The sequence below is a fragment of the Anaerovibrio sp. RM50 genome, from assembly GCF_000622005.1.
GTDB lineage: Bacteria > Bacillota > Negativicutes > Selenomonadales > Selenomonadaceae > Anaerovibrio.
The window spans coordinates 1-41,212 of record NZ_JHWV01000020.1 but is presented as its reverse complement, the minus strand read 5'-3'; the positions used below and the strand labels follow the sequence as shown (position 1 = coordinate 41,212).

30 protein-coding genes and 1 pseudogene are annotated in these 41,212 nt (G+C 45.0%); 2 read left to right on the top strand and 29 right to left on the bottom strand.

Annotation, left to right across the window (positions count from 1 at the left end; all coding sequences use genetic code 11):
- The 17 genes from T525_RS0110015 to T525_RS0109930 all read right to left on the bottom strand — a co-directional run.
- Positions 1–2,540, bottom strand: a 2,540-nt coding sequence (locus T525_RS0110015) for a hypothetical protein (RefSeq protein ID WP_027407099.1), incomplete at its 3' end; no start/stop codon positions are given.
- Positions 2,541–2,792: 252 nt separating this feature from the next.
- Positions 2,793–3,341 carry an RNA polymerase sigma factor gene (locus T525_RS0110010; protein ID WP_027407098.1) on the bottom strand — a complete coding sequence of 183 codons (549 nt, stop codon included), beginning with the start codon at positions 3,339–3,341 and terminating at the stop codon, positions 2,793–2,795.
- Positions 3,342–3,401: 60 nt separating this feature from the next.
- The gene (locus tag T525_RS0110005) at positions 3,402–5,930 is read right to left on the bottom strand and encodes a SpoIIE family protein phosphatase (RefSeq protein WP_027407097.1); all 2,529 of its coding nucleotides are present in this window, start codon (positions 5,928–5,930) and stop codon (positions 3,402–3,404) included.
- A gap of 8 nt (positions 5,931–5,938) precedes the next feature.
- Positions 5,939–8,086: a SpoIIE family protein phosphatase gene (locus T525_RS0110000; RefSeq protein ID WP_198022684.1), complete on the bottom strand. Its 2,148-nt coding sequence runs from the start codon at positions 8,084–8,086 to the stop codon at positions 5,939–5,941.
- Positions 8,087–8,191: 105 nt separating this feature from the next.
- Entirely contained in the window at positions 8,192–8,521 is a 330-nt protein-coding gene (locus T525_RS14955) for an STAS domain-containing protein (protein WP_051533549.1), read from the bottom strand.
- Positions 8,522–8,550: 29 nt separating this feature from the next.
- Complete coding sequence (locus tag T525_RS0109990) at positions 8,551–9,930, bottom strand: TolC family protein (protein WP_027407095.1); 1,380 nt, start codon at positions 9,928–9,930, stop codon at positions 8,551–8,553.
- A gap of 21 nt (positions 9,931–9,951) precedes the next feature.
- Positions 9,952–12,720 (bottom strand): NHLP bacteriocin export ABC transporter permease/ATPase subunit, encoded by a 2,769-nt coding sequence (locus tag T525_RS14950; protein WP_051533548.1) that lies wholly within the window; start codon positions 12,718–12,720, stop codon positions 9,952–9,954.
- A 13-nt stretch (positions 12,721–12,733) separates the two neighbouring features.
- The gene (locus tag T525_RS14945; RefSeq protein WP_051533547.1) at positions 12,734–14,962 is read right to left on the bottom strand and encodes an NHLP family bacteriocin export ABC transporter peptidase/permease/ATPase subunit; all 2,229 of its coding nucleotides are present in this window, start codon (positions 14,960–14,962) and stop codon (positions 12,734–12,736) included.
- 10 nt (positions 14,963–14,972) lie between these two features.
- Entirely contained in the window at positions 14,973–15,950 is a 978-nt protein-coding gene (locus tag T525_RS0109975; protein ID WP_027407094.1) for a hypothetical protein, read from the bottom strand.
- Between the two features lies 1 nt (position 15,951).
- Complete coding sequence (locus T525_RS0109970) at positions 15,952–17,118, bottom strand: efflux RND transporter periplasmic adaptor subunit (protein WP_027407093.1); 1,167 nt, start codon at positions 17,116–17,118, stop codon at positions 15,952–15,954.
- Positions 17,119–17,470: 352 nt separating this feature from the next.
- Complete coding sequence (locus tag T525_RS0109965; protein ID WP_027407092.1) at positions 17,471–19,564, bottom strand: methyl-accepting chemotaxis protein; 2,094 nt, start codon at positions 19,562–19,564, stop codon at positions 17,471–17,473.
- A gap of 196 nt (positions 19,565–19,760) precedes the next feature.
- Positions 19,761–20,675 (bottom strand): serine O-acetyltransferase, encoded by a 915-nt coding sequence (locus T525_RS0109960; RefSeq protein ID WP_232219215.1) that lies wholly within the window; start codon positions 20,673–20,675, stop codon positions 19,761–19,763.
- Between the two features lie 30 nt (positions 20,676–20,705).
- Positions 20,706–21,296: a gamma carbonic anhydrase family protein gene (locus T525_RS0109955; RefSeq protein WP_051533546.1), complete on the bottom strand. Its 591-nt coding sequence runs from the start codon at positions 21,294–21,296 to the stop codon at positions 20,706–20,708.
- A gap of 76 nt (positions 21,297–21,372) precedes the next feature.
- Positions 21,373–23,055, bottom strand: coding sequence for a phospho-sugar mutase (locus tag T525_RS0109950; protein ID WP_027407089.1), 1,683 nt, complete (start codon positions 23,053–23,055; stop codon positions 21,373–21,375).
- A gap of 320 nt (positions 23,056–23,375) precedes the next feature.
- The gene (locus tag T525_RS0109940; RefSeq protein ID WP_027407087.1) at positions 23,376–23,588 is read right to left on the bottom strand and encodes a hypothetical protein; all 213 of its coding nucleotides are present in this window, start codon (positions 23,586–23,588) and stop codon (positions 23,376–23,378) included.
- A gap of 34 nt (positions 23,589–23,622) precedes the next feature.
- A complete protein-coding gene (locus tag T525_RS0109935) occupies positions 23,623–24,249 on the bottom strand; it encodes a hypothetical protein (protein ID WP_027407086.1) in 627 nt (208 codons plus the stop codon).
- Positions 24,250–24,469: 220 nt separating this feature from the next.
- Complete coding sequence (locus T525_RS0109930; protein ID WP_027407085.1) at positions 24,470–25,849, bottom strand: S-layer homology domain-containing protein; 1,380 nt, start codon at positions 25,847–25,849, stop codon at positions 24,470–24,472.
- 310 nt (positions 25,850–26,159) lie between these two features.
- Between T525_RS0109930 and T525_RS0109925 the strand changes: the two genes are divergently transcribed.
- A complete protein-coding gene (locus T525_RS0109925) occupies positions 26,160–26,666 on the top strand; it encodes a pyridoxamine 5'-phosphate oxidase family protein (RefSeq protein ID WP_027407084.1) in 507 nt (168 codons plus the stop codon).
- Between the two features lie 458 nt (positions 26,667–27,124).
- On the opposite strand, the gene coaBC is transcribed toward T525_RS0109925, so the two are convergent.
- The 6 genes from coaBC to dapF all read right to left on the bottom strand — a co-directional run bounded on the left by coaBC (position 27,125) and on the right by dapF (position 31,287).
- Positions 27,125–28,321, bottom strand: coding sequence for a bifunctional phosphopantothenoylcysteine decarboxylase/phosphopantothenate--cysteine ligase CoaBC (gene coaBC, locus T525_RS0109920; protein ID WP_027407083.1), 1,197 nt, complete (start codon positions 28,319–28,321; stop codon positions 27,125–27,127).
- Between the two features lie 86 nt (positions 28,322–28,407).
- Positions 28,408–28,623 carry a DNA-directed RNA polymerase subunit omega gene (gene rpoZ / locus T525_RS0109915; RefSeq protein WP_037325604.1) on the bottom strand — a complete coding sequence of 72 codons (216 nt, stop codon included), beginning with the start codon at positions 28,621–28,623 and terminating at the stop codon, positions 28,408–28,410.
- 2 nt (positions 28,624–28,625) lie between these two features.
- On the bottom strand, positions 28,626–29,240 hold the full coding sequence (gmk, locus tag T525_RS14940; RefSeq protein ID WP_037325603.1) for a guanylate kinase: 615 nt from the start codon (positions 29,238–29,240) through the stop codon (positions 28,626–28,628).
- Complete coding sequence (remA, locus tag T525_RS0109905) at positions 29,240–29,491, bottom strand: extracellular matrix/biofilm regulator RemA (protein WP_027407081.1); 252 nt, start codon at positions 29,489–29,491, stop codon at positions 29,240–29,242. Before remA ends, gmk begins: the two co-directional genes overlap by 1 nt.
- Before the next feature lie 15 nt (positions 29,492–29,506).
- Positions 29,507–30,385: a YicC/YloC family endoribonuclease gene (locus T525_RS0109900; RefSeq protein ID WP_027407080.1), complete on the bottom strand. Its 879-nt coding sequence runs from the start codon at positions 30,383–30,385 to the stop codon at positions 29,507–29,509.
- Between the two features lie 62 nt (positions 30,386–30,447).
- Entirely contained in the window at positions 30,448–31,287 is an 840-nt protein-coding gene (dapF, locus tag T525_RS0109895; RefSeq protein WP_027407079.1) for a diaminopimelate epimerase, read from the bottom strand.
- 241 nt (positions 31,288–31,528) lie between these two features.
- Between dapF and T525_RS0109890 the strand changes: the two genes are divergently transcribed.
- Complete coding sequence (locus tag T525_RS0109890) at positions 31,529–32,362, top strand: deoxyribonuclease IV (protein ID WP_027407078.1); 834 nt, start codon at positions 31,529–31,531, stop codon at positions 32,360–32,362.
- Here T525_RS0109890 and T525_RS0109885 read toward each other — a convergent pair.
- From T525_RS0109885 to T525_RS16635, 6 genes and pseudogenes are all read right to left on the bottom strand, one after another.
- Positions 32,317–36,027: a dynamin family protein gene (locus T525_RS0109885; RefSeq protein WP_037325602.1), complete on the bottom strand. Its 3,711-nt coding sequence runs from the start codon at positions 36,025–36,027 to the stop codon at positions 32,317–32,319. The two genes, T525_RS0109890 and T525_RS0109885, sit on opposite strands and share 46 nt — an antisense overlap.
- A gap of 11 nt (positions 36,028–36,038) precedes the next feature.
- Positions 36,039–38,561 (bottom strand): primosomal protein N', encoded by a 2,523-nt coding sequence (gene priA / locus T525_RS0109880; RefSeq protein ID WP_027407076.1) that lies wholly within the window; start codon positions 38,559–38,561, stop codon positions 36,039–36,041.
- A gap of 165 nt (positions 38,562–38,726) precedes the next feature.
- Positions 38,727–39,305, bottom strand: a complete 579-nt coding sequence (locus T525_RS0109875; RefSeq protein ID WP_027407075.1) for a hypothetical protein — start codon at positions 39,303–39,305, stop codon at positions 38,727–38,729.
- Between the two features lie 15 nt (positions 39,306–39,320).
- Positions 39,321–39,872, bottom strand: a complete 552-nt coding sequence (apt, locus tag T525_RS0109870; RefSeq protein ID WP_037325601.1) for an adenine phosphoribosyltransferase — start codon at positions 39,870–39,872, stop codon at positions 39,321–39,323.
- 100 nt (positions 39,873–39,972) lie between these two features.
- Complete coding sequence (locus T525_RS0109860; RefSeq protein WP_027407073.1) at positions 39,973–40,521, bottom strand: DJ-1 family glyoxalase III; 549 nt, start codon at positions 40,519–40,521, stop codon at positions 39,973–39,975.
- Between the two features lie 487 nt (positions 40,522–41,008).
- Positions 41,009–41,212, bottom strand: a pseudogene (locus T525_RS16635) (IS110 family transposase); the annotation flags it as partial.

Below are 41,212 nucleotides of genomic sequence, written 5' to 3'. Positions count from 1 at the left end.
TAGGCTTCCATCTGCTGGGGATCAGCCCCTACCAGATTATTGTTGGCATATGCATAAACAATCAGCTTATTTCCTTCCACTGCACCAGTCGTATTTAGCATAGCGGAAAAAGCATAAGGGTTATACTTGTCGTTAGTAATGCTGCCAGATATGGAGCCAGTTGTTTCAAGAACAACGTTTTCCTCACCTGGCAGTGAAGCCTCTGCCAAAACCGTGGAGCCCTCAATATTGGCGTCACCGTCTACAAGAATCTGTCCTTTTGTGCCCCCGTCATAGGCCTGCAGATACCCATCAGAATCCAAATAACCATCAATATTCATAGTGGTATCGCCATTTTCTGCCCCAATGGTGCCATGATTGATGAACTTTCCTGTGGTGTCATCTGTATACCACTTGGCCATTCTTTTGGACATATCATTCACTTGATAAGAGCCACCATACAGCTCTGCATCTTTGGCAACCGTTACATTTACAACATTGGCTTTACCATTGTAATTAAGAATGCCCCCAATTACATTCATTTTCATATTGTCTTCACCGGTAATATTGCCATTGTAAGTCATATTGTTGTTATTAAAATTTAGATTGGTCACCAGATCTGGGATATAGGTTATGTAATCATAACCATTTTTTCCATAATTGCTATAGTATTGTATACGGAGAACATCCCGCTTCTTTCCATCTCCATCATAGGAACCTTCACAAGCATCATCATCAAACTGCTTCCAGTCAGATATAATATCGCCCTGAATACTGGCCCCATTGTTTATATTGATGTTTTTTACAAAAGCATTTTTACCAATGTAAATAGCAGCTTCCTCCCCCACCAGTTGACCAGTCAAATTATAATTGTCAACCAGCGGACCTTCCAGCTCATCATTGCTGGCATTATAGTGTTTCGGTTTTATAGAAGTTAAATCTAAATTTTCGGCTGAGTTGATTGTTCCTGGCTCAGCTTTGCTGCTATGGCTGTTTACTCCACGTAAATACCGGATATATGAGCCACGATATTCATCAGCGGCACCATTGGTACTGGAGCCAAAATCAAACCGTATCCCCACACCGCCATCACCATTGGCTGTAACTGTGCCGGCCTGTTCCACTGTCTGGTTGCGTCCATAGGCAATCAGAACACCATTGCCCCGCTTGCCATCAGCATGAATTTCCGTATCCTCAGGTATTATCAGAGTGTTTGTCATACCATCCACTCTAATGCCGGTGGCTCCTGTGCCACGGGTCAGAATATCGGCTGACTGGGTAACCTTGTTACCATAGCCGTAAATATGCAGACCGATACCAAGGGGGATTTCGCTATAAGAACCATTGATGTACGCCGTCCCCTCCCTATTTCTGGCAAAATAACCCTGAGTATTGTTAATAATTCCCCCATTTCCATATATGGAACGACCAAATAATTCTTTGCGATCCATCTTATATCCCAAATCCTGCATTGCGGCCAACTCAACCTCTAAAAAGGTGCTATAGTTGCTATAGTCACGATGACTCATCATGCCTGCAGTCTGAATATGGCCACCATCAAAGCCACTGCTACCCCAGCCATTAACTGGTATGGCATTGCGACCGTAAAACTTAGCCCCGTCCAGGACTTCCGACACATGTTCTCCGGAAAAATAAGCAAAGCCCTTTCCGTCAGCTGTAATCTCCTTGTCAACAATAAAGTAATCGTTAGCTGATATATCGGGATCATCCTCCTGCATTTTTGCAAAATCCTCCGAGGTTAAAATCTGCATACCAGCCTCAGCCTGGTTGCCATTCTGATCCTGTAAATGCAATGACCAACTGGTTTCGTCCTTTAGATCTGGGTGAAAATACGTCATTTCATTTCTCGTGCTCGTTATCTCAGTGATACCTAGGGCATGACCTAGCTCATGGCGAATGGTTCCCACAAAGTCAGCTGCCTGCTCATTGGTAGGCAATACCGTGTCTGTATCCACCCACCATCCATTTATGGCTCCCTCACGGTTGGCCCCCATATTGGTCCCTACTGTTATTGCACTGAATCCGTATTTTCCAGCAGGAAGCACCCCGGTTTCAGCATTCTCCGGGGTTAATTCCTCTAAATCGTCACCATATTTTATCTGATTTCTTACAAAGGATTCAGCATTTCGGTAGCTACTGTAGGCTCTCCTTGCCCCATTAGATACAATATTATAGGAACCTGCATAGGCATTTGACTCAAAATTTGTTCCCACAAAAATTTGCCAAGGCTCTTTATTTTTTGCATCATCCCCCAGAATATCCACCCAGTACATGCTGCTGCCTGCAGTAGCAGCAATAAGTTCATCAGGTAAATCATATTTTGGTGGCTTTACTAACCATTGGTTTGTAATACCTATACCATTACCTTGCGGTAAAAATAGCATTTCAGCAAATTCTTTATTATTATATTTTAGGGGCACCTCTGCCAAATAATAATCATCATCCTCTGCAGAAGCATAAGAAGTAACTGACATAAGTCCAATAAGTACCGTTGATACCAGGGTTCTATAATATTTATTTCTCATTGTTTTTCGCAACATTTTCATACGACCACCCTTTGTATTAAATTTAACACTCATAATAACCAGATAAATATTCTTACTTCTTTAATTGTATCGTTAAAAAAAAATATCTCTTAATTAAATACATATTAAAACCCCTGTATTTACATACGATTAACCTGTTCATCTATTACTATTACCAGCACATAAGTAAAAATTTTACAGATTTAATAGTGTATAATTATCCTAATAAAAAAAGGTTTCCAGCCTTTTGGAAACCTGTTTTTTTTATTAAGAGGGTTCTAAAATATTTTTCAACCGTTCCCGGGCTTGCTTTAAAGCTACCCGCACAGAGCTGGGAGCCATGCCTAGGGCTTCGCCGATTTCATTGGATTTCATGTTCATCCAGTAGGTCATTTCCAAAATCTTCTGCTCACGCTCAGACAGCTGCATAATTGCAGCCTTTAGCTCATCGTCCTGCTCCTTGTCAACATACTGCTGCTCTGGTGTAGCCTGCTGATCCGCTGGGTCAAAGCCCTCATCCCAGGAGGTATGGGCAGTATAAGCCTTACTCCCGTAGTGTTTGTTTACCACATTTTGGGCAATGCGAAAGAGCCAGGTGGAAAAGGCTCCCCGTTCCGGATCATAATCCCCCAGATGCTCATACATATTAAGAAATGTTTTACTGACCAATTCATCAGCCAGAGAGCTGTCCTTTGTTTTTCCAAGAAGAAACTGGTACACCCGTGGAAAAAAATGCTCATACAACTCCGTAAAGGCTTCTTCATCAGTAATGGCCTGCCGGGCCCGTTGACTCCAATATAACGTGCTGGAAATCATTTTTCTTGCTCCTTTAATGCTAACAATTACTTCCTCATCCAGTGGTGCCTGTGATAGCTTCTAAATCATTTTCTTTCTTATAGTGAGAATGTTTTTGTTGCCTTGCCGCTGGTAGGTTATATCATCAACCTTTTTCTTAACCAGATATATCCCCAGTCCACCGATTTTCCTGTCATCCAAGGAGGCCTCAATATCCGGGTCATCCCTTTCCAACGGATTGTATGGAATTCCTTCATCAATAAATTTCAGCTCTATTTCCGGAGGATTTCCATACATTCTTGCCTTTATAACTGCCAATGCGTCCTTGTCCTTGTAGGCATATTCCGCAATATTTACAAATATTTCCTCCACCACCAGCATCAGCTGATTTATGGACCGTTGAGAGCACCCGGAGGTGACTGACATATTACTAATGAAGGATATAATCTTGGATAATTCCTCCACTTTGGCAGGAACGATAATTTCTTCCGCTTCCATATCATCACATCCCGTATAATTCAACACTAACATGGTAATATCATCAGACTGCTCCACATTTTCTCCCGATCCTTTAATGAAGCTTATTACGGAGTCCTTCATTCCTTTGATTAGTTCCTCAGGGGCCTTCCTGTTCCCCATTTCACTGAGCTTTTCTTCCATCCTTTTCTTGGTAAACATTTCCAGACTTCCGTTTCGGGCGAATGTTATACCATCTGTATAGAGGAAAATAACACTGTTGCTTTTAAGCTGAATTGTATTCTGGGTATAATTTAAGTCTTCCATTACGCCCAATACTGCATTGGTTTTGAAGGAAGGCAGATATGACATTTTATTTCCATCCAGAAGAACAGGTGGATTATGCCCACAGTTTACATAGGTAAACTCTCCTGTTTTTATATTTAAAATTCCCGTAAAGGCTGAAACAAAATAGTATTCCTTATTGGCGGCAATAATCTGGTTATTGGCATAGAATAATGCATCAGCCAGAGGCAGTCCTTTTTTCACTGCTCTTAAAATACCGTTTTTTATAACTGTTTTTGCCCCGGCCATAAACAATGCCGCTGCTACCCCTTTATCGGATACATCTCCTATGGTAACTGCCAAATAGCTTTCATCGATTAAGTAATAATCATAGAAATCTCCTCCCACCTTGGTGGCCGGATACATGGCGGCAGCCAGTGAAAATTCCTTTTGTGGCGGTAATGGAGTTGGCAGCAGCGATGTTTGTATGTGGGTAGCGGCAGAAAGCTCCGCCTCAATACGGGATTTTTCCTTGGCTCTGTGGGCGATTTCACTGGTATAGTGGCTAAGAGCATCGGTCATTGTATTAAAGCTTTCAGCCAGCTGCTCCAGCTCATCACCGGTTTGTACCTGGATTTTATGTTGGAAATTTCCCTTGGCGATTTCATCAGCACCCTCCATAAGTGCATAAACAGGTCTGGAAAATCGCACAGCCATTTTGGCACTGCAAAACAGAATAAAGGAAAATACCACCAAGGATATGATTATGGTCAACCCGCCCATAAGTAAAATAATGCGGACAAAGGAAGTGTAAAAGCTGTTCATTTGCTCCACCATGCTACGCTGGGCACTTACAGCATCCTTCATTACTTCTTCTTTTGATAAAAGGGTTCCAATACTCCATTTGGTGTCATTAATAGGGGCATAGGATAAGAAATATTCCTCGCCGTCCACATACATCTTTTCGTAACCCGTAAAGCGTTGCCGCATTCGCTTTGAGACTTTACTTGTAGGCGCAAAGGTCTTTGGCATGGTACTTAACAGGATTACGCCCTTATCGTTGATAATAAAACCATTATTAATCGTCCCATCCTCACCCTGTACGAATAAATTTTTTGGGGAGCAGTCCACTCCCAAAACACCAGCCACACCATTTTGATCATAATAAGGCATAACACAGGAAACTATTTTTATGCCGGTTATGGAGGTGTAAACATCTGTAAAAACAGGCTCATTGACACTCATCCCAAGGCTGTACCAGTCACGTTTGCGGGCATCATAGGTATCACGCCATTCATCACGGGAGAGTATGGCAACATAGCCCTTTTCCTCAGAAGTATCGTAGTAAACCGTGTAGCCATTTTGGGAAGCCACAAAAACATTGACATAATACCTTCCCAAGGACCGCATCTGCTCCCCAATATTTGATACCAGCCCGATTTCTTTTTCCAATTCAGGAGATATCCCCTGGGATTTAAGCTGGGAACTGTAGTGAACATAGGGTATACCGCCCGGGAGCTTCTCATCAGCAGCATTAGGCAGCTTCATCAGCTCGTAGCTCTGGGGCGAATGTAATATCACGGAAACTTCATCAGAAAGGTATTTCACATCTTCTTTTATGGCGTTAACTTGAAAGGATACTGTTTCTGACTTTAATTCCACTGCCCTTTCCATGGATTCCTGGGCCTGGTCCTTGGCAAAATCCCTGGTATAATCTGCTACGGCAACGGTTATTTCCTCTTTCTTATCGTTGAAGGAATCCCACACCCCATATAAGCCATAAAGGAGGGAAGATCCCAAAAACAGAAAGCTCAATAAGCTGCCCAACAGCATCAGCATTAATAGTCGTTTTTTTATGTCCAGCTTCATCGCTTTCATCACCCTTTAATGCCAGTGTATTTCACAGCCACCATGGTTATATCATCAGATTGATTTGCTTCACCTGCAAATTTCGCCACAGCCTGTCCCACAATATCTATGGATTCCTTAGGGGAAACATCTTCCAGGCCCTTTAATACTTCCTCCATGCGCTCCTTGGAGAACATTTCCTTTCTTTCGTTCATGGCCTCTGTAATACCATCCGTATAGAGGAACAGCAGGGAATCAGGCTTTATCATAGTGCTTTGCTGAGTATATTCAATACCTTCCATAAACCCAATCACAGGATTTTTCCCCTTTGGCAGGTATATTAGCTCCTTGTCATGTAGAAGAACAGGAGGATTATGCCCGGCATTTACATAAACCAATTCACCGGTCTCTGTATTGAGGACACTTGTCCATACAGTAACAAACATTCCGTCAGTACTGAGCTGGGAACACTGGTCGTTGGCCAATGTAACAGCGGTGGCCAGACTATCCTGATAATACAGACTTATACAGTTTTTGAGGATAATCTTTGATACTACCATAAATATGGCGGATGGAATCCCCTTATCTGATACATCTGCTATAGTAAATGCCAGATGGGTGTCATCAAGATAATAGTAGTCGTAAAAGTCTCCACCTACTTCAATGGCTGGCTGCATCTGGGCATCCAGGGAAACCAGTGGGGATGTAATTCCTCCCTCCGGCAGCATGCCCTTTTGTATTTTGGTTGCCACATCAAGCCCTGCAGTAACCTTGGCCTGTTCCTGGGTAACTCTGGTTAAATCATCCATATAGGTATTCAGATCACTGGTCATGGCATTAAATCTTTCGGCCAGGAGCTCCATTTCATCCCCGGAATTAAGGGTCAGCTTCTCTGAGAAATTTCCTTCAGTAATGTGTTTTACGCCATCTGACAGGGTTCTGACAGAGCGGGAAAAATGCTCCGCCATAGGGCGGCTTACAAGGAAAATAGTAATTAACAAGAGAACAAAGGCAATTAGACTTATGGTCCGAACATGGGAGAATATTGGCTGCAGTTCATATTGAATTTTCTTAAGCTCCGATTTAACCAAAAATCCAATATGGTTTGCGGGCTCCTGAACTTCACTAAATTCAATCAGCTCTCCCAGGCTCCAGCCCTGTGTCCCCACTGGGGCATAAACCAAAAAATAGCTTTCTCCGTAAAGATTCACTATTGTGGATCCTGTTTCTCCTGCAGTCATGTGCTGGGCGGCTTGGGCCAATGATTCATTGGAAGAATTGCGTAAATCATAATCAGGACGATTCTCAGCCAGTTCATCCACAGACAGGGTAGAAAATAACACATGACCTTCAGAATCCAGATTGAAGCCCATTTCGCTATGATCCCTGGTATTATCTTCAATTGAATCCGTTAAAGTGGATGTTGGAAAAGATACTCCCAATACACCAGCTATTCCATTTTCATCCCTATATGGCATGGCAATTGACATTAAAGGTATATCTCCTGCCGCATTATATAAAGGAATATATACAGGTTCACTTTTTTTGTCTGACTTCATTACATACTTGTACCAGCTTCTGTCCCTGGCATCATATTCCCTTGTGAGGGCAGACGCCGGCAAAATTACCTGTTCATTTTTATCATGTAAAATATTTATACGAAGGCTCCAGCCTTTATTGGAACCGATGTAAAAATATAAAGGAAGGGCCTTTTCCGCCTTTGTTAAATTAATCATTGTAGCAGACAGATTATTAGCCAAATTATTGGCATCCTGTGGCGGATAATCATCTGCTCCCGACAGATAATACCAATCACCGCTATAAACTTTTTCTATACGGGGGTCCTTTAGTAAGATTCGTTGATTAATAGAGGAAGTGTCAGAGGTTTGGCTAATTACATCGGATAAAATAACTAAATTGCCTTCCATTTCCCCAACCACCTCATTGATGTGGTTAGCCTTTAAACGAATTAATTCCACCAGTCGTTTTCGGGTAAGCTCCTGAGAATAGGTTACAGCTTCTTCACCTACGCCCTGAGCCATGGTATAGGCCTGCATATCCAAGGTATTATAGGCAATATTCAGCCCCAAAGCCAGTATAGCCCCCAGAAGCAGTGCGGTAATCAACCCGGAAATGCCCATGAGAAGCAATATTTTACGCCTAATATCCAATTTCATAGGCATTTCCTTCTTCCTCATAATGCAGACAATAAACCTCTAATATAGACAATAAATCTCTTATATAAACTATAAATCTCTTATATAAACTATAAATCTCTTATGTTATGACAGCTGTTCTACAGAATCCACCATGGTAACCAGCATATCCATATTGGAATCCTCAAGAACCTCTTGTACAAAGCCTGCTGCACCACAAATTGAAAAATCCTTTCCCTCTGCCTTGGCTTTTTTGGCCAGTCTGAGGAGAACGCGGATACCTGCAGAGGAAATATATTCCAGACCGGATAAATCAACCGCCATTTTGCCGACACCAGTCAATTTTTCATCGGCCATTTTGCCAACATCCTCTGCATTAACTCTGTCCAGCCGTCCCACCAGGGACAAAACTGTCCACCCTTTTTTTTCAGTTATAGAACATGTAATACCTTCCATTATTCTTCCTCCTATTATAATAATTATTATTAATCAATTTCAGCTAATATCAGTGCCTTGTCAGCTGACAAGCCACCCTGTTCACCTTCAACATAAAGTGGCACATCCAAATCCACCGGTACCCCCATGGCCTTTTCCAGAGTTACCCAATAAAGATTGTAATTATATAGTGCTGTGGAATAATTTGATTTGGCCTGGGTCAGCCGTTCCTGGGCATCCAGCAGATTAAGCAATATATCCACCCCTTCCTCATAACGGACCTGGGCTATGATATAGCTTTCCTCAGCTTGTTTCAGCGCTGCTGCGGCTTCTTTAAGATTTGTTTCTGCTGTTTTCATCCTCATATAAGCACTACGGGTTTCCAGAGTGATATTCTTTTTTACATACTCAGCATCGGACATGGATTGCTGTACCAGGGCATCCGCTTGTGAAACATTGGCGGCGGTGACCCCATTATCAAAAATATTCCATTTAAAACTGATAATTGCAGACAGATTATCATTGGACTCCATGCCGAAGGGCTGCTCACCTGCAATACCTCTCCCTATACTGCCTGAAATTTTGGGACGATATCCGGATTTTGCTGAATTTTTATTGGCATCCGCCACCTTTATGCCGTATTCTGCGGCAATTCCATCAGGACGATGCTCCAGGGCATATTCCTCACATTCAGACATATCCCTTGGATATGGTTCATAAGAAAATACATCTGTTGGTTCCACATCAATATTTTCTTCCAGACCCATTGCATTAACCAAATTGTATTTGGCAATTTCCATATTGCCCTGGGCTGACACCAGATTCTGGCGGTTATTTGCCAGACGAACCTCCATCATGAGAACATCCGACTTTGCCACAGCCCCTTCACTGTACTGATCATTAATAAGTCTTAATTGACTATTGGACATTTCCACAGCCTCCTGGGCAATTCTGGTTACATCCTTTTGATGTAAAAGATTTGCATAGGCATTGGCTGTTTTGTAACGAATAGTCTGTTTTACATTTTCAAGATTCAAATCAGCTTGATTTAAAAGGTAGCGGTTTTTATCCATCTGGCTTTCCAGCTGACCACCAGTATAAATAGGAATTGTCAGGCTCCAGCTATTGGAATAGGAGGTACCATAAAGATAGTTGCCCTGTTTTCGTGCTCTTGTACGATTAAAACCAGATTCCCAGCCTACAGTGGCACCAGTGGAACGACGGACAGAGGATAACCCCCACTTGCTGGCTTCCCTGGCTGACTCTGCTGACTTAATCTGATTATTATTGTTCAGAGCAATATCAATGCTTTCAGCCAAGGAAAGCTTCAAATTTTCTCCCCCAGTATCAATGGGGGGCGGTGATTGTGCTGCAACCTGTCCCATATTGCAGGCTGCCAGAATCACAGCTAAAATAAATGATTTCTTCATATATGGATTCACCCTCTATATTTATGCTATTTGCCTCTTTACCAGGTCGGCAAATATACCACCTTTTTCCACAAGCTCTTCAAAGGTCCCCATTTCCGCAAGACGACCATCATCCATAACGATGATACGATCACAGTTTCTTATGGTGGACAATCGGTGAGCAACAATTATACGGGTGGCCTTCAGCTTATCCAGACTGCGGGTAACAATGGCCTGGGAACGATTATCCAAAGCACTGGTAGCTTCATCAAAAATAAGCACCGATGGTTTTCCCGCCAGAGCACGGGCAATAAGAATTCGCTGACGCTGCCCCCCGGAAATATTGGAGCTGCCCTCACTGATAACCGTCTGCATCCCCATTGGCATTTCCGCAATATCCTCGGCCACACCTGCTGCCTCAGCGGCACTCCAGGCGTCATCCTGGGTCAGATTTCTTGTGCCCACAATGTTTGTAAAGATATCACCGGTCATGAGCTGACCATTTTGCAAAACAACCCCCAGCTGGGAACGGACCGATGGAAGGGACAAATCTGCCAGATTCTGGCCATCATAGGAAACACTGCCCTTTTGTGGTTCTTCGAAGCCAAGCAGCAGGCGAACCAAGGTGCTCTTTCCACTGCCGGATTTGCCAACAATGGCCACATTTTCCCCGGCAGCAACAGAGAAGCTCACATCGTGAAGAACCTCGTCTCCCTTAACTTCCATTGTTCCGCCATTACCATCCGGCACCACCAATGTATAGGCAAAGGACAGATTACCAACTTCCAGGGCCCCGGAGAGATGCCCCGCATCCTGCTTTTCCTCATTGGTTTCCGGAACCTCATTTAATATTGGTCTGAGATTTTCCAGCTGAGGCTGGATAGCATAATATTTGCCAATAAGTCCTATTGCACCACCAATCACACCATTAAAGCTGCTGTATGCAGCGTTAAAGGCGATAAACTTGGCATAAGTGATACCACTTTGAACAGTCCTGCCATCAGGACCTGTTTCATTCAATCCGTACATGGCTATCCAATATAGAATCATGGTAAGAATAAATGGCTGCATGCTGGAAATAATTGAAGTATAGTTATTCTGCCAACGCAGCTTATACCCCCACTGCCAATGCTCACCAAAGGTGGAGGCCCAGAGATTATAGGCCTGTTCCTCGCCCCCCTGGACACGGAATTTTGCAAGGCCCGCAAAAATCTGCTGCACCATACCGGCGGATTTGTTCCCTGCTTCAATTATTTTGCGCTGGAAAAACAATGTGCGGCGCAATACTACGACTACAAAGAGGGAATATATCAGCCAAACCACTATAGCAGCTGCTGTAAGCTTTATGCTGTAATAGCACATGAGGAAAATGCTCCAGAAGGAGAAGATAAAACTCAAAATGGATCCTACAAATTCCCCTGAGGCCAGACTCTTGGCAACGCCGATTCCCGCCATGCGGCTGGCCAGCTCCCCCGCTGTAAAGCGGCGGAAAAATTTGGTAGGCAGCTGCATAAGACGTCCCCACATGGCAGCCTCAGCTGAAATCTCAATGCGGGTTGAAATACGCATTACCGCTATGGAGCGGACGATTCCCAGGGCTGCGGTAGTAAAGCTGGTTACCATCAGGGCCTGGGTTACAGTGGCCAAGCCCTTTCTGTCCAAAATAGGAATAATATCCTGAAAAATGGTTTCAGTAATTATTGGAGTGGCCAAAGGAATACAGCCACCAAATAAACTGCAAAGAATGATGGTCCGATAATCTGCCTTCCAACACTGGCTGAACATGAACTTAATCAAATCCAGAAGCTTCAACTTACGGGAAGGAAAACCGGCATAGCAGGCGAAAGCATCCTTTTCAATGTTTTTTGCTTCCTCATCAGTGATTATAATGCCCTCAGGCCTGTGCCGTGTTACAACGCGATAAAGCTCCGGCTGCTCAGGAATAAAAGCAGCTAATTCCTTTTCACCAGTTTTTTGGGAAGCGTAATAGCCTATTATTACCCCTGTATCCTTTTTATACCATTCATCGGGCAGAGTTATGAGACGCATCTGCATATTGCCCTTTTGCATGAGACGACGTATAAGACCTATATTATCAAGCTTTTTGGCATTTTCTTCTGTAATATTAATGGATTCTGTTGGCATATTTAAGGCCTTGGCCACCTGCTGTACCACAAAGGCTGTATCCATGGTTATTTTCTGGTTTGAGGAGGCTTCCGATTCCCCGGCAAATAAATGCTCTTCACCAAGGAGACTGCGAATGCCGTTTTCCACCAGTAGTTTACGGGCCTTTTCCCGCCTTTGGATCCGCCTTGATAATCTGGTATCCTCAGCCCCAAATCTCATGCCCAAAAACATGGACAGAACCTCTTCATGGTCCTGCAGCTCTGAAATAACCTGTTCACGGCTGTCCATATTTTTAAAAATATCGCCGTGAAGCCAGGCCTGGAGCATATCATCTCCCTTGTCAGCCTTAAGGCGCAGCCAGGAGATTTCCATAAGACGGGCAAACCAGTGCTGGGCCACCTTGGCCAGCTCACTGGCTTCAACTTCATCAAAAGCCATCTCTGCCAGCTCAGAATCTTCCAAAGCATATAACTGGATGTTTATCTCATCAAATTCGTCAAGGGCCGGAAATATTCCCTCTCCCTCCTGAACCTTAATGAGATAATTTTGCCTGAAGGACAGCTCATCATCCCCGTCCTTTGTGACAGCATACACCTCCACAGAGCCGGACATGACCTTCATTAAAGTTTTATTGTCATACAGCTGGAGGCGCTGGCCTGATAATAGCGTATGTGATTTTATCATTGGCTATGCCCCCTTACTGCTCCACAATTTCCATTTCTTCATGTTCACGTTCCTCTATAAGGTGTCTATATGGTCCGTCGTGCTTCATCATCTCACGATGAAGGCCTCTTTCCACGATTTTTCCATAGGACAGTACAATGATTTCATCACAATCCCTGATGGTAGAAAGACGATGGGCTACTATAATACATGTGCAGCCACGATGACGGATATTTTCCAATACTGTTTTTTCCGTTATAGGATCAAGGGCACTGGTGGCTTCATCCAAGATCAAAATTGATGGATTAAGGGCCAAAGCCCTGGCAATTTCCAGACGTTGCCGCTGACCTCCGGAGAAGTTCATACCGCCCTCTGATACTACGGCCTCATAACCGCCATTTAGCTTCATGATGTCTTCATGAATGCAGGCATCCTTTGCCGCCTGAATAATTTCACTTTTGTGTACCGTGCTGTCAAAGAGGGAAATATTTTCTGCCACAGTACCACTTATGAGGAATATATCCTGATCCACTGCAGCCAGAGAACTTAGTATAACCTTGCGTGGCAGCTTTCTTCGCGGCACTCCGTCAAAGGACAGGGTGCCTCCCCATTCCTCATAAAGCCCCGTAATTATCTTGGCAATGGTGGATTTGCCGCTGCCAGAGGCTCCCACTACTGCAATCCAGTTACCAGGTCGGGCATGAAGGTTAAAATCTGAAATGAGAGGCTTCTCCAATGGACTGTACCCAAAGCTGATATTTTCCATTCGGAGATCTCCTGAAAGTCTTTCCCGTGAATAGGACTGCTTCCTTTCTTCCTCCTCTGAAGGGAAATTCAGGCTGTCCACTTCATAACAGCGCACATCATTTAAGCGCTGCATCTGCATTTCAGTATGCTGTAGGGTAGAGCCCAGAGATACCAATGCATTTACTGGTGCCGTGAAGGAACCCATCAAATGCTGAAACGCCATAAACATACCGGCAGTCATGGCTCCCTCCATAATGGAGAAACCACCTATGGTCATAATCAGGGCTCCATTTACACCTGCTAATAAGGTAGGCAATATAGTAACTGATAATGACCAAAGAGCTGTTTCCTGGGAGGCAGTCAAAACCTTGGTCTGATAGCCGGCCCATTTAGTGAAGAAATCCGACTCATCACCATTGGCCTTAATGGTTTCAATCATCCGAAGGCCATTCATGGCAACGCCGTAGGCCTTCCCCGCATCCTGCTGAATGCGCATATTCAAATCAGTAAGGTGACGCCGCATGGCAAAAAACAGTATTATTTCCACTGAGGTAAATGACACACCAATAAGAGTAAGGGTTACGTTGTACTGTAAAAGCAAGAGCAGATAGAAAATAGCTACAAATAAGTCCAATAAAGCTGTAGCCGCCGGGCCAGATAAAACACCGGCAATTGACTCGTTAAAGGCTACACGGCCTGCCACCTCTGCCGCATATCTTTGATGGAAAAACTGCATGGGCAGCTTAAGCAGATGCCAAAAATATCTTGATGAATCCGACAAGGTGAGCTTTCGCTGCCACAAGGTCAACACCACAGAACGAAGCCATGTGATAACACCTGACACTATAAAGGAAAGGGTCATGGCGATACAGAAATTCGTCATCCATTCCGGATGCTTCTTTGTCAGAATATCATCAAGAAATATCTGGGACATAACAGGGCTGGCCAATCCCGGGATAATGGCACACATTTCCAAAATCAGAATGAAGACCATGGCCCAACGGTCCTCCATTAATTTATAGAACATATCTTTGTAAACATTGTAGCGATGTCCTTCCTTTTGGAAATGCTCATTTGGAACAATGTGGAGAGATACCCCCGTATAGGAAGTACGAAATTCATCTATGGGAACCGTTCTTCGGCCCATGGCAGGATCATTAAGATAGGCCTTGCCATCCTTTATTCCTTCCAAAACCACAAAATGATTAAATTCCCAATGAATTATCAATGGATATACATTTTCTGTTTCCAACTTCAAAATATCATTGGTGGTCCAGCGATAGCCATCTGCCTTACAGTTCCTGTTTCTTGCGGCCCTTATAACGCAGCTGGCTTTTGAGCCATCACGGTTTACACCGCATTCCGCCCTCAGCTTCTCCAAGGGAATCCATAGCCCATAGTGGGCGAGAATCATGGCCAGAGCTGCAGCACCACATTCTGTAGCCTCCATCTGGAGAATAGTTGGTACTTTAACCCGTTGGTGACTGTTGGAAAAGAACTCTTTAATTTTTTCCATTAACATAAAATCACCTGTTTCTCAGCCACTGGCTCAAACGATAAAATACTTTTTCAATAGGAGGGCGGCGCTCAATAATAATTGTGCCGGTGCAAAAGCTTCCGGCGGTAACTGGCTTGTGCTCACCCACAGAGGAGGTCCACAGATACCCCGACTCGGAGCCGGGATCCTTTACCAAATCAAAGGTTACCTCCATTACGGCCCCCTGCTGGGCCTGAAGAATACTCTGAACCAGCTGCTCATTGCCCAATGAGGTCTGCATTGTCTGTGCGGATACAGGATATTGGGATACAGATCGCACTGTGCCCAGAAGATATCCGCTCTGGGAAATATCAACTCCTCCGGGAGCGAGCTGAATTGTCTGGCCCGGCTTCACGCTTTTGCCCTTATTTACGGACACATATACAATTCCGCTCAGTTCGTTTCGTCCATCTTCATTTCTTACATTGATAATAGGAGAGCCAGTGCCAATAACTGCACCTTCCTCAACCATTACCTCATCCACTGTGCCGCTGTATGCGGAATAAATATATTCTGCTGCTTCCTTCTGATAGCGGCGGGAATCAAATTCGTGTACTTTATTTGAGGCATCACGGTTGCTGGAGGCCAATTCAGGGCTGTACTGGGCCATACGTGTTGCCGCTGTTTCCTGGGGCAGCTCCAGATGGGCCACCATGGACCCCTTTTTTATTTTCTCACCGGAATGTACATAAATCTTGTCTATCTTTCCTCCCGCCATGGCAGACACCTTTGAAATACCGGAGGAATCCATAATAAGGCCCAGGCCCTCTGCTTTAACAGTAAATGAGCCAAAAATTGACCATATTACCACGGCCACCATCATAAGGGCTACCGCCGCAAGTCCCATCCAGCCAATAGGGCTGGTAATTGGAAGCACCGTGTCCAGCTTTTCCGGGGAACGAAGCTTGTCCAAAGCCTCTTTACTGAAAAATTCCTTTTTTTCATTATTAAGATCCTTTTCAGCCATTTTACTCCCCTCCCTTTGTCACGGCATCTACCTTGGTTCCTTCAGTGAGATTGCCAACATTGCCTGTTACAACAGTGTCGCCCTCTGAAAGTCCTGATAATATCTCAATGTATTCTCCGTCATCACAACCGCAGACAACAGCCCGGGAATGAATAATACCTTCCTCATCCACCACATATACCTTGTTATTGGATTTATCCACTATGGCATCCAATGACACAGTAAGGCAACGGTACTTATTATATGTGTGCATGGTAACTCCGGTATATGTCATAGGCTCAAGCAATCTCACACGGTTGTCTACTGCCCACACAGTTCGTCTGATGGCAGCGGGCTCAGAAAGTGGCGGTACGATTTCCTCCAGAACGCCGATTATTTCTGTATCTCCCCCCAAATTGCCGGCACCATAATCAGTTCCATAGGCCTTGCCCATGGACCAATGCTCAGGGAATCTCAGATATACCCTGTCCCCAACATTGAAATGATTAACTTCACTGTCCTTAAGATTTACAGAAAAATTAAGAAAATCAAAATTCCCCACCAATGCCACAGGAGTTCCCGCCTGGACATAGGAGCCTGTCTGCTGGTACATCAGGAGCACATCCCCGTCAACAGGAGCCTTGACACTAAGCCAGCCCTGCTGTACATAGAGCTGCTCCCTCTGGGCCTCTGCCTCCTGCAGAGCTTCCCTGGCTGCCAGATACTGTGCTTCAGCTGCTTCATATTTTTCCTTTGAGGTGGCTTCTTTAGCCATAAGACGGCCCTGACGCTGGTAAGCGCTGTAGGCCTGGGCCAACTGGGCATCAGCACGGCTGACGGCGCTGGTAGCCTGCTGGATTTTCAGAGGAATTTGCTCGTTAATAAGGGTCAGCAGAACATCTCCCTTATGTACAGGAGTATTTTTTTCCACCAGCCAGTTAGTAATACGGCCATCTGTAAGGGCTATGGCATCAGCCATATTATTTGAGCTAAAGCGCACTGATGGAAGGGAAACCTTGGGATGTATATCCCTATATTCAGCCTTGGAGGTAGACAGCTGTAAAACTCTGTTGTCCATTCTGTTGGCTATCTGATTTTCATCGCTGTAATTCAGCCAGGCACCATACCCTACCAAACCAAGGGCCAGTATCATAATAACGGCTATACCTATATAAAAATACCTTTTCATGATTTTATATCCTTTCCACCTACAGCAGTCTTTTTTTCCATATAAAAAGCGCCCACTTTATTTTTTTAGAGTAAAAGTGAGCACAAAGACTCCCCGTGATTTTTCGCAACAAAACTAGGATACCCACCTCTGGTAGACATCCGTATTATCATTATAGGATTAATATATGGTGAATTGCAAATTTGTTTTTTCATAATAAGTCCTCAAATAAACACAGCTTCACTTAATTTACAGTTCTACAAAAAATTAATAAATCCTTTAAAACACAAAAAAAGCAGCAAATTAACACTGCTTTTCTTGTAATTTTTTTGCCAAAAGGCTGGTCCGAAGACCAGCCCTTCACAATCAAATATTATTTGTTCAGCCTAAAATGACTGACAGTTTCCCGGAGATTATCTGCAATGGATGACTGTTGCTGACTAATAGTGCTGACATCCTTTACGGATTCAGAGAAATCACTGATGGAACCGGAAATCTCCACGGACAGATCTGCCGTTTCCTGGGCGGAGGTGGCAATTTGCAGCATAGCCTTGCTGACCTCCTGCATGGTTTCATTAACATGCTTACTGGTTTCAGCAATCTTCTGGGAAACATTTCGGAATGCTTCAGCATCGGTGCCGTATTGTTCAGCAACACTAACAAATTCAACGTACTGCGGAGCCACTGTTTCATTAAGGAAACCTAAAATATCATTGGCATCCCTGGAAAGCCCCGCAAAGGCCCCCTGAACCGTGGTGATGTTCTGCTGGATTTCATCAACGGTATCAGCAGTATCCTTGGCCAATTTACCAATTTCCATAGCTACAACAGAGAAGCCACGACCCGATTCGCCGGCACGGGCTGCTTCAATTGATGCATTCAATGATAACAGATTGATTTGCTTGGCAATATTGGAAATGGCTTCAGCCATGGTACCAATCTGTTCCACGGTCTTGGCCTTTTCTATGGAAGCCGCCAGCTTGGAGCTGAATTCCTTGGCCAGCTTTTCTGCTGAGTGGCTTGCCGCAGTGGATTGGGTTTCCACGGTTTTGGCCCTGGAGCTTATTTCCTCCGCCTGTTTCAAGCCGCTTTCGGCCTCCTCAAACAATCCGTCTACAGCTGCAGATACATTTTCCACAGAGGAATTAACCTCCTGGGTAGCCGCGCTGGCATTCATCATAGCCTCATTAATGGAATTCATTTTCTGCTGTATTATCTCCATGCCCTGGGTCAGTTTACGGGCTGAAGACTCCAAGGTGCTGCTGGATTCATTCATACTGCTGGAATGGTCGTGAATAGTATGAAGTACCTTCTTGGTCTGGCGGAACATGCGGTTAATGGCATTTCCAAGACGGCCGATTTCATCGTTGGCCTTGGCAACAGCCTCAGGACGGGTATAATTACCTTCAGCCAAATCCTCGGCAAATTTCTGATCCACACCAATGCGTACAGCATAAGCGGAAATGGTGCGATAGGCCATAAGCATCAACAGGCACAGTACCACAAGGGCGATACCGCACAGCATCATAATCAGATGATTTGCTTCGGCATACAATTCAGACTTGGATATAATAACACCTAAATGCCAATTTATATCAGGTATAGTCTGATAATAAACAAACATGGTGTCGCCACTTTCATCCTCAAACTGGGTCTGGCCGCTTTCCGAAGCCACCATTTCCTTCATGGCTGCTGCCATGGAAGAATTGGCCTCCTCAGTAGCATTGGTTTCCCCATCCAGCTTATCCTCAGATGGGCCGGCAATATATATGCCGCTTTCAGAAACCAGTATTGCATGGCCCTTACCACCGATGTTAATGCTGTTAACCATTTCGGAAATGGCTGCCAGGGAAATATCCACAGTGGCAGTACCTACAAACTTGCTGGCATCACCCTCAGAATAAAGAGGTGAAGAATAGGTTACCATCATTATTTTGGCGGAAGAATCATAATATGGCTCCGTAAGGGCTGCCTCCCCATGACCGGCCTTCTTGCCCAGCTGGTACCAGTCAGTAGGAACGTATTCGCCGCTTTCCTTTACATAATCATAAGAAACCTTCAAAGCATTGCCATCCCTGAAAGTAAATGGACAAACAAATTGCTGCTCAGGATTATAAGCAAATGGCTCAAACCATACGCCACCACCATTGGCCATTTCTTCATCTTGTAAAGTTTTTATAATGTCATCGGCCAGTTCTTCCTGGGATTCCTTCAGATAATCATACTCCAGGCTGCCTGCCATAAAGGTGGTGACCATTTCCATTTTGCTTATCCGTTCATGGATATCTGCGGCATTGGCCTTAATAGTCTGGGTGGCAGTGTCCTCGGTAAGCTTGGCAATGTTATTATAACTGTTATAACCTGCCAGACATGTAATCAGCATAAGGCCTATGATTATAGGCGGCAACAGTGAAAGGCACATCTTCAGCTTAACGCTCCGGAAGCCTTCCTTGAACTCATCAGCCATGGTACTCACTCCTTTATTGTTAAAAATAATTTAATTTAACATATTTATATTCTTCTATTCATATTCTACATTAAAATATTTTTTCCTCTACAATATAGAGAAAAAGCCAAAAAGAGTCCTTCTAAATAATTTTGAGAAGGACTCCCTTAGTTTTCTCAGTGTGCAGGCGAATAAGTCTACATTTCCTTCATAAATGTTAATTTTGATTGTCGGGAATAATCTGCAAATCTCCCTTGCCGTTGCTTACCCGCATGCCGGGAGCCACGGAGCTGGTAATAAAGCAGTTACCGCTGATGATACAGCCGTCCCCGATAACCGTTTCGCCACCGAGAATGGAGGCGTTGGAATAAATGGTAACATCGTTGCCAATAGTAGGGTGGCGGCGTTTGCCACGGAGGCTCTGGCCCCCTCTGGTGGAAAGTCCCCCCAGGGTAACCCCCTGATAGAGCTTTACCCTGTCCCCGATAACGGTGGTTTCACCTATAACAACGCCAGTGCCATGATCAATGAAGAAATATTCCCCGATCTGGGCACCTGGGTGAATGTCAACCCCTGTACGGCTGTGGGCATGCTCCGTCATAATCCGGGGAATCATTGGAACCTCCAGCTTGTACAGCACATGGGCCAAACGATTGACCATAATGGCGTAAAAGCCGGGATAGGAGAAGATTATCTCATCAAAGCTGGTGGCAGCCGGATCCCCGTCATAGCCCGCCTGAATATCCTTTTTTAGAAGCTGGCGGATTTCCGGAAGGGTATCCACAAATATTCCCACTATGGCTTCGGCATGATCCCTTCTCACATCATCATTTTTGTTGCTGTACTCCGGATGCTGCTGGAGAGAGACCATCACCTGATTGGTGAGACAATTAACCACATTGGAAAGTCTGGTACCCATTTCATATTTCAATGAATATGTGCCAGGAGTCTTCTCATTGGCGAAATGGGCGGGGAAAAGAATTGCCACAAGATTGTCCAGAATGCCGATAATGGCGTCCCTGTCCAGCTGCAAATGCTCAAAGAGCTTGCTGGCGGAATGGGATTCCACCACATCTGCGAAAATATCCTCCGTAACACCCTGTATCTTTTCCTCCATTATTGCCATTGCCATGAAAAACCTCTCCAAACCCTATACTTATTTTTAAACTATCTTGGAACCGTCGTAAACCTCGCCGCCCACATCCGGTCCCAAGCCATATTTTTCAGCCCACTCGGACTTGTATTTTACAGCCTGGGCATGAATTGCCTTGAAGCCGTTCTCGTCAAGGGTCTTCTTCACCTTGGCAGGACAGCCTACAACAAGGGAATTAGGCGGGATAATGGTGCCCTTTGTAACCAATGCACCTGCGCCAACTATGGAGCCACGGCCAATAACGGCACCATCAAGAATAGTGGCACCCATACCAATAAGACAATAATCCTCAACGGTGCAGGCGTGCAGGGTAACGCTGTGACCTACGGTTACATAATCCCCCACGATACATGCGTAATCATCGGCAACGTGGAGACAGGAATTATCCTGAATATTGCTGTAGCGGCCTACAACAACCCTGTTTACATCACCACGGAGCGTGGAATTCGGCCAAACACTGGCGTATTCCTTTAACTCCACATCACCTACCAGGGTAGCTGTGCTGAAGGAATATGCCTTTTTGTCAATAACTGGATATCTTCCGTCAAACTCATATATATAATGCTTGGCATCCTGCTCACGAATCTTAATGTACTCCATTTCTCTTACACCTCATTCATAAAACGAAACACAAATTTCTTATAAGTATACTGCTTTTGTAGGTTTTTATCAACAATTAATTAAACAATGGTTTGCATGCAGCAGACAGCTTTTCCTTCTTGGCCTGGGCCTCAGCCAGATCCTTGCCAAGTGTTGTAAAGTATGCCTTGATTTTTGGCTCTGTGCCTGATGGTCTCACCACAATGGTGGCTCCGTCCTCCAGGGTATAGATAAGCACATTGGCAGCAGGAAGGCCAGTCTCCTCAGTTTTCTTATAATCCACAGCCTTGGTAACCTTCAGACCTGCAAATTCAGCTGGTGGGTTGTCACGGAGACCCTGCATAATGCCGGCCATCTTGTCCATGCCGCTGAGACCAGGGAACTCAAAGCTGTCAATCTTGTTGTAATAACGGCCATACTTGGCATAGATTTCCTCAAGGCGGGCCTTGATGCTGGAGCCTATGCTTCTGTAGTACGCAGCCATTTCGCAGATAAGCATGGAGGCCACTACAGCATCCTTGTCGCGTACGTAGGAGCCGGATAGATAACCATAGCTTTCCTCAAAGCCGAAGATGAAGCGCTCCTCCTGGCCTGCTTCCTCCAGATGGAGAATCTGGTCACCGATCCACTTAAAGCCAGTCAGCACCTTGCGAAGCTCAACGCCGTAGTTCTTGGCCACAGCATCAGCCAGCGGTGTGGATACAAGGGACATTACAGCCACAGGATCCTTTGGCATGGTGCCCTTTTCAATGCGGCCCGCACAAATATAGTCAAGGAGCAGAACCCCCATTTCATTGCCGGAAACCAGCTCGTAGGAGCCGTCTGGGCACTTCATGGCTATACCCACGCGGTCTGCATCAGGGTCTGTGGCCAGCATAAGATCAGCATCGCACTTTTCAGCCAGCTTAAGACCAGCCTCCAAAGCCTCATAAATCTCAGGGTTTGGATAGCTGCAGGTGGTGAAATAGCCATTTGGATACTCCTGCTCAGGAACAATAGTAATATCACTGATGCCAATGTCCTTCAGCACCTGGGTTACTGGCACCAGACCAGAGCCGTTTAATGGGCTGTAAACCAGCTTGAGGCCAGAGGTCTTAGCAAGGCCCGGACGGACCTGTCTGGACTCAATTGCGTCATAGAAAGCCTTCTTGCAGGTATCATCCACAAAACGGATAAGGCCATCCTCCACACCCTGGGCAAAGGACATGGTCTTGGCCCCGGTGAGCACGTCGGTCTTCTGAATCTCATCGTAAACAATGGCTGCAGCATCGTCAGTCATCTGACAGCCGTCAGGACCATAAGCCTTGTAGCCGTTGTACTTGGAAGGATTATGGGAAGCTGTTACCATAATGCCCGCATTGCACTTGTAATATCTGGTAGCAAAGGAAAGTGCAGGCACCGGCATGGCGGCATCGTAAATCCGAACCTTGATGCCATTGGCTGCCAGAACTCCTGCGGCAGTTTTGGAGAATACATCACTCTTAAGGCGGGTATCAAAGCTGATGGCCACAGTCTGGCTGCCCCCCTGCTTCTTGACCCAGTTGGCCAGGCCCTGGGTGGCCTGTCTTACCACATAGATATTCATGCGGTTAGTGCCGGCTCCCAGCACACCACGAAGTCCTGCAGTACCAAATTTCAATGATACGGCAAAGCGGTCCTTGATTTCCTCATCATTATCCTGAACTTTTGCCAGTTCAGGATACAGATCGCAGTCCTCAAGGTCAAAGGAAAGCCAGCGCTTATATTCATTCTGATACATAAATAGCCCCTCCATTTATAAAAAATTACTTTATTCTATACACTTCGATAAAAAACTGCCAAAATCCTTTATTTATCTGTAAAAAAAGTGTTTTTATCCCAAATAGGTCAGCCCCAGCATGGTAATATCGTCGGAGATTAGGAAGGTTATTTATACTACGTTTGTTGAGTTGTCTAAAATTACAGCTAAGAAAAATGCTGGAACCGGTTTCAACCAATTCCAGCAAAAATATGAAGTATATAGTTTTTATTGCCATAGAAGACTCTATTTACAGAGATTTTTTCACAGGCTCCATCTAAGCGTTTTTTGATGGATTAAAATTACTTAATCATACTTTCAGTAGGGTCACCGATAATAGTAGGGTCTTTTTCACCCAGCTTTGGGCTAGGAACCTTGCCATCATTATTTGGCTTCTTGATCTTGATATCAATGTCTTTAGGAGTTAAGATATCCAAATCTCCCTGAGCAATGTTCCCGGCGTTGCCGCCTGATACCTTATCCATCTCGTCAATGTTCATCTTCTTGTTTTCCATTTGAAATTCCTCCTTTTTTGTCCTTGCTGTTTATTTACTTCTTGTTCATATTAGCCGCACCGTGAACGGCATTTGCAATATCAATAGCACCGCCGGCTATAACAATAGCACCAGCTCCTGCACCGACTCCGGTGGCACACATTGCTGTACCGATGGCCACAGCTGCCACACCGCTAACTGTGTTTACTACGAGCTTTGCTCTCTTTCTGGCATTTTCACTAATTGGAACCTTATCCAACACACAGTTAACGCCTTTACCGACAAATCCAAATACAGCACTGAGTGGAACTCCGCCAGCAACCTTATCCAGTTCCTCATCGGTGAGCTTATTAGGATCCTTCTCCACGAATACCTTCTCATGGAAGTTCTTCAGGAAAAGATTTGCATAAACAGTGCGGAACTCATCAAACTCTGCCTTGGTATATTTGCCTGGAACAGCAGCAGTAGCAGCTTCGTAAGACTTATCGGTATCATAGACATTCATAACTGCATCAAACAGCTCTGCGTCCTCGCTGAGTTTATCAGCCAGCTTCTTAATGTCATCATTCTGAAAAGCCTTTTCCACACGATCTTCCGGCATATCCTGAATGCACTTTAGTAACTTCTCACCATCAATAGCTTCCTGAATAACCTGAATCTTGTCATTGTTTAACACTGTCATAATAAACGCCTCCCTTTATTGTGTGTTTTTTATTGTTTCTTGTCCTTTATATCCATGAGATGATAAAAGTGTTATCTATTTTTTTATTTTTCTACAAAAAATTTGGTTTTCCTGCAAAAATAGAGCAATTCATAAAGTCCCGTTATTCTCAGCAAAATCCTAATCCAGAGCATTGAGCGTTGTTTATTCTTGTCCTTATACCTGCAACATTTTTCACTCGTTAAAAAAACATTTCCAACCGTGCCAGCACAGATTTCATGCGCCGGTGGGATGTAATGGAGCTGCCCCAAAAGTAACTGGCCACCAAACCTACATTTTTCTCCAGTGCCCATGATCCGCCGATTTCCCAGCCCCGTTCTCCCCAGTTGGCAATGCCCATGTCGTCATCGTACATGTCATCAATATTACTGCTGGCGGGTATTACGGAAGAAATATACCCGTAATTACTGTAAGCCAAATATGCTTCCCACTCGCCCTTTTTACTGGCTTTACGATAGTTTCCATAAGAAAGCTCCACCTCCCAGGAGTAATCCTGCATATTTCCAAAACTTTCAATCACATCCGGGTCCTTGCTGTAATAGGCCTTGGCATAGGCTCCCGTCAGTACACATTTGGGAGAGAAGCGATAACCTAGATTTACAGAACCAATGTTAACGCCAGCTTTGCTTTCGTTTTCCATATCAGTAATAAAATTATAAGCCTTGGAGCGTAGATGGTAATAACCCAAACCGCCAAAAAATTTTTTATTTGTCTTGTATTGAAGATTTACTCCAAAAATGGTGGCGGGATCACGAGCCATAGCCCGCACTTCCGCTGCCTCCTTGGTCATCCCCATTGTTCTCAGTTCCCTGGAATATCCCATACCGACGCGGTAGACGCCAGTTTTGGACATATTCAACCTTCCTCCCAGAAGCAACACCTTCCAACTTTTACCGGTCTGCACCGTGAATCCAGTAAAAGAGCTTTCCAGGACAATGCCGTTCTCATTGGTAGAAAGAGGTACTTTGCCTAACCGAATAACAGTGTTTCCATATTTTCCTTCTGCCCATACACGGTTCATACGAACTGTGCCTGCAGAATTACGGTTTATATTCAAAGACATATCCAAGCGGCCATTGACCTTCCAGTGCTTGTTAATTTTGGCAGTAGGCTCCATGCGAAAAGAAAAAATTGATTTTTCTCTGGTTCTTCTTCCTTCTGTTTGGTCACTTGTAAATAGATAATTTGCCCTCCCCTTCCATTTTACGGCATCAACATTTTTTTCCAGTTCCTTGACCCGCACACCTAAATCTTTCAGTTCCTCTTGAAATTCAGCACATAGACGGTCAATCAAATCCTTGTCCCTTTTATCAGTTGCACAAGCCATAGCTCTTGCTGTAATTTGTGCCATTTCGTAGCGAGTAATATTACGGTCTCCTCGGTAACTATTGTCACCGAAGCCCAGGACAATACCGCGTGAATGCAATTCCTGCAAAACATCGTAAGACCAATGATCTGCAGGAACATCCCGAAAATGATTGGCTGCCTCTGCTCTGCAAAAGGGAAAAAGGCAGAGCAGATATATAACAAATACACTTTTCATGGCAATCTGAAAATTCATGACTGTGATTCCCTCCAATAGTGGAGCTCTGCCCTGGCAATCGCCATTTCCTTATTAATCTCGTTATATCCATGAGAGGATAAAAGTATTATCTCTTTTTTTATTTTTCCACAAAAAATTTGGTTTTCCTGCAAAAACAGAGCCTACTCATTGAGATATGCTCCATTTTCATTGACACAAAATTATATTTGGTTATATGATTTTGCATGAGCCTGTTACAGCATTACAGGGAGTATGCGTTGCTTTTATTATTTGCGGTATAACTGGTCTAAAAATATTGTCATAAAAATATCTGAATGGAGTGATTATTATGTTTCGGGAAATGAGAAGAAAAAACCAGCAGTTATCTGCTGACGAATGTATATCCATATTGGAAAAATCCACATCAGGGGTGCTAGCCGTATCTGGTGATGATGATTACCCTTATGCAGTGCCACTTTCCTTTGCTTATGCTGACAATAAATTGTATTTTCATGTTGCCAAAAGCGGCCATAAGCTGGATGCCCTGCACCGAAATCCGAAGGCTTCATTTTGCGTAATAAATCAAGATAACATAGTACCAGCGGAATATACTACATATTTTCGCAGTGTAATTGCTTTTGGCACTGTTCGGATAGTGGAGGATAACACCGCTCTGGAAAAGCGCCTGGCATTGGACATGCTTGCGGATAAATACTGCCCACAGGAATCAAGTGAAAGCAGGGAAAACGAGATTGGAAAACTTATGTCAGCTCTTTATGTGTTGGTAATGGATATTGAACATTTAACGGGCAAAGAGGCCAAAGAACTGGCAGCTATGCGACATCCAACAAAGTAAAAGGAACACTCGTAAAAGCAGACCAGATGTCTGCACCTTGTCCAGCTTCATGTTTCCAATGGCATTGATGCAGATATCCAGTATTCCCCTGTAGATAACCGTGTGGATAAAACCTGTTTTTTCAGTGGATAACCCCAGAATCTATGTGGATAGCACAAGAATCCATGTGGATTATTGCTTTTGATATGATAATTGCGATTAATATTATAACGCCATTGTTCAAATTTTTCTTCTTTAGAAGAAAAATCTTCCAATTAGCGTTTCAACGAGCTGGGAGATATTCTCACCAGCTGTTGTAGTTTGTTTTCCCCCACCTAAAGAGGAAGGGGACATCTTAAAGCTCGTTATAATTGCTATCACTATTATTTTATTTCATCAAATATTGCACTTTTCCTGCAAAAAAAGCAATATACAGACCGAAGTCCATATATTGCTTCAATTATTGCGTTAAAATATATTTAATTTTTCATATGAAGAATTTTGGTGAGAAGCTCATCCGCCAGCTTGTGCTTGGTCATAATAGGCAGCTCCTCCATGGTGCCGTTCTTATAAAGGAGCTTCACCACATTGGTATCCGTATTGAAGCCTGCATCCTTCCGGGACACATCGTTGGCCACAATCATATCCAGATTTTTCTTTTCCAGCTTGGCCTTGGCGTTTTCCAGAAGATTCTGGGTCTCGGCAGCAAAGCCAACCAAAATCTGGCCGCCTCTCTTTTTCTCCCCCAGCTCCTTTAAAATATCAGGATTCTTTTTAAGGACGAGGGTGATCTCATCCTCATTTTTCTTTATCTTCTGGTCTGCCACGTCACGGACATGATAATCCGCCACTGCAGCGGCCTTGATAATCAGATCAGCTTCAGAGAAACGCTCCAGCACAGCCTCACGCATTTCCTCCGCAGATTCCACGCTGATAAATTCAACGCCCTCAGGAGGTGTAAGCGCTGACGGGCCGGACACCAATATTACCTCGGCACCACGTTTTTTGGCTGCCTCAGCAATGGCATAGCCCATCTTGCCGCTGGAACGGTTGCCAATATACCTTACGGGATCGATTGGCTCGTGGGTGCCTGCTGCTGTCACCAAAACCTTTATGCCCAGCATATCCGCCGCAAAGGCCATGGTGAAGCGCACAAAGTCAACAATATCAGCAGGTTCAGGCATACGCCCTACTCCCTCCACGCCACAGGCCAGATGCCCGGACTCAGGAGGTATGAAATTCCAGCCATTTTCAATGAGAACATCGAGGTTTCTCTGGGTCAGCTGGTTATCGTACATATTGCTGTTCATGGCAGGAGCAAAGAATATAGGCGCCTTGGTGGCCAGCAATGTGGTGGTCAGCATATCATCAGCCATGCCCATTGCGCATTTGACAATAAAATTGGCAGTAGCAGGAGCCACAATAACCAGATCCGCCAGATTGGCCAGGGCAATATGCTCCACATTATGATTGGTTACCTCACCCCACATGGTAGTGGTTACAGGATTCCCCGTAATCTCCCTAAATGTCAGGGGGGTAACGAAATTCTGGGCACCGCGGGTCATAATAACATGAACTGAGGCACCGGCTTTACGGAGTCTGCTGGCCAGCTCTACGGATTTGTAGGCTGCAATGCCGCCAGTAACTCCCAGTAATACATTCTTTCCCTTCAGCATAGCTTTATCCCCTAATTATTTGGTAATATTGCATTATTTGGCAATTTTGCTTTATTTAGTAATTTTGCAAAAAAAGCAGTTTGGACTTATTTAGTGGTGTTGCGCAGACGCTTATAGGTAATCTTGCCCTCGTAAATTTCCTCAAGAGCGTTGGTAACGTCCCTGATGGAGGTACGCTCAGCAGTCACCTCATGAGTGCCGTCCATAATGTCACGGGCACGCTTTGCAGCAAGGGAAACAAGTGTATAGCGGCTGTCTACCTTTGGTAATACCTGGTCTAAAGATGGGGTTACAATATCCATGATCAAATCTCCTTTTGGCTCTTTAATTTATCTAAAATTTCAATATTTAAATCAGTGCGATGTCTTTCTGCCTCGATGATGTTGGTGATTTCCTCGGCAGCGATATCCACTGTTTTATTGACTACCACATATCTGTACTGACGGCCAATTTCAATCTCGGCAATGGCTGAGCCAAGACGGCGCTTAAGGCTTTCATCGTCCTCAGTACCACGTCCGCAAAGGCGTTTTTTCAGCTCCTCCAAAGATGGAGGCACAAGGAAAATAAACAGCCCGTCCGGACACTTTTCCTTTACATTCATGGCCCCCTGGGTATCTATTTCCAGAATGATGTCGATGCCCTTGGCCCTCTGCTCTTCTATATGCTTAAGTGGGGTGCCGTAGTAATTGCCGTACACATTGGCCCATTCCAGCAGTTCCCCGTTGTTTATCATGGCTACAAATTCTTCCTTGGTGTGGAAGTAGTAATTTACACCATCCTGCTCTCCCGGGCGGACAGCTCTGGTGGTGGCTGAAACGGAATAGGCAATATCCGGGTTCATCTTACGAACGACCTCGCATACTGTGCCCTTGCCAGTTCCTGATGGTCCTGAAATAACAATCAGCAGACCTTTACGCATTAGTCCTTATCCTCCTCGTCAAATCGGTGTGACATGGTATCCGGCTGAACTGCCGAAAGTATCACATGACCGCTGTCCATAATGATAACAGCTCTGGTTCTGCGGCCGTATGTGGCATCCACCAGCTGGCCCCTGTCCCTGGCCTCCTGCATTACCCTTTTAATAGGGGCGGATTCGGGACTTACCATGGCTATTACCCTGTTGGCTGACACAATATTGCCAAAGCCAATATTTATAAGCTTTATATTCATAAATAAGCCACAACCTTACTCAATGTTCTGGATCTGTTCGCGGATCTTCTCGATTTCGCATTTTACGTCCACAGCAATCTGGGCTGCCCCGGTGGAATTTGCCTTGGAAGCCACAGTGTTGATTTCGCGGTTCATCTCCTGAATCAGGAAGTCCAGCTTGCGGCCCACGGGCTCATTGGACTTGATGATGGTTCTGAACTGGTCAAAATGGCTGTGGAGCCGCACAACCTCCTCGGTGTAATTCACCTTGTCGGTATATAAGGCAGTCTCCTGGATAATGCGGTTTTCGTCAATATCCTCCTTGGCCAGATACTGCTCCAAAAGGGTTTCCAGCTTCTGACGATATGCCGCCACAATCTCAGGGGCAAGCTTCTCCAGCTGGGAAACGAAGCCCTCCAAAGTGTCGATACGGGCCAGCAGATCGGTCTGGATATTTTCACCCTCATGCTCACGCATGGCCACCAGATTCTTCATGGCCTCCTCAACAGCAGCCAAAATTGCAGGACCGGCCTCGTCCAGCTCACTGGCATCGTCCTCCACCTTAAGAACGTCTGGAAAACGGGCAATGTCCATGGCAGAATATGGTCTGTCAGTACCAATCTGCGAATTTATGGCTTTCAAAGCCTCGCTGTAGGCAGATACAAGGCCCTTGTCCACGGTAATGGATACGGCCTTGTCCCGAAGATCACGGAAGCTGACGTTGATGTCAAGCTTGCCACGGGAGGCGTACTCCTTGATTTTCTTGGTAATATCACCCTCGAAACGGGCCAAGGTGTGATGCATGTGGAAATTTATTTCCAAATAACGCTGGTTAACGGTTTTTATTTCAACATGAACCTTGAAAGAATCATTTTCAAAATCCCCGGCCCCAAAGCCGGTCATACTCTTTATCATGGTTAACTCCTAAATATTAAATATCGGCGGTTCAAAACATTAAAAATGGGCGATTTTAAAACTTAAATATCGGCGACCCCGGAAAATACTTCCTCTGCAGGGCCTGTCATATACAGATGGTTGTTTTCAGCCCACTCCACCTGCAGCTTGCCACCGTCCAGCTGGATTTCAGCCTTTTTGTCAGCAAGGCCGTTTAAAACAGCAGCAGTAAGGGTTGCACAGGAACCGGTGCCACAGGCCAATGTTACTGCGGCTCCCCGCTCCCAGACCCTCATGCGAAGGTGGGATTTGTCCTTAATCTCAACGAACTCAGTATTTGTCTTGCGTGGGAACTTCTCATGGGCCTCAAAGAGAGGGCCATATTCATAAATCGGGAAGCTCTCCGCATCATCCACAAATACAACGCAATGGGGATTCCCCATGGATACACAGGTCATCTTGAAATTCTTGCCCTTTACGGTGATGGACTCACTGATAACCCTGTTCATGCCAAAGCCCTGTACCGGGATTTTGTCCCCCTCCAGAATTGGCTCACCCATATCCACACGGACCTGGCTAACAGAGCCATTTTCCAAAATCATCCTTGGCACCAGAATCCCCGCACCTGTTTCCACGGTGAATTCCTCTTTGGCCACAATGCCCTTTTCATAAACGTAGCGGGCAAAGCAGCGAATGCCGTTGCCGCACATTTCCGCCTCACTGCCGTCAGCGTTGATAATACGCATGCAGATATCAGCCTTATCAGAAGGAAGCACCAGCAGGATACCGTCGGCACCAATGCCATAATGACGGTCACATAATGCCTTGGCAGCACCGATATAATCCAGCTCCGGCTCCTTTAAACAATCAATTAAAACAAAATCATTACCCGTGCCCTGAAGCTTGGTAAAATTAAATTTCATTATCCTTTCCTCCCCAACTAGCATAGGAGTTTGCAGTCTACACACCAATATATTCTATCATATTTTTGGGCATTGTAAAATATATCTAAATATAAAATAGGAACCATGAACAACAGCACGTGTCATTCATAGTTCCCTGTAACAGGAATTGTAATTTTAGAATAGTTTAAATACAATTAAAACATAATTAATTTAATAGCTTGCATGGAATAAAAAGGTACTAATCCAAGGAGGAATAATCATGCTACATATAGGTTGTCACTTGTCAGCAGCGAAGGGATATCTCGCCATGGGAAAGGAAGCGGAGGAATTGAAGGCCGATACCTTTGCCTTCTTCACCCGTAATCCCCGGGGCGGCAAGGCCAAGGACATTGACCAAAATGATGTGTCATCGTTTCTTGCCTTTGCCAATGAACATAATTTTGTAAAGCTGGTGGCCCACGCACCCTATACCATGAATTTATGCTCCGACAAGGAGAATATTCGCAGCTTCGCCCATGATATGCTTTCTGATGATCTCCGGCGCATGGAAGCTACCCCGGGAAATTATTACAACTTTCACCCCGGCAGTCATGTGGGACAGGGTATCGAAAGTGGCATTGAAATGATTGCCACTGAGCTGAACAACGTCATGTTTACTTCCCAATCCACCACGGTACTTTTGGAAACCATGGCGGGAAAGGGCTCTGAAGTTGGAGGAAAATTTGAGGAGCTTCGGGCTATTATCGATAAAGTTGAGCTCAAAGATAAACTAGGCGTATGCCTTGATACCTGCCATGTCTGGGACGGCGGTTACGACATCGTAAATGATCTGGAGGGTGTTTTGGAGGAATTTGACCGCATTATCGGTATTGAACGACTGAAAGCAATTCATCTTAATGACAGCCTGAATCCCTGTGGCGCCCATAAGGACCGTCACGCCAAAATTGGCGAGGGGCATATTGGACTTGAGGCACTGACAAGGGTTATCAACCATCCAAAACTGCGGGAGCTTCCATTTATCCTGGAAACACCAAATGACCATGATGGCTACGCACGGGAAATAGCATTGCTCCGTGACAAATTCAAAAGCTGATTATACACCTGCTCCAGCTCTGCAATATCAAGGCCGCCGTCAAGGGCTTTGATATTTGTTTCCAGACGCTCCTTCAGGCGTTTGTTGAAGCGCTGGCACACCTTGTCATAAAGGCCGCAAAGGGCTTCTGTCTCCTGACTAAGAAGCTTGGATTTTTCAGTTTCCAGATACTCATCTGCCATGTTAGAGAGGATAATTTCCATTTCCTCCGCCATAATCTTGGAGGCACCCTCCTCAAAGAAGTCCTTAGGATTCTTGTAGATGGAAAGGGGCTTGGTGAATTTTTCACGGCCCACACCCACAAAGGCCTGCTGGAAATTCAGCTGATTTTCATAGCTGTATTCCTTAATTGATAAGGTAAACTCATTGCTGATCTGGGCAAGACGCTGGTTTGTATGCTCCTGAAATTTCAGCAGTGAATTTTTAATGTAATTGTCAGTTCTGAGACTGGTGGCTCTCAGCTCCTGGGCCAAATCAAAGCCAATGCTTTCAAGAAGCTGGTCAAGGGCCTCTTTAAGCTGTTCATTGGAATTGCCCCCGGACTTTAAGGTGGCAGGGTTAAAGGACTCACGGAAGAAATCAAGATATCTGAGGAAAACCCTCTGCTTAACGTAATAAATAAGCTCCGAGGCCTCCTGCTCCAGTCCCTTCACCAACTCAGTATTGCTTAAATCCGAAAGCAACTGGCCAATTTTCTCCTTAAAATCCTTTAATTCAGCCAGCCGCAGCTCTTTTTGGGCACTGTCGCTTTTGCTGATATTTATAAGGTCACTGATGCGCTCCACCGCCTTGTCAAACTCCTGACGGGCGGCAGAAAGAGCTATATCATTTAGGTCCTTGACAACAAAATTATAAAAGGCATTTTCAAATTCTGTTGGTGTGGTATTGCCGGCCTCTCTTTCCTCCAGAACCTCCTGGGAGGAAAGGGCAAAGAGCTGTGGCTTTGCAACACCGTAGGATTTTAGCTGACGACGTACGTAATTTACCACGTGATCCGCCTCATCCTGATCCTCAGCCAGATCGATGGCATTAACGATAAAGAACATCTTGTCCAGCTGGAAGGAATCCTTTACCCGGCCCATCTGGATAATAAATTCCCTGTCCGCCTTGCCGAAGGCATGGTTATAGTAGGTTACATAAAGCACCACATCAGACTGGCGGATAAAGTTAAAGGACATATTGGTGTGACGGGCATTAATGGAATCAGCACCCGGTGTATCCACCAGGGTTATTCCCTTGGCTGTAAGAGGGCAATTATAATAAACCTTAATCCAGTCCACAAAGCAGGACTTGTCCTCCTGGGCAGCGTATTCACCAAAGCCCTTTAAATCACTGGCAAATACTGAGCCCAGCTTGCTTTCAACAGCCTCAAAGCCAGCTATAAAGGCCCTTAGGAAGGATTTTTCCTTCTGATGGGTGCTGCCCCCCTTGTTCATGGCCTCTTTGGCAAGGCTTTGAGCCTCTTTTAAGCTTGCAGGTGACATATTAAAAGGCTTAAATGCCCTTAATAAATCATCCAGCAGCATCCTTTCGGACTTCAGCTTAATATCAACTGTGCCATGAGGGTGAGCCTCATCTACAGGCAAAATCATATTAATGGCGGCGGTGGTTGGATTTGGGGATACGGGCAGTAATCTTTCTCCCAGCAGTGAATTGGCAAAGGAGGATTTTCCCGCACTGAAGGCACCAAAGAGGGTTACCAAAAAGCCTTTATTATTAAGGCGTTCTGCCCTGTCCTGCAGCTCCTGGGCCATCTGGCCAACTCCCGGAATTTCCCCTATAAGCTCAGCTCCCTTACGGAGTCTGAGGGACATTTCCTTTAATTTTTCAGTACCAGAGGCATTGAAAATATCAAGCTGTTTGGAGGCTTCATTTTTAAGGTCGTTGGAATTTATTTCCTCACCTTCGGCTTTTACGCCATCTGCTATGCTATCCTTGTCCGCATTATTATTTAAGGAACCCTTATTATTTAAGGAATTCTCAGAATCTAAAGCTCTTTCAGGAGCCACTATTTCCTCATCGGGAATTTCCACCTTGGAAATATCAGCAATATCATCACTGGTTTCCACCATTTCCCCATTGGCCAGCATATCCCCCAGTTCCTTTGAAAGACGGGACATTTCAGCATCCAATGAGTCCATGGTGTTCCAAGCCCTATGATATTCCTCCAGCTCCTTCAGACGGTAATTAACCACTTCCATACGCTGATTTCTGTGGTCATTCAAAAGCCCAGCAAATATATTCTTTATATCTGTGGCCTTACTGCGGGCCACATTTTTTATTCCCTCGGCAAAATTAAGGGTATAGTTCATTACATAGCTGCCGTCCTGGGTCAGCTTTGCCCCTGAGCGCATGGCTTCAGTAAGGAGCTCCTCTGGAGGCAGAATCTCCAATGACTGGATTTTCTCCTGCAGCTCCTTATTATTCACATTATGCTGGCGGACAAAATCCAGCAAAAAGGTCTTTAAATGCCACTCAATCTGAGTCTTGGCCTTTTCGGAGGCATCATCAAAGAAAATCTGCTTTCTCCGCTCCAGCTCAGCCTCAGTTTTCTTGCCACGGCCAAAGAAGCCCACCTTAAAGGAAGGCTGGCAGGCCTCCAGATAATCCCTGGCCAGATCACGGGTATAAGTTGGCATCAGATAGGCATTATCCAAAATTTTGGCGATTCCCGCCTTATACGTATCCTCCCAGTCCTCACCCAGAATATTCTGCTCCTGGGAAAGGCTGTCATATTCCTTGCGCATGAGCTGAAGCTTATCCTCTGTTATTCCCTCAAGAAGGGCCCCGGCTTCCTTTTTCCGTGCAGCGGAATCCTTTTCGACGGCCTTAATATATTCGGTAATAATCCTGTTCAGAGAGGCATAAATGGAATCCTCCAGATTATCATTGCGATGGGCAATCTTATCCTCCAGAAGTGCCATGAGCTCATCATACTGATTGTGGGCAGCATCAGGATATTTGGCAGATATAAAATAAACGCCCCTTGCCTTTACTCCCCAGCCTTCAAAGGCCTTGTAAACAGAATTTTTGAAGGTTTCAAAGGACAGCTCATTTTCACGGTGCTTATCTATCTGATTAATTACCAGATAAACCTCCTTGCCGGCCTTTGTGAGATCTCTGGTAAAGGAGAAATTCAGCTCCGACTGAACGTGATTGTAGTCCATTACGTATAAAATCATGTCCGCCAGATGAATGGCGTCCTCAGTAACCATACGATGGGCATCATCAGCGGAATCAATGCCCGGGGTGTCCATAATCTCCACTCCTTCGGGGATATGGAGGCTGGAATAACTCAGCTCAATACAGGACACTGCATCGCCATCACGGCAGTAGCTCTTAACCAGATCATAATCGTATGGTGCCAGATATTTCCGGGGCTTTCCCTTGCTGAAAAACACCCGGGCATAGTCCTCCCCCTTGTACACCTTCACCAGATTGGCAGAGGTGGGAATTGGGCTGGAGGGCAGTATATTATCACCCAAAAAGGAATTGATGAGTCTGGATTTGCCCGCAGAAAAATGCCCCGCAAAGGCAATACCGTACTTCTTGTCAGTGAGCTTCTGGGCAAGATGACGCACATGGTTCATATTGCGGGTATGATTTATATTTTTAAAGTAGTCATAAGCTGCTGCCAGCTTGTTTTCCAATAATTCTCTGTTCATAATTGCTCCAATCAGGACGTGGTGATAGGGTCAATATCTATCATTACATTCATGTCGCGGTGTAATCCCTGGGCCCGGAGAAATTCATTTACCGCCTTTAAATCATCGGTTTTTATCATCATGGAAAATCTGTGGACCCCCTTGAATGTAGGAATCAAGGCAGGTGCCGGGCCGATAATCTGATGATGCCTTGTATAACCGAAATTATTTAGGAAATTATCCTTTATATTTTGGGCCTGCTGACGGGCGATTTCCGGCTTTTCATTGTGTACAATCAGCTTTACTATACGGCAAAATGGCGGATAGAAAAGGCTCTCCCGCAGCTTCATTTCCTCGTTATAAAAGGCCTGATAATCCTGCTTTATACCGCTTTGCACTGCGTTATGCTCAGGGGAATAGCTCTGGACTATTACTTTTCCCGGAATATCCCCCCGGCCTGCACGGCCCGCAGTCTGGGTTATGAGCATGAAAACCCTTTCTGCCGCACGAAAATCCGGCATATTAAGGGCCGAATCAGCACTTATTATCCCCACTGCTGTCACATTCGGAATATCATGGCCCTTGGCCACCATCTGGGTTCCCAGCAATATATCAAATTCCCTGTTGCGGAAGCGTTCAATAATATTTGTATGGCCAAATTTGCCCGTGGTGGTATCCCTGTCCATGCGGATTACCCTGGCCTGGGGCACCAAACTCCTCAGCTCCTGCTCCAGCTTTTCCGTTCCGGATCCGAAATATTTGATATAACGGCTCTCGCATTTTGGGCATACATCCGGCACTGGCACTTTGATATCGCAGTGATGGCACATGAGCCGCTTATCCTTATGATACACAAGGGGCATGGTGCATTGCGGACACTTTATAACCTCACCGCAGGAGCGGCACATTACAAAGGTGGCAAAGCCACGGCGGTTCAGCATAATTATCATCTGCTCCCCCTTGGAGATAGTGTCTTCAATAAGAAGGCGCAGCGGGTGACTGATAATATTTCTCCGCCCCTTTTTCAGCTCCTGGCGCATATCCACGCAGGCCACCTGTGGAAGGGGCTTGTTGCCGATTCGGTTTGGAAGCCTCAGCATGGTACACTTGCCAGTCTGGGCTCTGTGATATGTCTCCAATGAGGGAGTGGCACTGCCCAAAAGCAGCGGTGCCCCATAAATCTGGGCCAGCTTGTCTGCCACAACTCTGGCGTGATAACGGGGAGACTCATCCTGCTTATAGGAATTATCCTGCTCCTCGTCCATAATAATCAGCCCGATGTCATCAGCAGGGGTAAAGAGGGCGGAACGGGCACCAATTATAATCCCCGCCTCACCACGACGCACTCTTAATACCGCATCATTTCGCTCGCTGATGGAAAGACGGCTGTGAATAACGATAATATCTTCCTCAAAATAGCTCTTAAAGGCCTGTACCACCTGGCCTGTCAAGGCAATCTCAGGAACGAGAACCACCACTCGGCGGCCCATTTTACGCACCTTTCTGGCGGCTTCAATATACACCTGGGTCTTGCCGCTGCCAGTGACCCCATAGAGCAAAAATTCCTTGTATAGCTTGCCATTTATGGCTTCTTCAAGGGCATCTATGGCCTTTTCCTGCTCGGTGGTAAGCTCTATATCCTTATGCTTAAGACTTGGGGCATCATAGCTGTTACGGAAAATTCTGCGCTGTTCCTTCCGCAAAACGCCTGCTTCTGTCAACGCTTTTATGGTGGTAGGAGAAACATTTTTAGTTTTTAATTCCTCTGCTGTTATGTAAACCTTAGAATTCAAGTCGACTTCACTATTTAAAGCTATTTCACCAGTTGGGGAGCCATCTCCAATTAAGGATTTTTCCCCCATCTGATGGTTCATAATCAGCTCCAAAGCCTTCTTCTGGGCAGGCTTTCTGCTATATTCTCCCAGAAGCTCCTCTGTTATTTGAACCAATGGCAAATAAACAGTCTCAAAGGCGGCCTTGGCCTTATTGTCAGCATTGTATATTCTTTTTATAACCTTGTATTGCAGGAGCTTTTCCAGAATATTATCAAGGTCCTGGACAATGTCCTCATTACCGTCAGCTATGAGCTGGTCCCTGATTTCCCCTTTTTTGACTGCTCCCGCTGCCATAATAGCCTTATAAACCGTGCTATAGGACTGAACCTGCAACAGAACGCTGTCCCCAGCATCAGCCACAGCCTCGTAGGCCAGCTGTATATGGGCACCGCTTTTGCCGGGAATAAAGAGGCGCATCATTTCCCCCACGGAGCAGAGATAAAAATCCGCCATCCAACGGGCAGCCTCAATTACCTCATGGGTAAACCAGGCCTCCTCGTCAAGAGTGTCCTTTATTTTCTTAAGCTTAAAATCTCCCTTGATACTGTCTTCAGCCACATTATTTACAGACACAATAAAGCCTTCAATTGACCTGCCCCCAAAGGGCACAATAACCCGCCAGCCCTCTGTGAGAAAGCTCAGATGGTCTGGAACAATGTAGCTGTACGCCTGGGATATGCTTTTTATGGGAATGTTAATATAAACCTCAGCCAGTATCACAATATCAGTCCTTTATCCATTAAAAAAAATGGAACTATACGGGCTTTTATTAGCCCTTATACGAAATTTAGATTTAATAGTAAAAAGGGACTGTAGAAAAACAGTCCCTTATAAAAGTCTTCCCCTTGGGGGAAGATGTCCGAAGGACAGATGAGGTCATCATCCTTAAAAATGAATGCTTTCCACCATTTTATCCGCAGCCTTCTCGTAATCCTCATCATCGGCCTTGTAGGAAATGGTAATGCACCAATGCTCATCTCCCTTAAAGAAGGAAATGAATCTTGTCTTAATTTTTATGTCGTTGCTGGTGCCGTCCAAAACAGCCACCTTGGCGGGCTCCCCGGCAACGGTGGCATCCTCAAACTGCCCCCCAGTGGCCTTGCGCTTGCTCTTATATGTCTTCAAAAGCTCCTCGGAGAATTTATTAAGGTCAGGCTTAAATTCTGAAGCAGTAAATGCCTTGTACTTGGCCCGATCATAATGAATGCTCATTACAGTAACATCAAAATCACTGTTATGCTCCACAGATGTACACATGGTGGTACCATTTGGAAAGGTCTTGGGAGCCATTGGATTTCTGAAGTCAAATGGCAAACTAATGGTGAGAGTCCCGGCATGACCGTTGACACTGACATCGTGCAGCTCAATATTCTTGGAGCCACAGCCAGCCACCAGAACACTAAATACCATAACAGACAGGGCCGCCACAAATGCCATCAGCTTCTTAAAACTTATAACTGACATAAAGCTGCTGCCCCCTTAATCCAAATCGTACTGAAGCATGGACATAACCTTAATGCCATTATTTTCGAGCTTCTGACGTCCGCCGAGAGTTGTAAGCTCCACAAAGAATACAGCAGCGCTTACCTCACCACCAACCTTTTCAATCAGCTTTGCAGCAGCAGTGGCAGTACCGCCGGTGGCCAGCAAATCATCCACAATAAGTACCTTCTGACCAGCCTTAATGGCATCCTTATGCATCTCAATGGTATCGCTGCCATATTCCAGATCATAGTCAACGCTTACCACCTCAGCAGGCAGCTTTCCCGGCTTGCGGATTGGCACAAACCCCACATTCATAGCCGCAGAAAGGGCAGCACCATAAATAAAACCACGGGATTCCAGACCCACAATCATATCAATATTCTCATCCTTCACAAGGTCCTTCATATAATCCAGGGTCAGTCCAAAAGCCTTGGCATCCTTGAGGGTAGTGGTAATATCCACAAATTTGATACCCTCTTTTGGGAAATTATCCACCAGACGGATGTGGTCCTTTACGTAGTTTATGTCATTTGCTGTTAAGCTCATCAGAAAAATACTCCTTATAGTTTAATAATTAAATTCACAAACCATATTATTATAACCCAGCTGTTCAATTTTTTCTATATCATAGAAAAAACTTCCATTATCAATCAAGATACAAACAATCCTTGCCTACCTCAACAGCAGTTTCCTTGTCCTTAAGGAGCTCAATCATCTTAAGGGCAAAGGCAATGGAGGTACCAGGACCGCGGCTGGTAATAATGTTACCGTCCACCACAACCTCATCGGTGCAGGTCCTGCCGCCCTTCATGTGATCCTCAAAGCCAGGATAGCAGGTGCAGCGCTTGCCCTCAACCAGTCCATTGTCCCCCAGAACTGAAGGAGAAGCACAAATAGCAGCCACCCACTTGCCTGCTTCGTTAAATTTTTTAATGATAGCAACCACTTCCTTGCTGCCACCAAGGTTCAGCATACCGTTCATTCCCCCTGGCAGCACAACAATGCCGTAGTCATCTGCATTCAAATCAGAAAGAAGGGCATCTGCCTCCACAGGAATATTGTGGGCACCCACTACTCTCTTATCATTATGAATAGATGCAGCAGTCACCTCAATGCCCCCACGACGGAGGAAATCCACCTGAGTAATGGCCTCCACTTCTTCAAATCCATTGGCAAATAAAACTAATGCTTTCATGTCTGTATCGCTCCTTACATAAAAAATACAACAACGTTATTCATATTATACCATAAAGAGCCGGTATCCTTGCATACTAAAAATAACAGATATGTTTAACTCCGATTTTTCTTTTCCTGTGGAAAAGAAAAATTTGAACAATTGCGTTATAACGAGCTTTAAGATGTCCCCCACCTCTTTAGATGGGGGAAAACAAACTACAACAGCTGGCGAGCATATCTCCCAGCTCGTTGAAACGCTAGTTGGAAGATTTTTCTTCTAAAGAAGAAAAATTTGAACAATGGCGTTATAATAATATTTAGTTAATAGATTTCATTAAAGATTTCGCTGTTCAAATACTTAAAATATAACGGAGACCAGCTATGAAAAGTCAAGTATGGATTAGCTGGAATTTGTAAAATCCTTTTTGTAGCAAAAATGGGTAACCTTAACAAGGCTCCCTGGTGGGTGCTTTTTACAAATCTATGATGTTGGGTATCCAGATCTCTTAGTCGAGGTTAAATTCTACATTGTCAGTCATTATCTTCCAGATAATCCTGACGAGTTTGCCTGCACAATGCCCGAGGGCGTTATAGTGTGAGCGGCCTTCAGCCATCTTGGCATCATAATAAGCCTTGAAGGTGGCATTGTTTTTAACAACGTTATGTGCTGCGTTTATAAGAGCATACCTGAGGACTGTGGATCCACGCTT

Excerpts from the sequence above, each read along its gene's own strand:
- T525_RS0110010 (WP_027407098.1), bottom strand. The coding sequence starts at position 3,341 with ATGATTTCCAGCACGTTATATTGGAGTCAACGGGCCCGGCAGGCCATT.
- T525_RS0110005 (WP_027407097.1), bottom strand. The coding sequence starts at position 5,930 with ATGAAGCTGGACATAAAAAAACGACTATTAATGCTGATGCTGTTGGGC.
- T525_RS0110000 (WP_198022684.1), bottom strand. The coding sequence starts at position 8,086 with ATGAAATTGGATATTAGGCGTAAAATATTGCTTCTCATGGGCATTTCC.
- T525_RS14955 (WP_051533549.1), bottom strand. The coding sequence starts at position 8,521 with ATGGAAGGTATTACATGTTCTATAACTGAAAAAAAAGGGTGGACAGTT.
- T525_RS0109990 (WP_027407095.1), bottom strand. The coding sequence starts at position 9,930 with ATGAAGAAATCATTTATTTTAGCTGTGATTCTGGCAGCCTGCAATATG.
- T525_RS14950 (WP_051533548.1), bottom strand. The coding sequence starts at position 12,720 with ATGATAAAATCACATACGCTATTATCAGGCCAGCGCCTCCAGCTGTAT.
- T525_RS14945 (WP_051533547.1), bottom strand. The coding sequence starts at position 14,962 with ATGGAAAAAATTAAAGAGTTCTTTTCCAACAGTCACCAACGGGTTAAA.
- T525_RS0109975 (WP_027407094.1), bottom strand. The coding sequence starts at position 15,950 with ATGGCTGAAAAGGATCTTAATAATGAAAAAAAGGAATTTTTCAGTAAA.
- T525_RS0109970 (WP_027407093.1), bottom strand. The coding sequence starts at position 17,118 with ATGAAAAGGTATTTTTATATAGGTATAGCCGTTATTATGATACTGGCC.
- T525_RS0109965 (WP_027407092.1), bottom strand. The coding sequence starts at position 19,564 with ATGGCTGATGAGTTCAAGGAAGGCTTCCGGAGCGTTAAGCTGAAGATG.
- T525_RS0109960 (WP_232219215.1), bottom strand. The coding sequence starts at position 20,675 with ATGGCAATGGCAATAATGGAGGAAAAGATACAGGGTGTTACGGAGGAT.
- T525_RS0109955 (WP_051533546.1), bottom strand. The coding sequence starts at position 21,296 with ATGGAGTACATTAAGATTCGTGAGCAGGATGCCAAGCATTATATATAT.
- T525_RS0109950 (WP_027407089.1), bottom strand. The coding sequence starts at position 23,055 with ATGTATCAGAATGAATATAAGCGCTGGCTTTCCTTTGACCTTGAGGAC.
- T525_RS0109940 (WP_027407087.1), bottom strand. The coding sequence starts at position 23,588 with ATGGAAAACAAGAAGATGAACATTGACGAGATGGATAAGGTATCAGGC.
- T525_RS0109935 (WP_027407086.1), bottom strand. The coding sequence starts at position 24,249 with ATGACAGTGTTAAACAATGACAAGATTCAGGTTATTCAGGAAGCTATT.
- T525_RS0109930 (WP_027407085.1), bottom strand. The coding sequence starts at position 25,849 with ATGAATTTTCAGATTGCCATGAAAAGTGTATTTGTTATATATCTGCTC.
- T525_RS0109925 (WP_027407084.1), top strand. The coding sequence starts at position 26,160 with ATGTTTCGGGAAATGAGAAGAAAAAACCAGCAGTTATCTGCTGACGAA.
- coaBC (WP_027407083.1), bottom strand. The coding sequence starts at position 28,321 with ATGCTGAAGGGAAAGAATGTATTACTGGGAGTTACTGGCGGCATTGCA.
- rpoZ (WP_037325604.1), bottom strand. The coding sequence starts at position 28,623 with ATGGATATTGTAACCCCATCTTTAGACCAGGTATTACCAAAGGTAGAC.
- gmk (WP_037325603.1), bottom strand. The coding sequence starts at position 29,240 with ATGCGTAAAGGTCTGCTGATTGTTATTTCAGGACCATCAGGAACTGGC.
- remA (WP_027407081.1), bottom strand. The coding sequence starts at position 29,491 with ATGAATATAAAGCTTATAAATATTGGCTTTGGCAATATTGTGTCAGCC.
- T525_RS0109900 (WP_027407080.1), bottom strand. The coding sequence starts at position 30,385 with ATGATAAAGAGTATGACCGGCTTTGGGGCCGGGGATTTTGAAAATGAT.
- dapF (WP_027407079.1), bottom strand. The coding sequence starts at position 31,287 with ATGAAATTTAATTTTACCAAGCTTCAGGGCACGGGTAATGATTTTGTT.
- T525_RS0109890 (WP_027407078.1), top strand. The coding sequence starts at position 31,529 with ATGCTACATATAGGTTGTCACTTGTCAGCAGCGAAGGGATATCTCGCC.
- T525_RS0109885 (WP_037325602.1), bottom strand. The coding sequence starts at position 36,027 with ATGAACAGAGAATTATTGGAAAACAAGCTGGCAGCAGCTTATGACTAC.
- T525_RS0109875 (WP_027407075.1), bottom strand. The coding sequence starts at position 39,305 with ATGTCAGTTATAAGTTTTAAGAAGCTGATGGCATTTGTGGCGGCCCTG.
- apt (WP_037325601.1), bottom strand. The coding sequence starts at position 39,872 with ATGAGCTTAACAGCAAATGACATAAACTACGTAAAGGACCACATCCGT.
- T525_RS0109860 (WP_027407073.1), bottom strand. The coding sequence starts at position 40,521 with ATGAAAGCATTAGTTTTATTTGCCAATGGATTTGAAGAAGTGGAGGCC.